We start from the raw sequence: 55,269 nt of genomic DNA on the forward strand, positions 1-55,269 counted from the left end.
GCCTCGTCGCCGATCTCGGCGCGCAGACCTGCCGCCACGCTGTCGGGCAGGCTGGCATGCCCCAGTTCCGCCTCGATCACCACGGGGTTTCGCCGACCGCCCTTGACCAGGCAGATGTTGAATCCGGTGCCCAGGCCCGCCACAAGGGCCTGATCGTTCACTTCGCCCCCTGGCGCTGCTGGCTTGATCTGTTGCAACTGCGTCCCGGTCAGTTCCGGCAGGGCATGCCCCAGCGCCGCCAAATCGTTGATCAGACTGACCTGCGAACCGGCAATCAGCGGCAGATGGTCGGCAATCCGCGCCGCATCCAGCGCCCAGTCGCGATTGGTCAGCCGCGCGCGGCCCGAGGTCACCGGACCGGCCACGGCCACACAGCAGCCGTTCAGGGCCGGCACCGCATTGTCCCGCTGGTACTGCGCCAGCACATTCTGAAACGCGGCGAACCGGTCATTCTGAAATCGCGCGACCTGAAACGGACGTCCATCCGGTCCGGACAGCGCGACACGGGTATTTGTGCCCCCGACATCCGCGACCAGAAAGCAGGTGGCGGTTCCCGACCGCATCCCGGTTCAGGCCGCGCCCGCGCCGGGCTGCTTGCCCAGGATGATCATGCCCAGCAGATCGTCATCGGTGACATCGCCGACATCGACCGTCCCGACCAGCTTGCCGTTCTTCATGACGCTGGCGCGATCGCACAACTGCATCACGTCATGGATGTCGTGACTGATCAGAAAGATGCCGATGCCGTCGGCCTTAAGCTGGCCGATCAACTCGGACACCATCTGGGTTTCGTGCGGCCCCAACGCGGCGGTGGGTTCGTCCATGATCAGGATGCGCGCATCGAAATAGACCGCGCGGGCAATGGCGACCGACTGGCGCTGCCCACCGGACAGCGCCGAAACCGGCTCGCTGAATTTCTGGAAATTCGGGTTCAGCCGCGCCATGATCTTGCGGGTCTCGGATTCCATGGCGTCGTCATCCACCAGCCCCAGCGACGTCACCAGTTCGCGGCCCAGAAACAGGTTGCTGGCCGCGTCCAGATTGTCGGCCAGGGCCAGCGTCTGATAGATGGTCTCGATCTTGTAGCGGCGCGCGTCGCGGGGATTGTTGATCGTGGCGCGCGTGCCGTTGATGAAAATCTCGCCCGAATCCGCCTTGTAGGCGCCGGACAGAATCTTGATCAGCGTCGATTTTCCGGCGCCGTTATGTCCCAGCAGACCGACGACTTCGCCCGCCTGCAGATCGACGCTGACGTGATCGACCGCATGCACCCCGCCAAACGAGATGCAGATGTCGCGCATATCCACCAGAGGAGGGGGCTGGTCATTCATCATGCGTCTCCGGTGCGTTTGCGGTACAGGATGTCGATCAGCACGGCCAGAACCAGCACCGCGCCGACAACGATGTTCTGCAGCGGCGCGTCGACCCCGACCATCGCCATGCCCGATTGCAGCGACTGCATGATCAGCGCCCCCAATATGGCGCCGTGGATCGTGCCCACGCCGCCGGCCAGCGCCGTGCCGCCGATCACCGCCGCCGCGATCACCCGCAATTCGTCCAGCGTGCCGATATCGTTGGAATGGTTGGTCAGCCGCGCCGAGGCGACCACCGCCGAGATCGCGCACAACAGTCCCATCAGCGCAAAGACCTTGACCGTCAGCCAGCGCGTGTTGATACCGCTCAGCTCGGCCGCGTCCGGGTTGCCACCGGTGGCAAAGACATAGCGACCGAACCGAGTGCGGCGTGCCAATATCGTCATGCCGACGGCGATAAAGATCAGCAGCAGCACCGAAACAGGAATGCCATAGGACTGGGTAAAACCCTCGGGCATCACCTGCCCCTGTTCCCGGAACAACCGCTCCAGCCGGCGTGTCGGCACCTGATAGGCGTTCAGGGTGGCCACGAATCCCAGAATCGCGGCGGCAATCATCGCCGCCAGCGCGGCCTCGGCCCAGACCGGCTTTACGTCAAAACCGTGTTTCACCTTGTTGCGCCGCGCCGCGTACAGGCCATAAAGCGCCCCCGCCAGCGCGAGACCGCCGGCGATCCAGCTGGCGGTGGCGCCCAGCGTGCCATTGATGCCGCCAAATTTCTGAAAGGTCTGATCCAGCGGGCCGATGGTCTTGCCGCTGGTCAGGTACCAGCCGACATTGCGCCAGACCAGCAGCCCGCCCAGGGTGACGATAAAGGCCGGAATCGCCAGATACCCGACCATCCAGCCGTGAAAGGCGCCGATCAGGGCGCCGGTGATCAGCCCGACCAGAATGCTGATCCAGGGTATCAGCGGATGGCCCAGACCCAATCCCAAAAGGTCTGGCAGAACGCTGGTCTGGGTCATCGCCATGACCGCGGAACAGGTCGCCAGCAGGGCGCCGACGCTCAGATCGATATTTCGGGTGACGATGACAAACACCATGCCCGTGGCCATGATCGCCACCGACACGGTCTGAATCGTCAGGTTGAAAATATTGCGCGGGGTCAGAAACCGTCCGCCGGTCATCATGTCAAAGGCGATACACAGCACGACAAAGGCTCCGACCATGCCCAGCAGCCTGAGATCCAGGTCCAGGGCCTGCAGAATGCTCCTGCGGGGCAAGGCCGGTTGCGGTTCGGCGCTGGCTGGTTTCGTATCGGATCGGGACATCGGGTTTCCTGTCACCTGGGGCGCCCCGCCCCGCCCGGCAATCCGGGCGGGGCGAAACAGTGTCGCAGTGAGTGGTGAACGTGCCTCAGTTGCAGGGCGCAGGTCCGCCCGTCACGCCCTGGCACAGAGCGTCCTTGGTGATCCAGTTGGCATCGACAACGGTACTCAGGTTGTCCCGGGTGATCGGCTGCGGTGCCAGGAAGACCGCGTTCATTTCGGTGCCCCCCGGCGATTTCCACAGTTTGGAGTCCTGAATACCGTTCATCTGGGTCCCTTTGGCCAGCGAGACCGCGATGCGCGCGGCCGCCCGGCCCAGATCGCGGGCATCCTTCCAGACCGAGACGGTCTGGGTGCCCTTGGCGACCCGGTTCAGCGCCGCATGATCGCCGTCCTGTCCCGACACCGGAATGCCTTCCATGCCCTGCGCGGTCAGCGCCGCAACCGCGCCGCCGGCGGTGCCGTCATTGGAGGCCACCACCGCATCGACGCCGTTGTCATTTGCGGTCAGGATCTGTTCCATGTTGCGCTGCGCGTTCGCCGGCAACCAGCCGTCGGTATAGGCCTCGCCGACGATGGTGATATCGCCGGCATCGATCGCCGCCTGCAGCACCTCCTGCTGTCCGCCGCGCAGAAAATCGGCATTGGGGTCGGTGGGCGAGCCCTTGATCATCACGTACCGGCCCTTGGGGGCCGCCGCCAGCACCGCACGGGCCTGCATGCGGCCGACCTCGACATTGTCGAAGGTCAGGTAAAAGGCGCGCGGGTCCTCGATCAGCCGGTCATAGCCGACCACCGGAATGCCCTCGTCCGAGGCCGCCTGTACGGCCGGGCCAATCGCTTGGGCGTCCTGGGCCAGAATGATCAGCGCATCGGCCCCTTGGGCGATCAGGCTTTCGACATCAGAGAGCTGCTTTGCGGATGAACTTTGCGCATCGGCCGAAATATAGGTCGCGCCCTGCCGGTCGAGTTCGGCCTTGATCGCCGCCTCGTCGGTCTTCCAGCGCTCTTCCTGAAAATTCGACCAACTGACACCGACGACCAGGTCTTCGGCAAGGGCAGCGGTGCCCAAAACGGCACCGACAATGACCGCCGTCGCGGTTGCAAAGAGTTTCATGTGTCCTCCTTTGAGACTGTTGCGCCGCCGCCGTTCTTGGTCTGATATGCGGGGTCGGCAATATGATGGTGGAGCAAATAAATTTGAAAATCAAATTTATACAGCTAGGCTGCGGAAACCTGCCGATGATCCGGGGCCGAGCGATCCGGGGACTGCATCGCTGGGACAGTCGGTGAAAGGCGCTGGTGGTACTGGAGAAAGTCGGGAAAGAAAATCGCAAATGGCTGTAATGCAACGTGAATTCGGACGCCGCACCTTGATGAAACAGATCCGCAGCGCAGGCCGGATTCCCCGGATCGAACTGGCAGACCGCACCGGCATCAGCCGAGCCACGGTCACCACCATCACTGCCGAATTGTTACAGAACGGGTTGATCGAAGAGGTCGCCCGCCCCGAATCCGATCCCGGCGCCCGCCGCGGACGGCCGCGCATCGACCTCAAGATTCGCGGTGCCGCCCATCTGGTTGCGGGCGTCAAGATATCGCATCGGCAGCTGTCGCTTGTCCTGCTGGATTTCGAGGGCACGCAACTGGCGACGCTGGAAACCCAGATGGACAGCCCGGCACTAAGCCCGGCCGCCCTGGCCGACACGATTGCCGCGGCGGTCCGGACCCTGGCCCGATCCGCCGACACGGACCTGTCCCGGATATCCGGCATCGGGGTCGGCATTGCCGGGATCGTGCAGGCGGCAGAGGGGTTCGTCTACTGGTCGCCCTCGCTGACGCAGCGCAATGTGGAACTGGGCCGGATACTGGCGCACAGCCTGCAGCGACCGGTGTTCCTGGACAATGACGCCAATCTCGTGGCGCTGGCGGAAAAGAGCTTTGGACTGGGCCAGTCGCATTCTGATTTCATCGTCGTCACGCTTGAAAGCGGTGTCGGCATGGGGCTGGTGATCGGCGGCGAACTTTATCGCGGCACCCGTGGCTGTGGCGCCGAGTTCGGCCATACCAAGGTGCATCTGGACGGGGCGTTGTGCCGCTGCGGCCAGCGCGGCTGTCTCGAAGCCTATGTCGCCGATTATGCCCTGCTGCGCGAAGCGATGACAGTGCCGGGCGACGATCCCACCGCCGCCCCGGCTGCGCGGATCGAAAGCCTGCTGGCCGCCGCGCGCCGGGGCGAGGCCACTGCCAAGAGCATCATCGACCGCGCCGGACGGATGTTCGCGCTGGGGCTGGCCAATCTGGTCAATATCTTTGATCCGGAACTGATCATCCTGGCCGGCGAGCAAATGCAGTTCGACCATCTTTATGCCGACGAGGTGATCGCGGCGATCAGCGCGTCGATCGTGCAGATCGACAAGGCGCCGCCCGATGTGGTGATCCACAAATGGGGCAACCTGATGTGGGCCCGCGGCGCGGCGGCCTATGCGCTGGACAATGTCTCGGAACAGGCCCTGTCGTCGCTGGGCGACAATGCGGCCTGAGACACTGGCTCTGCTGGCCGCGCTCTGGTCCGTACCGGGGCTGGCCGACCCGCTGTTCATCGCCGAATCCGTGCCCGAGCATGTCTATTCCGGCGGCTGGCAGCATTTCGTCGGTGGCGGGCTGGCGGCGTTCGATTGCAACGGCGACGCCCTGCCCGAGCTATACGCCGCGGGCGGCGAGACCCCGGCCGTGCTGCTGCGGAACCTGTCGCGCCCCGGTGACATCATCCGGTTTCGCGACGCCACCCCGGACAGCCTGCGCCTGACCGCGGTGACCGGGGCCTATCCGCTGGACATCGACAGCGACGGCCATCTGGATCTGGTGGTGCTGCGCGCCGGGCAAAACCGCGTGTTGCGCGGCGGGCCGGATTGCCGTTTCACGCCCTGGCCGATCCTGGGCGCGAACCCGGGCGCGCAATGGACCACGGCGTTCTCCGCCACCTGGGAGGCCGGCCAGACCCTGCCGACGCTGGCGTTTGGCAACTATGTGGACCGCTCTGATCCGGCCGGTCCGTTCCGCGCCTGCGACCACAACCTGCTGTACCGGCCCACCGACCGGGGCTATGACGCGCCGCTGCCGCTGTGGCCGGGCTATTGCGCCCTGTCGATGCTGTTCAGCGACTGGGGCCGACACGGGCGCGCCGATCTGCGGATCAGCAATGACCGGCACTATTATGTCGATGACGGCCAGGAACAGTTATGGGCGATGGAGACCCCGCCCCGGCTTTATACAGCGCACGAGGGCTGGCAGCGGCACAGCCTGTGGGGCATGGGCATCGCCTCGCGCGATCTGACCGGCGACGGGTTGCCCGACGTGTTTCTGACCTCGATGGGGGATCAGCGGTTGCAGATTCTGGCCGGACCCGATCAGCCGCGCTATCGGGATGTGCCCTTCGCGATGGGCACCACCGCGCACCGTCCCTATCTGGGGGGCGACGGGCGGCCATCGACCGGCTGGCACGTGGGTTTTGGCGATGTGCAGAATGACGGGCGCGACGACATCTTTGTCGCCAAGGGCAATGTCGAGCAGATGCCCGACAGCGCCATGGCCGACCCCAACAATCTGCTGATCCAACAACCGGATGGGCGGTTCGTCGAAAGGGGCGGCGCGGCGGGGCTGGCCAGCCTGCATCGCGGGCGCGGCGCGGTTCTGGCCGATCTGAACGCCGACGGTCTGCTGGATGTGGCGGTGGTGAACCGGCGCGCGCCGCTGCAGGTCTGGCGCAACCTGACGCCCGGCCCGGGCAACTGGATCAGCCTGCTGCCCGGCCAACCCGCGCCCAACGTCAATGCCGTCGGCGCCCGGATCGAACTGCAGATAGATGACCGCATCATCGCACGCGAAATCACCGTCGGCGGCGGCCACGCCGGAGGCAGTGCGGGGCCGCAGCATTTCGGTCTGGGGGATGCGCAGCGCGTACGGGCGCGCATCATCTGGCCAAACGGGGCGGTGTCGGACTGGGTCGCGCTGACCGCGAACAGCCGCTTGCGGCTGCAACGGGACGGTTCCGGCCTGCACGTCGCGCCCTATTGAGCAACCGGCAGCCCGCTGGGCACCGTTTCCGGCACGCCCAGCCGCCCGCCCTGCCCCCGCGAATCCTCAAGCGCCGCGAGAAAGGCCAGCAGATCGGCGATGTCGGTCGCACTCAGCGCCTGTGGGGCCAGGTCGTTCGCCGCGATGATCCGGGCCAGTTCGGCCGGGTCGCGCAGCACCGCCAGATCGCCCGGCATCGGCGCGCCGGGCATCAGGGCCTGACCCGGGTCATAGCCGCGCAGCCCGGCGACCGGATCCATATGGTGGCGCAGCACCGACTCCAGCGTCCTGTATGCCCCGGCATGACCATAGGGCGCGGTCCAACGCAGATTGCGCAGCGATGGCGTGCGAAAACGATAGGCATCAGCCGGATCGCCGGTCACCCGCATGCGCCCGACATCGCGGTGGTGATTTTCGAACCGGGCCGCCTTACCGGGGCCGATCTGCGGCATGGCGATGGCGTGAAACCCGTGATCGGTCTGGAACTGCCCGGCATGGCAGGCATCGCAACCGGCACGGCCATAAAACAGCCGCATGCCGCGTGCCGCCGCTGGCGGCAAGGGTGTGCCATCGCGCAGAAAGCGGTCAAACGGACTGTCATCGGCGCGCCATTCAAAGGCCACGAAGGCGGCGATCACGTTGGCAATATCTGCGAAAACGATGGGCCGGTCGCCGATCACCTCGTCGAACATTGCCCGATATTCGGCAATTCCAGCGACCCGCCCGGACAGGAGGGCCCAGGCGCCCCCGTTTGCGGTCAACAGCCCCTGCCGCACGGCCTGCGCCACCCCGTTTTCCGAGTAATGCCCGGCCATCTCGTCGCCCGACAGCACCGGGAACATCGCCTGCGCCGCCAGGGCCGAGGCGAACCCCGCTTCCATATCCGCACCCAGGGGCGTCCGGATACCCGACGGGCGTGCGGGATCGGCCTGCAGGCGGCCGTCGTGAAAAAACACGGTGAACTCCGCGGCGCCAAGGTTGAACAGAGGCGGCGCGTTGCGCGCTATGCGCTGTTCGGGCGGGTTGTCCGGATCGGCCCGCCGCGCTGGTCCCAGCCCGATACCGCCATCGCCAATGCCCAGCGACACCCCGTCGCCGGTGCCAAAACGGGGATGGTGACAGGTGGCGCAGGACACGGTCCGGTTGCCGCTGAGCACCGGATCATAGAACAGCAGCCGCCCCAGGGTGATCTCTTCGAGACTGTGCGCGGCAAAGACCGCATCGGCAGCGGGCGGATCGCCGGCCCGCGCCGCCCCGCCCGAAACCCAGACCCAAATGCTGGCCAGCAGGCACAGCAACATGCGGGCAAAGCGCTGCATCGCCCCGCCGCCGGCCGGCTCCTGTTGCCGCCCTCAGACAAAGCGATTGACATGGTTTTCCAGCCACTCCTGGCGGCCCGAGCGCGGTTGCGGGTCGATCTCGCCCGCCAGAACCTGCTGAAACAGCGCATCCAGATCGCTGTTTAGCATCCTCTGCGCCCGCGGCGTGTCCCAGCCGGCATACCGGTCGCGCAGCGCCGTCTCCAGCCCGCCATCCGCCAGCATTGCCGCAGCTGCCTTGAGACCGCGCGCGCAGACATCCATGGCGCCGGCATGGGCGGCGATCAGATCCTCGGCATCCAGCGACTGACGGCGCAGCCGGGCATCGAAATTGGTGCCCCCGGTGCCCAGCCCCCCGGCCCTGAGGATATGATAGTAGGTCAGCGCCACCTCGGGCACATTGCTGGGAAACTGGTCCGTGTCCCAGCCCGACTGATAATCGTTGCGGTTCATGTCGATCGAGCCCAGCATCCCCTCGGCGGCGGCCACCGCGATCTCGTGTTCGAAACTGTGCCCCGCCAGGATGGCATGCCCCTGTTCCAGGTTCAGCTTGACCTCGCCCTCCAGCCCGTATTTGCGCAGAAATCCGATGCAGGTCGCGGCATCATAGTCATATTGATGCTTGCTGGGTTCCTGCGGCTTGGGTTCGACCAGGATGGTGCCCGCAAATCCGATCTTGTGCTTGTATTCGACCACCATGTTCAGGAAGCGGCCCATATGGTCCAGTTCGCGTGCCATATCGGTGTTCAGCAGCGTCTCATAGCCTTCGCGCCCGCCCCACAGCACATAGTTCTGCCCGCCCAGCCGGTGCGTCGCATCCATGCAGGTCTTGACCGTCGCCGCCGCCCACGCGAATACGTCCGGGTCCGGGTTGGTGCTGGCCCCGGCCATCCAGCGCCGGTGGCTGAACATGTTGGCGGTGCCCCATAACAGCCCGATATCGCGCCCGGCCATCTTGTCGCCGAAATAGTCGATGATTGCCTCGAAATTGCGCAGGCTCTCTGCAAATGTCGCCCCTTCGGGCCGGATATCGGCATCGTGCCAGCAGAAATACGGCACGCCGAGAATATCGAACATCTGAAACGCCACATCGGCCTTGAGCCGGGCCCGCGCCATATCGTCCTGCGGATACCAGGGGCGCTGAAAGGTCGGCCCGCCAAAGGGATCGCCGCCCTCATAGGCAAAGGCGTGCCAATAGGCCACGGCAAAGCGCAGATGATCGGCCATACGCTTGCCCAGCACGATCTCGTCCGGGTCGTAATGGCGAAAGGCCAGCGGGTTGCTGCTGTCGGGTCCTTCATAACGGACCGGGGCGATGGCGTCGAAAAAGCGGCTCATGGCATGGCTTTCAGAATAGAATACGAGTCTGCATAGGCGCCATAGGCATCATCGCAGGCTCCCCGCAGATCACTGCGGGGGACGATGGTTTCAGCGACCGGTGGCCGCGTCATCACCGCGGCAGGTTCGGCGCCGGTCACGCCGCAGATCGCCAGCCGCGCCGCCCCCATCGCGGCCCCGAATTCGCCCTGCTCGGGCAGATCCACGGGCAGGTTCAGCACCGTGGCCAACAGCTCGCACCAGTACCGCGATCGGGTGCCGCCGCCGATCGCCACCAGGCGCGACAATTGTGCCCCGGCGGCGCGCAGGGCCTGCCAGCTGTCGCAGAGGGCAAAACACACACCTTCGAGCACCGCGCGGGTCAACTCGTCGCGTCCCATGCCGATATCCAGCCCGACAAAGGCACCCCGCACCGCGCTGTCATTATGCGGGGTTCGCTCGCCGGACAGATACGGCAGGAACCGCAGCGGCCCGGGCGCATCGATCCCTGGCCCCAACGCCCCGGTCAGCGTCTCCGGCGCCGCGCCGGTGATACGCGCCAGCCAGTTCAGACTGTCGGTCGCCGCCAGGGTCACCCCCATCTGGTACCAGCTTCCCGGCACCGCATGGCAAAAGCTGTGCACCGCGCGCCGGGGACAAGGCTGAAACCCGTCGCGGGCCGCCAGCAGCACGCCCGAGGTGCCCAGAGAGACAAATCCGTCGCCCTGCTGCAGCGCTCCGACACCGCAAGCCGCCGCGGCATTGTCCGCGGCGCCGGCCACCACCGAAATACCGTGCGGCAGGCCCAGCTCATCGGCCAGATCGCCACGGACCCGGCCGATCACGTCACACCCCTCGACCAGTCGCGGCATCTGGTCGCCGCGCATACCGCCCCGCTCCAGCAGCACCGGCGACCAGGCCCGTGCGCCCACATCCATCCAGCCGGTGCCGGCACCGTCCGACATGTCCGAAACACACTGCCCGGTCAGCCAGAAGGACAGATAGTCCTTGGGCAACAAGACGGTGGCCACGCGGTCGAACAGGTTGGGGTCGTTCTCGCGCAGCCAGAGCAGCTTGGGCGCTGTAGAGCCCGCGAACATGATGTTGCCCGAGATCTCGCGCGTGTCGGGGTCGCGATCCAAATGCGCCGCCTGATCGCCGCTGCGCCCATCATTCCACAGGATGCACGGCCGCAGAACCCGACCTGCCCCGTCCAGCAGTGTCGCGCCATGCATCTGACCCGCCAACCCAATTCCACGCAGCCAGGCCATCGCCTCGGGCCGTTCGGTGCGCAATCGGGTCAGCACCTGCCGCGCCGCGCCGATCCAATCAGCCGGGTCCTGTTCGCTCCAGCCAGGCTGCGGATGCGCCACCGGCAAGGCCGCCTCGGCACTCGCGATCGGGCGACCGGCTGAATCCACCAACAGCGCACGCAGACCCGTCGTGCCCAGATCAAGACCGATGAACATTGCCGCGCTCTCCCGTTTCGCGAGCAGCTTTCACCGATTAAATTCCAACGTCAAACTAAAATGCCGATGGCGTCCCCCTCCGGCTGACCCGTCAGAACGTGCCATAAGTGGCCTGATCCGCCGCCGCCAGCCGCGGGGTACGCGAGTCCGCTGCCAGACAGCGCGCAGAGGCCGGCGTGTCGGGCACCAGACCCAGTTCGGAACAGGCGGCCTGGACCGACGGGCCATCCAAAGCCGCGCCGGCACCGTCGCCCTGCGGCCGTGTTACGGGGCTGCAGGGCGTCAGAATCCGGGCAAGAACACCGGCAAGAATCGCGGTACCCGCCCGGGGAAAAATTATCTGAAAAATCGCTCATGCGGCAAACCCAGCGCGACAAAACCGGAAACCAGTGGCCGATGCGCTGCACACCAATAGTTCGGAAAACATCCGCCAGCAGCGCCCCCCGATCCTGCGGTTCGCGATGACCGAAATCCTGACCATCGCGAACCGCGCGTCCGCCCCCAATCCGTGTTTGCAAATCCTGTTTTTCGAAATCCGAGATCAGCAGCCCGTGCGGCGCATCACCACCCCGACCGTGCGGGCCAGCAGACCCAGATCCTGACCCAGCGACAGCGAGCGGCGATAGGCGGCGTCAATTGTCGCCCGGTGGGCAAAGCTCGAGTCGTTGCGCGTCGACACCTGCCACACCCCGGTCAGGCCCGGCGTCAGCGCGAAATAGTCGACGGGGTCGCCATACAGCCCCAGCTGTTCGGGCATCATCGGACGCGGCCCCACCAGGCTCATCTCGCCGATCAGAACGTTCCACAGCTGCGGCAGTTCGTCCAGGGACGTCGCCCGCAACAGCGCCCCGACCCGGGTGATCCGGGGATCGTTGCGCAGTTTCTGGCTGTGTTCCCATTCGGCACGCAACTCGGGATCGCTGCTCAGCACCTGGGCCAGACGGGTTTCGGCGTCCTGCACCATGCTGCGCAGCTTGATCATGTAGAAGATCCGCCCGCCGCGCCCCACCCGGGCCTGCCGATAGAAGGGTTTTCCGCCTTCACACCACAGCACCAGGGCACAGATCAGAACCAGCGGCAGGGCAATCGGAACTGCGGCCAGAACCAGTGCCGTGTCGAGCAACCGCTTGCCAAACATTTCATAAACGCCCGCCGTTCGACCCGCCTGATGACGGTGCGGGGCCGGCCGGGCCGCGGTATCGCCCCAGACCTGCGCGGTCACCGCCGCGCTTGCAACATTGATCCGGACCGGAGCGAGCATTTCCGTGTCGGCGTCCCGAAAGTCTTTCATGTGAACTCCAAACCACCGGCGCAAACACGGGCCGGAACCATTGAACACATGGCTGAAATCACACCGACTCTGTCACAGACATCCGCCGGGTCCGGGGACCGCCGCCTGCCGGCGTGCGGTCGATGCCCAAGGGATCCTTCTGATCCCCCCGCATCTGGCCGAACTCTAAAGTGAACCAACCAACTTGTTGCCCCCAACCTGGTCTTGTCCCCTTGTAACACCGCTTTTCGGGAAAGTGTGAATTTTCATTAAAAACAGATTGTTTCTGACTCAAATGACGATCAAAGGCGATCTTTCCCGGCTTCAGCGCAACAGTGCCGGACGAACCGGTCACATCGGTGCCGAAACGGAAACAATTTGCCGGCGACGGGCGCCGGCGCGGCGGGTGGCTGGCGGGCGGCTGGCGGCAAATGTCGGGTCATCGCCGCGAATCCGGGCGTTTCAACCCTTGTCGCGGTGATCGGTCAGGGCCATGGCGATGCATCGGCGCAGCGCCTCCCGGGGCAATGACGCGGTCTCGGACAGACAGATTGCCCGGTTTCCGGCATAGTTCAGCGCGTCAGGGAACAGGATGCGATAGCCGTCGACCAGCGTGGTGGCGCAATGCACGTAGATGCGGCAGGCCAGCGGTTCATCTGCAACATAACCGATCCGCACCGTTGTCCCGGCTCCGGTTGCCGCGGTCAGATAGGCCGGCTGGCCGCATTTCAAGGTTTCCTGCAAGGGACCGGTCTGTGTCTCTTGCGAAACTCGATAGATCAGGTCCCGCAGGCAATAGCCAACGGTTCTCCCAGCCGCCGGCCAGCGGTCGAACACCGCCTGAATGTCCGCAGGGATCGGGGGTATTGTCATGCGGATTACCCACACCGTTGCACAGATGGCCAAGAGAAACGACCTTGTGGACACAGGTCAAGCCATCCTTGCGGACCACGGGATCGGAATCGGATTTTGACGGCCCGCCAGGACAACCGGTTAACGGCGGAACCAATGGCCAAACCACGCCGGAGAGGACACCCGAAGCCCGTCACCCTGCAAGGGCTCTACCCGTTCAAGGAAAACACCGCTTTTGGTTAGGACTATTGCCTGCAGACCCATATGGCCTGATTGCCGAACGCATGCGCCACATCCGCAGGACACACCGATAACCCGGGGCGTGGCGGGCGGCCCGGATCAGCCGCCTTCGATCTGTGCCATTGCCACCATGATCTTTGCCGACCAGAGTGCGATGGACACGGCCCTGGGCGGCGCAGGCCCGGGCCTGGCGGATATCCCGTATTTCACCGATACCAAGCCGCAGATGCCGCCGGGCGAAATCGTCGCCTGACGGCAGGGTAAGACAGGAAAATCGCCCGCGGCGCGTTTTGGGAACGGGCGCGCCGCGGGATTGATCATTTCTTTTTCTTTTTCGGCGGCATGAGGTCGGTGATTGTGCCTTCGAACATTTCGGCGGCGAAGTTGATGGTTTCGCTGAGGGTCGGGTGGGGGTGGATGGTGTGCCCCAGATCGACCGCGTCGGCGCCCATTTCGATGGCCAGGGCGGCTTCGGCGATCAGGTCGCCGGCATTGGTGCCGACGATGGCGGCGCCGATCACCCGGTCGTCTTCGGGGTCAAACAGCAGCTTGGTCACGCCTTCGCTGCGGCCGTTGGACAGCGAGCGGCCCGAGGCGACCCAGGGGAACACGCCCTTTTCGACCTTGATGCCCTTGGCCTTGGCCTCGGTTTCGGTCAGCCCGGCCCAGGCGATCTCGGGGTCGGTATAGGCCACCGAGGGGATCACCCGCGCGTCAAAGAACCGCTTGTGGCCGGCGGCGACCTCGGCGGCGACCTTGCCCTCGTGCACCGCCTTATGCGCCAGCATCGGCTGGCCCACCACGTCGCCGATGGCAAAGATATGCGGCACCCCGGTGCGCTGCTGGTTGTCGACCGCGATAAAGCCGCGCTCGTCCACCGCCACGCCGGCGGCGCCGGCATCGATCAGGTGGCCGTTGGGCCGGCGCCCGACCGAGACCAGGACCCGGTCGAACGTGTCGGTGCTGGTCTCGCCCTTGGCGTCCTCGAACGTGACCTTGAGCCCCTTTTTCAGGGCCTCCATCGCCACGACCTTGGTCTTCAGCAGGATGTTCTCGTACCGCCCTTCGATGCGTTTCTGCAGCGGCCGCACCATGTCCTTGTCGGCCCCCGGCATCAGCTGGTCCATGAACTCGACCACGGTGATCTTTGACCCCAGCGCGTCATAGACGCAGGCCATTTCCAGCCCGATGATGCCGCCGCCCAGCACCAGCAGGCGCTTGGGCACATCCGCCAGTTCCAGGGCGCCGGTGCTGTCCATCACCCGGGGATCGTCATGCGGGATAAAGGGCAGCTCGACCGGTTCCGAACCGGCGGCGATGATGCATTGATCAAAGCTGACGGTGGTGTCGCCATCGGCGCCGCTGACCGCGATCATGTTGGGACCGGTGAACTTGCCGGTGCCGCGCACGGTCTTGACCTTGCGGGCCCGGGCCAGCCCGTCCAGACCGCCGGTCAGCTGGCTGACCACGCCGTCCTTCCAGCCGCGCAGCGCGTCCAGATCGATCTTGGGCTTGGCAAAGCTGACGCCATGGGCCCCCATCTCTTCGGTCTCGGTGATCACCTTGGCGGCGTGCAGCAGCGCCTTGGACGGGATGCAGCCGACATTCAGGCAGACCCCGCCCAGGGTCGGGTTGCGCTCGATCAGGATGACCGACTTGCCCAGATCCGCGGCCCGAAAGGCCGCCGTATAGCCGCCCGGGCCCGAGCCCAGAACCACCACCTCGGCATGGTGTTCGCCGGCGCCCGTGGCGGTGCCGCTCGCGGCGACGGCAGCCGGCGCTGCCGGCGCAGCCGCGTCCGCAGAGGCCTCGACGGCCTCTTCGGACGCCGCCCCCCCTTCCAGCACCAGGATCAGGCTGCCCATCGACACCGTATCGCCCTCGGCGACCTTGATCTCCTTGACCGTGCCCGCCGCCGGGCTGGGCACCTCCATCGTCGCCTTGTCGCTTTCCAGCTCGATCAGCGGGTCTTCCTCGGCAACCGTGTCGCCCACCGAGACCAGGATGCTGATCACCGGCACATCGGAAAAATCGCCGATATCGGGAACTGTGACGTCCATGTCCACGCCCTCCTTACAGCATCAGCCGGCGCACGTCGCCGAGCAGGTGTTTCAGGGTGGCGCAGAACCGCGCCGCCAGCGCGCCGTCGATGGCGCGGTGGTCATAGGACAGGCTCAGCGGCTGCATGTTGCACGGCTGGAACGCCTCGCCATCCCAGACCGGCGCCATCTTGGACCGGGTCAGCCCCAGGATCGCCACCTCGGGCGCATTGACGATCGGCGTAAAGCTGGTGCCGCCGATGCCGCCCAGCGAGCTGATGGTAAAGCTGGCGCCCGACATGTCGTCGCCCTTCAGCTTGCCCTCGCGCGCCTTGGCGGACAAGTCGCCCAGCTCCTTGCTGATCTCGATGATGCCCTTGCGGTCGGCATCCCGGATCACCGGCACCACCAGCCCGTTGGGCGTGTCCGCGGCAAAGCCGATGTGATAGTAATCCTTGCGGATCAGCTTGTCGCCATCCGGGTGGATCGAGGAATTCACCTCCCAGTGGGTCTTCAGCGCCGAGACGCTGGCCTTGATCACAAAGCTCAGCAGCGTCACCCGATAGCCCTCGGTCTTGGCCTGGGTGTCCAGCTCCTTGCGATAGGCGTCCAGACCGGTGATGTCGGCCTCGTCATTATGGGTGACATGCGGGATGTTCAGCCAGCTGCGATGCAGCGCCGGGCCGGACAGTTTCTTGATCCGCGGCATCTCGACATCTTCGATGGGGCCGAACTTGGAGAAGTCCACCGCCGGGATCGGCGGAATGCCCATGCCGCCGGCGGCAGCGCCCCCGGCCGCGGCCGCCGGAGCGGTGGTGGATTTCAGGTATTTCGCCACATCCTCGCGCAGGATGCGCCCCTTGCGGCCCGAGCCGTTGACCTTGCCCAGATCGATCTCGAGCTGGCGCGCAAAGGCCCGCACCGAAGGGCTGGCATGCACCTTGCCAAAGCCGGCATCGGTCACTGCTGCTGCGGGGGCCGCAGGGGCCGCTGCGGGGGCCGCCGCCGGCGCTGCCGCAGGGGCGGCAGGGGCAGCGGCAGGCGCGGCCGCGGGGGCCTCGGCCCCGGCTTCCGCCTCGACCAGCAGGATCAGGCTGCCCATCGACACCGTATCGCCCTCGGCGACCTTGATCTCGGTCACCTTGCCCGCCGCCGGGCTGGGCACTTCCATCGTCGCCTTGTCGCTTTCCAGCTCGATCAGCGGGTCTTCTTCGGCGATCGTATCGCCCACCGAGACCAGGATGCTGATCACCGGCACATCGGAAAAATCGCCGATATCCGGCACCGTCACTTCAATTGCCATGGTTCTGTCTCCAATTCTTTCCTGCGCGCCCCCTGCCAGGCCGGGCTCGGCGCTGGCAGGCGGCACGGTGCCCGGCTCAGGCGGTCCGGGGGTTCGGCTTGCCGCCGTCGATGTCATACTTGTTCAGCGCCGCCTGCATCTCGTCGCGGTCGATGGTGCCGGCCCGGTACAGCCGTTCCATCGCCGCCGCGGCGATATGGTTCGCATCCACCTCGAAGAAGCGCCGCAGATTCACCCGGCTGTCCGAGCGCCCGAACCCGTCGGTGCCCAGAACCGTGTAATCACCCGGCACCATCCCGCGGATCTGATCGGCATAGGATTTCATGTAATCCGTCGCCGCGATCACCGGGCCCGTGGCCGCCGCCAGCTGCCGCGTCACAAACGGCACCCGCGCCTCTTCCAGCGGGTTCAGCCGGTTGTGGCGCAGACAATCCTGGCCCTCGCGCGCCAGCTCGTTAAAGCTGGTCGCCGACCAGATGTCGCTGGTCACGCCGAAATCCGCCTCCAGCATCTCGGCCGCCTTCAGCGCCTGCACCAGGATCGTGCCCGACCCCATCAGGTTGACGTGCCGCTCGCCCGGTTTCGGAGTCTCGCGGAACCGGTACAGCCCCTTGATGATGTCCTCCTCGACCCCCATCGGCATGTCCGGATGGCTGTAATTCTCGTTCATCAGGGTCAGGTAGAAATAGACATCCTCCTGGTCCTGATACATCCGCGTCAGCCCGTGATGCACGATCACCGCCACCTCGTGCTGAAAGGTCGGATCATAGCTGACGCAGTTCGGGATGGTGCCGGCCAGGATATGGCTGTGCCCGTCCTCGTGCTGCAGACCCTCGCCGTTCAGCGTCGTGCGCCCGGCGGTGCCGCCCAGCATGAAGCCGCGCGCCCGGCTGTCGCCCGCCGCCCAGGCCAGGTCGCCGATGCGCTGGAACCCGAACATCGAATAATAGATGAAGAACGGGATCATCGGCACGCCATGGTTGGAATAGGAGGTCGCCGCGGCGATCCAGTCGGCCATGGCGCCGGCCTCGTTGATGCCCTCCTGCAGCACCTGACCGTCCTTGGATTCCTTGTAATAGGACATCTGATCGCGGTCCTCGGGCGTATAGTTCTGCCCCAGCGGGTTGTAGATGCCCACCGAGCGGAACAGCCCCTCCATGCCGAAGGTGCGGCTTTCATCCGGCACGATCGGCACCACGTTCTTGCCGATCTTCTTGTCCCTGAGCAGCGTCGTCAGGATGCGCACAAAGGCCATGGTGGTCGAGATCTCGCGATCGCCGGTGCTCTTGAGCTGTGCCTCGAACTTGGACAGCGGCGGAATCTCCAGCCGCTCGCATTCGGACTGGCGTTGCGGGAACGCCCCGCCCAACGCCTTGCGCCGGTCCGCCAGATAGGATTTCTGCGCATTGTTCAGCGCCACAAAGGGCGCCTTGGGCAGATCCTCGTCGCTGACCGGGATCTTGAACCGGTCGCGGAAGGCGCGCAGCTGATCCTCGGCCAGCTTCTTCTGCTGGTGCGTGGTGTTCTGGCCCTCGCCGGCGCTGCCCATGCCATAGCCCTTGACCGTCTTGACCAGCAGACAGCTGGGCTGCCCCTCGGTCTCGCTGGCGCGCTTGAACACGGTATAGACCTTTTCCGGGTCGTGCCCGCCGCGGCTGAGCGACCAGATCTGATCGTCGCTCCAGTCCTCGACCAGGGCCGCGGTCTCGGGATATTTTCCAAAGAAATGCTTGCGGATATAGGCGCCGTCCTTGGATTTGAAGGTCTGGTAGTCGCCATCCACCGTCTCGTCCATCAACTGCCGCAGCCGGCCCGTCGTGTCCTTTTCCAGCAGCTGGTCCCAGCCCTTGCCCCACAACAGCTTGATCACGTTCCAGCCGGCGCCGCGGAAGTTGCCCTCCAGCTCCTGCACCACCTTGGAATTGCCGCGCACCGGCCCGTCCAGCCGCTGCAGGTTGCAGTTGATGACAAAGATCAGGTTGTCCAGACCCTCGCGCGCCGCCAGATCGATGGCGCCGCGGCTTTCCGGCTCGTCCATCTCGCCATCGCCCAGGAAACACCACACCTTGCGGTCGGCCATGTCGATATGACCGCGGTTGTGCATGTATTTCATGAACCGCGCCTGATAGATCGCCATCAGCGGCCCCAGGCCCATGCTGACCGTCGGGAACTGCCAGTAATCCGGCATCAGCCAGGGATGCGGATAGCTGGACAGCCCGTTGCCGCCGACCTCGCTGCGGAAATTCTCCAGCTCGGCCTCGCTGATCCGCCCCTCCATGAAGCTGCGCGCATAGATGCCCGGGATCACGTGGCCCTGGAAAAACACCAGGTCGCCGCCGTGAATCGCCGACTTGGACCGCCAGAAATGGTTCAGCCCGATGTCATACATCACCGCCGAAGAGGCAAAACTGGCGATGTGACCGCCATATTCGCTGCTCACCTTGTTGCGCCGCACAACCGTCGCCATCGCGTTCCAGCGGTTGATCGTGCGGATCCGCCACTCCATCTCCAGATCGCCCGGAAACGCCGCCTGGTCATCCGCGGGGATGGTGTTCTGATACGGCGTCGTCGCCGAAAACGGCAGCGTCGCCCCAGCCGCCCGCGCCTGCGCAACCGCCTTGTCCAGCAGAAAATGCGCCCGGTTCGCACCGTCGCGCTCAATCACATCCTCTATCGCCTCCTGCCATTCCTGAGACTCTACAGGGTCAATGTCTTCCAGCGGCTTGTTCATGGTCATTCTCCGGTTTTTCTGCGATCAGCCAAAGAACTGCGCGCCGTTNCTGAATTCGCTCTGTCATATGGTCCTCTTCCCCGACGCCGGCATGGCGCCGGCCTTTTGGTTTAAATTTAAACTACAAGGGCGATCGCCCTTACATCGCAGCCTGAAAGATCGTCCCGCCAGCCTGTGCGCTGCCTATCACAGCAAAGTGACGCCACGTAGCCCCGACAGCGCATAGCGTTGATGCACCCAGCGCATAGCTGATAGTTTAGCCTTAAACTATCATTCCTTCCGGATGGCGCATCTTGTCGCGACGTGCGGCGCTGGACGTCTGCACCAAAGCAAAGCTATCGTTGTTGCGGACCGCGCCGCCCCGGTGCGCCGGTATTACAACCCCGAGCAACCCCGAAGGATCGAGCATGAAACTGCTGCGCTATGGCCCCGCCGGATCGGAAAAGCCCGGCCTGATGGATGCTGACGGCACTATCCGGGACCTCTCGGCCCATGTCGGCGATATCACCGGCGCGATGCTCGGCGCCGCCGATCTGGACCGGCTGCGGTCCCTGGAAGCGACCGACCTGCCGCTGGTGCCGGGCCTGCCGCGGGTGGGTCCCTGTGTCGGCGATGTCGGCAAGTTTCTGTGCATCGGTCTGAACTATTCCGATCACGCCGAAGAGGCCGGCATGTCGATCCCCGAGCATCCGATTCTGTTTCTGAAAGCCAATTCCGCGATCTGCGGCCCGAACGACGCGATCTGCCTGCCGCGCGGATCGACCCACACCGACTGGGAGGTGGAACTGGGCGTGGTGATCGGGACGACGGCGAAATATGTCAGCGCCGCCGATGCGCTGGACCATGTCGCCGGCTATTGCATCGTCAACGATGTATCCGAGAGGCATTTCCAGACCCAACTGACCGGGCAATGGACCAAGGGCAAATCCTGTGACACGTTCGGCCCGATCGGCCCCTGGCTGGTCACCCGCGACGAAGTGCCCAACCCGCAGGATCTGGACATGTGGCTGGATGTCAACGGCCAGCGCCGCCAGACCGGCAACACACGGACCATGATCTTTTCCATCGCCCGGATCATCGAACACCTGTCGGCGATGATGAGCCTGCATCCGGGCGACGTGATCTCGACCGGCACCCCGCCGGGGGTCGGCATGGGCATGAAACCGGAACCGGTTTATCTGCGCCCCGGCGACCGGGTCGATGCCGGAATTGACGGGCTGGGCCGGCAGTCCCAGGCCGTGACCCAGGACAGTTGACCGGCAAACCGCTTCTACAGTCCGAAACCGGAAAACGGCAGGAACCGGACAGGATCGCCGGGCCGGATGTGACAGGCGCCGTCGCCGATTTCGACCAGCCCCTCGGCCCAGCTGAGGCCGCTGATGCGGCCCGATCCCTCTGAGGCAAAGACCTGGGCGCGCCCGTCCCGGATCCGGGCACGCAGATATTCGCGGCGGCCCGGCTTCTTGCGTTTCTCGAAATCCGCCGGCACGTCGAACGCAGGCGGAGCCTGCCAGCCAGCCCCGGCCAGCAGGCCCATGGCCGGGCGCGCAAAAATCAGGGTGCAGACCATCGCCGCCACCGGGTTGCCCGGCAGGCCGAAGACCGGCGTGCCGCGCCACAGGCCCAGGGCCAGCGGGCGCCCGGGCTTCATCGCGATCCGCCATTCCTGCATCGCGCCGGCCTCGGTCAACAGGGCCGATACATGGTCCTCGTCGCCCGCCGACGCGCCGCCGCTGGTCAGGATCACGTCGGCCCGGTCCGCCGCCGCATCCAGGCAAGCCCGCAGGGCGGCCCGGTCATCCGCGGCCCGGCCCATATCCACCGGCGCAAAGCCGAACCGCGCGGCCATCGCCAACAGCATCGGCCGGTTGGCGTCATGGATCTGTCCCGGTCCGGCGGCAGCCCCCGGCTCGACCAGTTCGTCACCGGTGGACAGCACCGCCACCCGCAACCGGTGGCGCACCGCCACCCGCGCCACACCGACCGCCGAGAGCAGCGCCAGATCGGCCGGTGTCAGCACCCGACCCGCCGACAGGGCGCGCGCGCCGGCCTGCACATCCTCGCCCGCCGCACGGGCATTTGCGCCGGCTCTGAGCGGGCCGTGAAAGGCGATCTGGCGACCATCGCTGTTGACGTCTTCCTGCAGGATCACCGTATCCACCCCGGCCGGCAGGGCAGCACCGGTCAGGATGCGGATCGCGTGGCCCGGCGCCACCGTACCGGCATGCGGCGCACCCGCCGCGGCCCGTCCCGGCACCAGCGGCAGCACATGCGCGCCCTCGGGCATCGCCCCGGCAAACCCGTAGCCGTCCACCGCCGAATTGGCCAAGGGCGGGTTCGAGCGCGCCGCGATCACATCCTCTGCCAGCACCCGCCCCAGGACCTGCGCCAGGGGCAGGGTCTCGGTGCCGGTGACCGCACTCAGACGGTCGCGCAACAGCGCCAGCGCATCCTCCACCGGGGTCCAGGCCACGCCGGCCGGCAGGGCAAAGCAGTCATCGCGCAGGGGCGGCGGGGCAATCCGGCCCGCTTTGGTGTCCGGCCCGCTCACAACCCCACCTCTGTCAGGATGAAATCGGCGATCGCGGCGGTGTCGTTTAGATCAAAGACCGGCCGGTCAAAGCCCGGCGGCTCGATTTCCGGGCGATCCAGTGCCCGCAGCGCATCGCTGGCCACCGCGCGGACCGTGTCGTCCCGGTCCGCGATCAACGCCGCCCCGGTGGCGGCGCGATGTGCCTCGATCTTGCGATGCGCGGCGCGTTTATACCCCTCGACCAGCACCAGATCCACCGGCGACAGGCGCCGCAGCAAGTCGTGCAGCGGCGGTTCGGCGGCGCCGCGCAGCTCGTGCATCAGCGCCCAGCGGCTGCCCGAGGCCAGTAATACCTCTTGCGCGCCGGCGATGCGGTGGCGGTGACTGTCGCGCCCCGGCTGGTCGATTTCAGCGTCGTGATGAGCGTGTTTGACGGTCGAGACCGAAAACCCGCGCCCGGTGATGTCGGCCACCAGCCGTTCCATCAGGCCGGTCTTGCCGGAATTCTTCCAGCCGGTCACGCCATAGAGCCTCATGAAACCTCGCCCAGCAATGTCGCGGCGGCCTGCAGGTCCGCCGGCGTGTTGACGTTAAAGAACGGATCGTGCCCCGAGGCCTGAAACAGCGCCTCGCGCGCGCCGTGCCGGTCAGTCCACAGCACCACCTTGCGCATGCCGTCCCGCAGGGCCGCCCGCAGATCCTCGCGCAGCACCACCGGCCACAGCCCAAAGGTCGGGTGCCGTACCTGCCCGCGCCGCGCATCCGGGGTCGCCGCCAGCACCAGCGGCACCGCCATGCCGTCACCGGCCGCCTGCAGGCGCGCCACCAGATCTGTCGGAAAAAACGGGGTGTCCGCCGCCGCGGTGACGATGCTGTCCGCCCCCTGCCCGGCGGCCCAGTCCAGCCCTGCCAGCACCCCGGCCAGCGGCCCGGCATAGCCCGGCACGCTGTCAGGCAGGACCGGCAGGCCGAAATCGGCGAACCGGGCGGCATCGCCATTGGCGTTCAGCGCCAGCCCGGAGACCTGCGGCCGCAGCCGCGCGATCACATGTGTCAACAACGGCTGTTCGCCCAGCATCAGCAGCCCCTTGTCGCCGCCGCCCATGCGGCTGGCCAGACCGCCGGCCAGGATGACACCGGGCGGCGCCGTCATCGGCCACCGCCATGCCGGACCGGCCTGCTGCAGAACCGGCCCGTCATGACCGCGCGCTCTGGCGGCGGTGCTTGCTGTCTTCGGGCGGCACCTGGTCCGGATCGGCGTCCCGGATCAGCCGTTCGTCGCCGGACAGGCAGACAAAGCGCTGGCCGCGCATGCGCCCGATCAGGGTCAGGCCGACATCGCGGGCGATCTCGACCCCCCAGGCGGTAAAGCCCGAGCGCGAGGCCAGCACCGGAATGCCCATCAGCGCCGTCTTGATCACCATTTCCGAGGTCAGCCGCCCGGTGGTATAAAGGATCTTGTCCGCAGCCCCCGTGCCGGTCTGCAGCATCCAGCCGGCGATCTTGTCGACCGCGTTGTGCCGGCCGACATCCTCCATATAGACCAGCGGCCGGTCGGCCTGGCACAGCACCGTGCCATGGATGGCACCGGCCTGCAGATACAGCGACGGGGTGCGGTTGATTCGCGCCGCCAGCGCATAGAGCCAGCTGCTGCGCACCGGGGTCTGTGGCAGGCGCACCGCCTCCAGACCCTCCATCATGTCGCCAAACACCGTGCCCACGGCACAGCCCGAGGTGCGGGTCTTTTTGCGCAGTTTTTCCTCGTACGAGGTACGGCGCGCGGTACGCACGACGACGGTGTCCAGCTCGTCGTCGTGATCGACCCCGGTGATCCGGTCATCGGCCTGCAGCATGCCCTGATTGCGCAGAAACCCCAGCGCCAGATATTCGGGATAGTCGCCGATGGTCATCGCGGTGACGATTTCCTGACCGTTCAGAAAAATCGTCAGGGGCCGTTCCTCGACCACCGAGATCGCCGCGCGCGCGCCATTCTGATCGACGCCCTGCACCGCCCGGGTCAGGCGTGGCGCCTCCGGGTCCGGCGCTATGATGTAATCCGCGACATCCGGTTTTGTAGCCAATTGAATCGCCTCTCGATCCTCGCTAGTGCAGACTGGGTCACATTAGGGGCTGAGCATGTCGACCACCACACCGAAATCCTATTTCTGGAGAGGCATCCGCGACAGCCTGCCCTTTGTGCTGGTCGCCGGCCCCTTTGGCATGCTGTTTGGCGTGCTGGCCACCGAGGCGGGGCTGAACCTGATACAGACCATGACATTCACCGTGACCGTCTTTGCCGGCGCGGCGCAGTTCACCGCCCTGCAGCTGATGCAGGAACACAGCCCGACTCTGATCGTGCTGGTCTCGGCCCTGGCGGTGAACCTGCGGGTCGCGATGTATTCGGCGGCGCTGACCCCGTATCTGGGCCAGGCATCGCTGTGGCAGCGCGCCCTGGCCGCCTATTTCACCGTCGATCAATCCTATGCCCTGTCGGTGGTGCGCTTTGAGACCGACCGGAACATGGTGCTGTCCCAGCGCCTGCGTTACTTTGCCGGCACCGTCGGGCTGATCGCGCCGGTCTGGTATGCCGCCTCGCTGACCGGTGCGGTGATGGGCGCGCAGATACCCGACAGCTGGGCGCTGGATTTCGCCCTGCCGATCACCTTTCTGGCAATGGTCGCGCCGATGTTGCGCACCCCGGCACATCTGGCCGCGGCGCTGGTGGCCGTTCTGACCGCGCTGCTGGCCACCGGCTTGCCCTATAATCTGGGTCTGCTGGCCGCCGGTTTCGCCGGCATGGCCACCGGCGCGCGTGTCGAGCAGATTCTCGATCGCCGAAAGTCCCCGGCATGACCGCCCCGCCGCCCGATCCGGTCACCTTGTGGACCGTCATCATCGGTCTCGCCCTGGGCAGTTTTGCCTTGCGGTTCGTGTTCATCGGCCTGATCGGCAGCCGCCAGATGCCGGACTGGCTGCTACGACATCTGCGCTATACAGCCGTGGCGATCCTGCCGGCGCTGGTCACGCCGCTGGTGGTCTGGCCCGCGGCGACCGACGGCCAGTCTGACCCGACGCGCCTGGCCGCGGCGCTGGTCACCATCGCCGTGGGAATGATCAGCCGGAACGTGCTGGCGGCGATCCTGGCCGGCGCCGGCACGCTGTACGGGCTGCTCTATCTACTGGGTTAGCGCCGCGTTGGTCTCGACCAGCGCCCGTTGCAGGTCCGGGCTGTCATTTTCGTAGTACCGGTCGGTGTGCACGCCCGGCACCTGTTCGAACTGCGTCATCAGGGTTTTCGGATACATCGTGCTGTCGATCGCCTCGAACCCCGGCACCTTTGCCAGCAACTTTGACGTGGCATTGGCGCAAAAGGCGCTGGGAACCGAGCCGTTGTTCAGCGCCAGCTGATAGGCGGTCTGGGCCTGTTCCGGGGACACCTCGATCTTCTGGCTGACCACGTGATAAGTGCTGCGCGCATGCGCACTGCGATAGGCCTTTTCGATATAGGGCGTGATCCCAAAGAGCACATCGTGCCGCTCGGGCGTGACATCCGAATAGAACGAGCCCGCCGGGTCAAAGATCACCCGCTCGGAGGCATTGATCATCAGCGCCGAGTGCGCGCCTTCGCCCGACCGGTTATTGATCATCGTGTAAAGGGTCAGAGACGGAGGGCCGGAATCGCGATAGCTGGCGGCGGCCACGGCCTGATCGTCGGCATATTGCTCGTTCACGGTGCATCCGGCGACCGCCACAGCCGCCACCAGTCCGCAGATCACACGGCGCATCGCGTCCCCCCGATCAGCGGGCAAAGACCGCAAGGAAAACAAGGACAAGCAGGATCAGAACCACTGACCAGGTGGTGAATTTCATGAAACCGTTAAACGTGTCGGTCTGGGTTTTGATGTCCATTTCGCCGTGTTTGTGTTCAGCCATATCGCCTGTTCCCGTTCGCGTTGGTTTTTCGTTGACTAGCGCAATTGCTTCTCTCTGTCACCACGTCAATCGCGGTGCCGGGCAATTCCGCGTCACTCGGGCGGGGCGGCCGTCAGGAAATCGCAATCCGGCCAGCCGAACCCCCAGCGCCAGGACAGGCCGGAACAGGGCGCGCCGCCCAGACGCACCGCCAGATACATCGCGTCCGCAATCACCTCATAGCCGGCTATCACGGTGGCGCTGTCGATGTCATAGGCCTCGGCCAGTTGGCGTTTCCGGGTCTCGCCGATATCGATCACACAGAGGCGCAGCGCCGCATCCGCCTGCAGGCGCGCCGCATAGCCGGCCTCGGCAGTGCCGCCGCCTGTGCCGTCATGATAGGCCGCATCATGCACGACACAGCAAGGCTCCCAGGGGGGCCGGTCCTCATGCGCCGCGGCAAAGTCCGGGAACCGCGCCGACACCATCCGCCAGACATCCGACAGGCCACCGCTGCAGCCATCGGTTGCAAACGGCGCCAGCACCGCATCGTCCCTGCCGATCCTTTCGATCAGCGCCTGATGCGCCCGCACTTCCAGCATCCGGGCCAACCCGGACTGGTCCCCGTTCCGGCCCTGTCCGCCGGTCTGGGCCGACACCGCCCCGGCCACCAGGCTCAGCGCCACGCCCAGCGCGGCAGCCGTGATTTCACGGCGAGTCATCGCGATACCCCCTTGCATTGCTCAGGCTCAGGCCCAGTTCCTCGCTCAGCCACAACACCAGCCGCTCGGGGGTGCTCAGTTCGGCGCGGATCTGCAGCACCTGGCGCGCCAGCGCCGGCTCGTCGGTGATCAACCCGTCAACGCCCATCGAAATCATCTTGGACATGTCCAGCGGGTCGTTCACCGTCCAGACATACAGATCCTTGCCGGCCGCATCGGTGGCGTCGACCAGTCGCGGCCCCGCCTGCCCCATGTTGACGGCGATGAAATCGCCCTCAAGCTTGGTCAGATCGCCAATCGCCGTGGCCGCCAGAACGCCGGTGCGCCAGTCCGGCTGCAGCGCCCGCATCTTTTGCACCGCCGGATACTTCAGCGACATGGTGGCGATCTGATCCGCCATCTGCAGATCCTTGACGATCTCGGCCACCCGCGTTTCCAGGGCCACGTCATGGCCATAGTATTTCAGTTCGATCAACACCTTGGAGCGGTCCCTGGCGGTCGTCAGAACATCGCGCAGCAGCGGAGTACGCTGATCCGCATAGACCGGGTCGAACCAGCCGCCGATGTCGATCCCGGCCAGATCGCCCATCTCGGCATCCCAGATCTTCAGATCGACCCCGGCCAGTTTCATGAAGTCGCTGTCATGCATCACCACGACCTGCCCGTCAGCGGTTTCCTGTACGTCGATCTCGACCCAGTCGGCCCCGTCACCGATCGCCTGTTCCACTGCGGCCAGGGTGTTTTCCGGCCGGCTGCCGGCAGCGCCGCGATGGGCGATGATCTCGACCTGGTCCTCGGTGCTGATCCGGTCCAGCAACTGCCCCGCCGAGCCAAAGCCGACAACCGCCAGCCCGGCGATCGAAACACCGGCCAGCGCCAGCGTGCGGCGAAACGATCCGGGCGCGCGTTCCGGTGCCGCTGGCAAAGGGGCGCCACCGTCAAAATAGTCATGCACCAGCCGCGCCAGCGCGCCCAGCGCCAGCGCCGAAACCACCGTATTGCCCAGCCCCCACAGTGACACCATGGCCAGGGTAACGGACAGAACCAGGCGCAGACTCTCGGCTGTTTCCAGCGGTATCAGATGCAGGGCGCCGCCGGCCAGCAGGCCCATCACCCCCATCAGGGCAGCACGCAACACGAGCCAGCCGATCATTTGCCGCTGCAGGCGCAGCCGGTGACCGGTCATGCGCGCCGCACTGCGGGCAAAGGCGGCGCGCGGCGCAGTGGCGTCAAACAGTATCAGATGCAAGGCCAGCGCCCAGCCCGACAGGCGCACCAGCAGCAGCGCCGCCAGCGCCAGCAGCAGCGCCGCGATCAGCGCGCCGGCCAACAGCGCCTCGGGGGGACGATAGGTCAGGTAATAGTTGATGTCGTACTCGCTCAGGAACCACCAGGCGATCAGCAGACCGGCCACCACAAACGGCAAGGACAGCGCCAGAACCCGCAGCACGAACAGGATGGCGAACACCACCAGCGGCCGCGCCCGGCGCAGAACCGCCCAAAAGGCGGCCCGGGCGGCGATCAGACTGTCCGCCCCCCCGCCCCGCCAGATCGCCGCCATGACCGCAAAGCCCAGAACCTCGACCACCAGCAGCAGCCCCAGCACGACGGTGGCCGCGACAAACCCGGCAGGGGTCAGCAGAAACCCGGCAATGTCCTGATCGGTCAGCGCCGCCTGATCCGAGAGCGACACAGCGAAATTGATCAGCCCGCCCAGCAGCGGCGCCAGTACCGCATAGGTAATCAGGCGCAGAGCCAGATAGGTGACGATGAACACCCGGCGCCGGGACCAGGCCGTTTTGTAGGCATTGATGACGGTCAACAGGTCGGACATCACGCGCTCCGGAAATCCACGCCCCATTGAACCGAACGCAGAGGCCCCGGGCAAGGGTCAGGTCAAGATGAAGTCAGCCTTTTTCCAGTTCCGCCGCAAGCCGAAACCCGATGCGGTTGGCCGGCGCATCCGGGCTGGGCCGGGGCAAGGCGCGCAGCAACACGCTCAGCTGGCTGACATGTTGCACCAGCTGCGTGCGCAGCCCGTCGCCGTCACTGCCGTAAAAGGTGACGATGTCCGGGTCGTAATAGCCCAGCCCCTCGATGCGCAGCACGCCGATATCGCCGCCGACGAACCCCATGGCGACCTCGTGTTCGGCGTCCAGTTGTTTCTCGAAATTCTCGATATAGATGATCAGCCGCTCATAGGCCCACTGCGCCGGGCTTTTGCTGTCCACCGGCTGTTTCAGCCGTTCGGGCACCTGCGTCAGCCCGGCCCCGCGGCCCGGATCGGCATGCACCTCGCACATCTTGGGAAACACCTCGTCCTCGCTCAGCTCGGCGGTGGTGCTGATCTTGTCATCCATGTTTTCGCTCCTTGCTCTGATAGAGCCAGGCCCCGTCCTGGCGCCGGGTCCGGGTCACCAGCCCGGCGGTATACAGGTGATTGACATGGGCCACCGCCTCGACCAGCGCCAGCCCGTATTCCCCGGCCCCGATACTGCGCTTGAACAGGGTCGGGAAACAGGCGGCGGCGGGCTGCGGGTGCTGCAGGAAGTCCAGCAGGCGCCGCAGGGCGCCATGGTGGTTCTCGATCAGCTGATGCAGGCGGAACGGCAGGCCGTGAAACGGCAGCTTGTGGCCGCCCAGAACCAGTTGGTCGGGGTTGGCCAGCGGTCGGAACCGTTCGCAGCTTTCCAGCCAGCCGGTCAGCGGGTCGGCCTCGGGTTCGGTGGCGTAGACGCCGATATTCGGGCTGATCGAACACAGGATCTGATCGCCCGAGATCACCAGATTGTCGTCCCGGCTCCAGAAGGTGGCATGTTCCGGCGCGTGGCCGTTGCCGACATGCACGTCCCAGCGCCGCCCGCCCATCTCGATCACGTCGTCCTGCGCCACGCGGCGGAACCCCAGCGGCATCGGCGCCACCACATCGGCATAGTTGAACGGTTTTTCGACGCTGCGCTGGGCCAGGATATCCGGGTCCATTCCGGCGCCGCGCCAAAACGCCAGCGTCTCTTCGGGCGGGCGCGGCTGATCGTCCAGCCATAGCATCCGCGCGAACAGCCAGGCGGTGCGGGTCGCGACCAGTTCGGCACGGTGTTCGGTCTGAAACCAGCCGGCCAGCCCGACATGATCGGGGTGGTGATGCGTCACCACCACCCGGTGCACCGGCTTGCCGGCCAGCGGCCCGGCCAGCAGATCGCCCCAGATGCGGCGGCTCAGCCCGCTGGCCATGCCGGTGTCGATCAGCGTCCAGCCATCGCCGTCATCCAGCGCATAGACATTGACATGGTCCAGCTTCATCGGCAGCGGCAGGCGCATCCACAGCACACCCGGCGCCACCTCGATGGCCTCGCCGCGCCCGGGCGGCGTCTCCCAGGGATAGTGCAGGGCCGGGGCCAGATCGCCATCCATGCTCAGCCTGCCAGCTCTTGCAGATCGAGATCATACAGCACCGCCGCGCCGCATTGTGCCTGGCTCAGCAGGCCGACATGCTCCGGCAGCAGATGGGCGATGTAGAACCGCGCCAGCTTGTCGCGCGCCCCGCCCCTGTCGGCCTGCGCCGCGGCCAGGTGGAAATGGCCGCCCAGCACCCGGGCAAAGGCCCGCAGATAGGGCACCGCACCGGCAAACCGGTCGTTCATCTGATCCTGCGCCACCAACCATTCGGTGGTCTCGCGCAGCGATTCCGTCGCCTGCCAGACCGCCTCGGCCATCGCCGGGTTGTCGGCCCGCGCACCCTCGGCATGGGCTTCGATCTCATCCAGCAGCCGCATCGCGGCCTCGCCGCCATCCATCATCTTGCGTCCCACCAAATCCATCGCCTGGATGCCGTTGGTGCCCTCGTAGATCGCGGTGATGCGCACGTCGCGCGCCAGCTGCGCGGCGCCGGTTTCCTCGATATAGCCCATGCCGCCATGTACCTGCACGCCGGTCTCGGCGACAGAAATCCCGGTCTCGGTGCCAAACACCTTGGCGATCGGCGTCAGCAGCGCGGCCCGCGCCGTCCAGGCCGGGTCGGCGGTGGCGGTCTGCATGTCGATGGCGGCGGCACAGGCCAGCAGTACGGCCCGCGCGGCAAAGGTATCGGCCTTCATCGTCAGCAGCATGCGGCGCACGTCGGCGTGATCGACGATGGTGCCGCTGGCGGTCTTGCCCTGTTTGCGCTCCATCGCATAGGCCAGCGCCCGCTGATAGGCGCGTTCCGCCAGCCCGACACCCTGGCCGCCGACCCCCAGCCGGGCGTTGTTCATCATGGTGAACATCGCCGCCATGCCGCGGTTTTCCTCGCCGACCAGCCAGCCGGTGGCGCCGTCATATTCCATGACGCAGGTCGGCGAGCCGTGAATGCCCAGCTTGTGTTCCAGGCTGACCACCCGCACGCCGTTCTCGGCCCCCGGGTCGCCGTGTTCGTCCGGCAGCCGCTTGGGCACCAGGAACAGGCTGATGCCGCGCGTTCCCGGGGCCGCGTCCGGCAGCCGGGCCAGCACCAGGTGGCAGACATTGCCGGTGATGTCATTGTCGCCCCAGCTGATAAAGATCTTCTGGCCCGAGACGCTGTAGGTGCCGTCGCCATTGGGCACCGCCTTGCTGGACAGGGCGCCAACATCGGACCCGGCCTGCGGTTCGGTCAGGTTCATCGTGCCGCTCCATTCGCCGCTAAGCAGCTTGGGCAGGTACAGGCGTTTCAATTCGTCGCTGGCATGGTGTTCCAGCGCCTCAATCTGGCCCTGCCCCATCAGGGGCGCCAGTTGCAGCGACAGGCAGGCGGCTGCCATCATCTCGTTCACCGCCGTGGTCAGCGTCATCGGCAGGCCCATGCCGCCATATTCCGGGTCGGCGCTGATGCCGATCCAGCCGCCCTCGGCAATCGCCTTCCAGCCCTGGTCAAAGCCGGGCGAAGTGCGCACGACTCCGTTTTCCAGCCGCGCCGGGTTCAGATCGCTGCCCCGGTTCAGGGGCGCCATCACCTCTTCGCACATCTTGCCGGCCTCGGTCAGAATAGCGCTGACCATGTCCGGGCTGGCCTCGGCAAAACGGTCGGTTTCGGCCACCTGCGCAAAGCCGGTGACATGACTGAGCAGGAATTCATACTCGGAGATGGGCGCGCGAAAGGGCATGGCATTCCTCATGATCGATGAACGGAAACCGATGGGCTTGGCATTGCAGGTTACCACCGGTTATGGAAAAAGGACAATTCCATTCGAAACCACCTTGCCGGGTCACGCAACCCGAACGCAGCGTCAGAAAAGCCAGACCGATGAGCGGCACCAACACAGTGACATTGTCGACCTCGGTGGCCCACCTGGCCCAGGCCGCCAACCTGCTGACGGCGGGCGAATGCATCGCCTTTCCCACTGAAACCGTCTATGGGCTGGGTGCCGACGCCCGATCGGGGACGGCGGTGGCCAAGGTCTTTGCCGCCAAGGGCCGGCCCGCTTTCAACCCGCTGATCGTGCATGTGCCCGACGCGACCATCGCGCAACGTCACGTCATCTGGAGCGATACCGCCGACCGGCTGGCAAGCGCCTTCTGGCCCGGGCCGCTGACGCTGGTGTTGCCGCTGCGCGCAGAGCACGGCATCGCCCCGCTGGTGACGGCGGGGCTGGACAGCCTGGCCGTACGGGTGCCGGCGCAGTCGATCGCACAGCGCCTGATGCACATGTTCGGCGGTCCGCTGGCCGCCCCGTCGGCCAACCTGTCCGGGCAGATCAGCGCCACCCAGGCGCGGCATGTGCTGGCCGGCTTGCAGGGCAAAATCGCCGCCGTTGTCGATGACGGGCCCTGCCCGGTGGGGCTGGAATCGACCATTGTCGGGCTGACCGGGGACCGGCCGGTGCTGCTGCGTCCCGGTGGATTGCCGGTCGAGGTGATCGAGACCGCGCTGGGCCATACCCTGGCCCGTGCCGGGGACAAGGAGGGCGTCACCGCCCCTGGCCAGTTGCAATCGCACTATGCCCCCGCCGCCGCGCTGCGCCTGCAAGCCCGCTTCCCGCGCGCCGGCGAGCTTCTCCTGGGGTTTGGTCCGATGGATTGCGATCTGAACCTGTCGCAAACCGGAGACCTGACCGAGGCCGCGGCCAATCTGTTCGGACATCTGCATAAATTGGACCGGATGTCCGCGATGATCGCGGTCGCACCGGTGCCGGATCACGGGCTGGGTCTGGCGATCAACGACCGCCTGCGCCGCGCTGCCGCGCCGCGCGACACCTAGCCCGCGCGACAACCGACCCGCGCGCGTTCCGCGCGACATCCGACCCTGATTCAGGCGTGACCGGCGCTGGCCGACAAGGTCAGCGGGTCCACCCCCAACGATTTCAGCGCCCCGCCCCATTTCTCAGTATCTTGAGTGGCAAAGACCAGATCGCTATCGGCCTCGGTGGTCAGCCAGCCGTTCATGGTGATCTCGGCCTCCAGCTGTCCCGGCCCCCAACCGGCATAGCCCAGCATCATCAGGGCGCGCTCGGGTCCGCTGCCGACGGCGATATCCTCGAGGATGTCCAGCGTCGCAGTCATGCTGAACCGGTCCGACACCGTCATGGACTGCAGACTGGACGTATAATCGGGCGAATGCAGTACGAAGCCGCGCGCGCTTTCCACCGGGCCGCCGAAATGCACCGTCATGTCGCGCCCCGGCGGTTTCGGCTCGATGTCCAGCTGTTCCAACAGATGCGACAGGCGCACATCTTCCGCGGGCTTGTTGACGATCAGCCCCATCGCGCCCGAGCTGCCGTGACTGCACAGGAAAACCACGGAATGTTCGAACCTGAGATCGCCCATTCCAGGCATGGCAATCAACAGTTTTCCGGTCAGATCCATGTATCGTCCCTGCTCTTTATGTCTGCATTCCCCACCCGGTTGCCACCTCGGACCAACATGGCCTCAGCCCCGCTCTGGTGCAAGAGATAGATCGGTGCTGTGTCGATTTTGGCATGGCGTTGACCGGAAAGTGACTTGGCTTTTCAGGCGCGAGTGCCCAAGACTTTGGCATGATAAAACGATTTCTCACAGTTCTGACGCTGCTCGGCGCGTCGATCCTGCCGGCGGCGCCGGCTCTGGCGCGGAACGATCTGGGCAACCTGGTGCGCATCGAGGTGCTGGATGGGGGTATGACCGAACGCGGCACCTATCTGACCGCGCTGCGCCTGCACCTGTCGGATGGCTGGAAGACCTATTGGCGGGCGCCGGGCGATGCCGGCATTCCGCCACAGTTCGACTGGCGCCGGTCCAGCAATCTGGGCAAGGTCCATATCATCTGGCCGGCCCCGCTGGTGTTCGACCAGGGCGGGCTGCAGTCGATCGGCTACAGGAACCAGCTGGTTCTGCCCGTCGAGATCACCCCCACCGAACCCGGCAGGCCGGTGCGCCTGCGCGGCAAGGTCGAGATCGGCATCTGCAAGGACGTCTGCATTCCCGGCACCCTGTCCGTCGACCACCGGCTGGATGCCAAGGCCGAGCGCAACCCGGTCATCGCGGCGGCGCTCGCCCAGCGTCCCTATGACCGTGCCGAGGCCGGGGTCACGTCGGCCATCTGCCGCCTGACCCCGATCAAGGGCGGCATGCGCCTTGAGGCGCGGATCGACATGCCGGCGGCGGGCGGGCACGAGGTGGCGGTGATCGAACCGGGCAACGCCCGCATCTGGGCCTCGCCGGCACAAACCCGCCGCCAGGGCGGGGTGCTGATCGCCGCCAGCGACCTTGTGCATGTCGACGGGCAAGGCAGCTATGCGCTGGACCGCGCAGCGGTGCGCATCACCGTGCTGGGACGCGACCACGCGGTCGACATCCAGGGCTGCACGCCCGGCTAGGCATGACCGCACCCGTCCCCAGGATCGGCGCCATTGCCGTTGTCGTCACCACTGGTCACGTGCTGCTGGCCCGGCGCCGAAATCCGCCCGATGCCGGGCTGTGGGGGTTCCCCGGCGGCCATGTGGAACTGGGCGAGACCGCCCTGACCGCGGCCGCGCGCGAGTTGCGCGAGGAAACCGGCGTGCTGGCCGAGCCGCTGGAATACCTGACCAATATTGACGTGCTGCGCCATGACGCGCAGGGCAACGTGACCGCGCATTACCTGCTGGCCGCCGTGCTCTGCGATTTCGTCAGCGGCACACCGAGCCCCGCGGATGACGTCATCGAGGCCGCCTGGGTGCCGCAGGAGCAGGTGCGCGCGGGGACGCTGCCGATGAGCGACCAGGTGGACGTGCTGATGGAACAGGCGATCCGGCGCGATCAGACCCGGCGCGGCCCGCCCCGCGCATAACCCAGAACCGCCAGCAGCCAGGTCGCCAGCACGATCAGCGCCGCGCCGGGCACGAACACCGCCAGACCCGCCATCAGGGGATCATCCGCCAGCGCCGCCGGCAGCAGGGCCGCCAGCGCTGCGGGCAGGCCGCCTGTCAGTGCCGCCATGCCCATCGTGGCCGACAGCCAGACCGCCAGCAGCGCCCCGGCACCCGCGATCAGGGCGCGAAATGGCCCCGCGCCGGCCCGGCGCAGCGCCGCCAGCGGGCGGGCGATGTCGTTCTGCACCGCCACCAGCGCGGGCACCACCAGCAGCACCAGCACCATGCCGAACCCCAGCCCATAAACCAGGGTGATCACCGTCGGCTTGAGAAACTGCGCCTGCTGGCTCTGCTCATACAGCAGTGGCGCCAGGCCCAGCACGGTGGTCAGCGTCGTCAGCATCACCGGCCGCAGCCGGTCGGTGGCGCCTTCGATGATCGACGGGATCAGCCCGCGCTCGCGGGCATATTGGTCGATGGTCGTCACCAGCACGATGGAATCGTTGATGATGATGCCGGTCAGCCCCAGCAGCCCGACCACGGTGAACATGCTCAGCGGCACCTGCCACAGGTGGTGGCCCCAGATCGTGCCGACCAGACCAAAGGGAATGATCGCCATCACCACCAGCGGCCGGGTCCAGCTGGCGAATACCCAGGCCAGCACCAGATAGACGCCGGTCAGGCACAGGATCAGCCCGTTCCTTGCATCGCGCAGGAAGTCGCCCTCCTGCTCGCTGAGGCCGGAAAGACGCCATTCGACCTGCCGTTCGCTGGCGATGCGGGGCAGGATCGCGGTCTTCAGCGCGTCCTGAATCTCGGCGGCGCGCACCGGATCGTCCTCGGAGATGTCTCCAGTGACGGAAATCACCCGGATGCCGTTCTCGCGGCGCACGGTGGAAAAGCCGGTACGTTGCTGGACGCTGACGATATCGGACAGGGGCACGTATTTGCCCTGCGGCGTGCGCATATAGGTGCGGTCCAGAAAATTCGCCGTCAACTCGCCCGCCGGCAGTTCGACACGGATCGCGGCACTGCGCGGCCCCTCCGGGTAGGTCGCCGCCTCAAGCCCGTTCAGCCGGGCGCGCAGAGCCCGGCCCAGCGCGTCGATGGTAAAGCCCAGCGCCTGACCCTGCGCCGTCAGATCGAGAATCAGCTCTTCTTTGTCATAGGCCAGATTGTCCTGCACCGCGGAGACTTCGGGATAGCGCAGCAACGCGCTCTGCAAATCCTGGCTGGCGGCCTTCAGGGTATGCACATCGGCGCCATAGAACTGCACGTCCAGCGCATCGCCCCCCGGCCCCGAACGCCAGCCACGGAAGGTCACGATCTCGGCCATCGGATGCTGACGCACCCGTTCCTGCAGTTCGGCAACAAAGGCAAAGCTGGAATAGGGCCGCAGATCGGCGTCGATCAGCTCGATCGCGATACCGCCCAGCAGATCCGCCTCTTTGGTTTCGACGCCCGACAGGCCCCGCCCGGAATTGCCGCCGATCTCGGCAATTACGTAATTCAGCGGATTGACACCGTGACGGGCCTCGTATTCCCGGCCCAACGCTTCGGTGGCGCGCTGCATCTCGCGCATCATCGCCAGCGTGTCGGCCCGGCTGGCGCCCTCGACCATGGCGAAATTACCGGTGACCGAACCGCGTTCCGGCGCGTTGAAGAACCGCCATTTCACGTCGCCCCGGATGAACATCGCCAACTGGCCAGCCAGAATGGCGACGGCAGCGGCCAGCACCACATAGCGCCCCCGGATCACCCAGACCATGGCGCGGCTGAACAGGTGATCGCGCAACCAGCGGAACCCCGCATTCACCGCCCGGTTCGGCCAGTCGTACCAATGCTGTTTCGCCGAATGGGCGATGGCATGGGACATGTGGTTGGGCAGAATCAGGAAACACTCGACCAGCGAAGCCAGCAGGACCGCGATCACCGTAAAGGGGATATCCGCGATCAGGTCGCCGAACCGGCCGCCGATGGCGACCAGGCCGAAAAACGCGATCACCGTGGTCATGGTGGCGGCAAAGACCGGCATCGCCATGCGCCGGGCGGCATTCTCGGCCGCCTGCACCGGGTGCTCGCCCAGCCGGCGGGCGCGGAAATCGGCATGTTCGCCGACCACGATGGCATCGTCCACCACGATGCCCAGGGTGATGATCAGCCCGAACAGGCTGACCATGTTGATCGTCAGACCGGCGATATACATCAGCGCGATGGCGGCAAACATCGCCGCCGGTATCCCCGCCGCCACCCAGAACGCGATGCGCGCGTTCAGGAACAGGAACAGCAGGCACAGCACCAGCCCCAGCCCCATCAGGCCGTTATCCACCAGTATGTCCAGACGGCCGCTGATCGCGGCCGCGCGGGTGCGGATCAGGTCCAGCGTCACCCCGGCGGGCAGGCTGGCCTGCATCTCGGCCGCCACCTGTTCGACCTGGCGCTGAATGCCGATGGCGTCGCCCCGGTCCGAGCGGTCGATGCGGATCGACATCGCCGGATCGTCACCGACGAAATAGCTGCGCTTGCGATCCACGCCCTCGACCCGGAGGGTGGCGATGTCCTCGATGGTCAGGGTCGAGCCATCGGCGTGCGAGCGCAGAACGATGCCGGCGATGGCCTCGGCGCTGCGCTTCTCGGTGCCGGTGCGCACCCGCGCATTGGCGCCGCCGACATCGCCCGCCGGGTCGGCATCGACCTCGGCGGCGATGGCCCCGGCGATCTCGGCCATGGTGATGTCATGCGCGATCAGCTTGGCCGACGGCACCTCGACCACGGTTTCCGGCGCCGCGACGCCGCGAATCGTCGTGCGGGTGACGCCGGCGGTGAACAGGCGGGTGACGAATTCATCGGCAAAGCGCGCCAGTTGCTGCGGCGCGACCGGGCCGGTGATCACCACATCGGTCACCCGGTCGCGCCAGGCGCCGCGGCGCACGGTCGGGTCCTCGGCCTCGTCAGGCAGGGTCGTGACCGCATCCACCGCCGCCTGCACGTCATCGGCGGCGCGCGCCATGTCCCAGCCGGGCTCGAATTCCAGCGCGATGGTGGCCAGCCCCTCGCGCGACACCGCGCCGGAGCTGTGGACCCCATCGACCGCCAGCAGGGTCGGTTCCAGCACCTGCACGATGGCACTGTCCACGTCTTCGGGTCCGGCGCCCTCCCATTCCACCTTGACGGTGACATTGTCGACGATCACGTCGGGAAAAAACTGCGCGCGCATGTTCGGCATCGCCGCCACGCCCAGCACCAGCATCACCACCAGCAGCAGGTTGGCGACCGTGCGGTGGCGGGTGAAATAGGACAGCAGGCCGCCGGCGGCGCGGGGAATATCGCGCGCCATGCCCGCCTAGCCCCCGATCCGCGATTCGATCCGCTGTACCAGCCGCGCCGGCACCCGGGCCTCGGCAAGTTGCCCCAGCAGCCGTGCCTTGTCGGCTTCGGGCATGCGGTCATTGGCCCGCACCAGCGCCACCAGCCGCGCCCGCCGGTCCGCGCTGAGTTCCAGCATCGCCTGATCCGGCGCCAGCTGCGCCTGATCGCGCAGGGGGCGCACGCGGATGCCAGCGCCCAGCAGCGGCGTGCGCCCGACCACGACTTCGCGCCCGTCCAGCCCGGCACCGCGCACCAGAATATCGTCGCCCTGCCGCCGCACCAGTTCCACTTGCAGCGATTCCAGCCGGTCATCCGCACCCAGCACCAGCACCGTGCCGGCGGCATCCAGCGCCGAGGCGGGCAGCCGGGCGACATTCTCTTGTGGCGGTTCGCGCACCGAGACGGTGACGAAATCGCCCGGCTTGAACCCCGCGGCACTGTCCAGCCCGGCAAAGATCAGCCGGCCGGACTGGCCGTCGCCGGCGACTGCGCTATCGCGGCTGATGCGTCCCGACGCCAGCAGCTCGCCGCCCCAGATGTCCAGCGCCGCCACAATCGGCGCCGACACCAGCGCGCCGTTGTGGTCCAGCAGCCTGGCGTATTGCGCCGTCGATATCCGGAACGCCACTTCCAGCGCGCCGGGATCGACCAGCAAGGCCAGCTTTTCGTTCGGCGACACCAGACGCCCCACGACCAGATCGACCTCGCTGAGCGTACCGTCAAAGGGCGCGGTCAGCGTGGTTTCCGCCAGATCGCGCCGGCCCGTCTCGACCGCTATGCCGGCCCGCGCCAGCCGCGTCGCCGCCTGATCGACCCGGGCCTCGGACTGGGCCACCGCCTGACGCCGCGACAGCACCGCCTGGCGCGCCGAGGCCGCGGCCAGTTCGGCCACCTCGACGGCGGCGGCGGTGCCGACACCGCGCGATTGCAGATCGGCCTGGCGCTGATAGGCCCGCTGCCGCAGATCCGCCTGCGCCGCCGCCGCCGCCAATTCGTCGCGGGCCAGAGCCAGCGATCGTTCGGCATCGCGCACCTCGGCCTGCGCATCCAGCAGGTCGTTTTCCAGCCGGTCCAGCGCCGATTGCGCATCCGCCGGGTCGATCTGCACCAGAACCGCGCCGGCGCGAACCTCGCCGCCCTCTTCGAACTGCTCGGCCAGCGCCACGATGCGCCCGCCCAAGGCGGTGCGCAGCTCCAGCGTGCGGCGGCTCTGGACCTGGCCAAAGGCCTGCATCTGCGGCGCGATGGTCTCGATGCGGGCGGTCACCAGGTTGACCGCAAAAACCCGTTCGCGGGCTTGCGGCGGCGCGCGGTCGGCACTCATCCGGGTCTGTACCGCCGAAACCACCAGGCTGACGGCATAGATCAGCAAGGCCAGCGTCAGGGACGCCAGGAACAATCCGACCAGACTTTGCCGCAAGAAACGCATCGCTTACACCTATGGGCCGCACAGCGCGGCCCTGTTCATAAGGTAGCGAGACACGGAAAAATGCCAAGCCACAAGGGTGTTAACGTCGGTTCGGTCTATTTCCGTCGCTGATGTTCCGTCAGACGCGGCATGATTTCGACGAAATTGCAGGGCCGGTGCCGGATATCCAGCTGCAGCGACAGGATGCCATCCCAGGCATCCTTGCAGGCGCCGGGACTGCCCGGCAGGGCAAACAGATAGGTGCCGCCGGCCACGCCGCCGGTAGCGCGGGACTGCACGGCGCTGGTGCCGATCTTGTCCATCGAGATCATCGTAAAGACGGTGCCGAACGCCTCGATTTCCTTTTCATAGACGTCGCGATGCGCCTCGACCGTGACGTCGCGCCCGGTCAGACCGGTGCCGCCGGTCGAGATCACCACGTCAATCTCGGGGTCGGCGATCCAGCGCCGCAACCGGTCGGCAATGCGGTCCCGTTCATCGGGCAGCAGCGCCCGGTCGGCGATCTGGTGCCCTGCCGCCAAGGCGCGGTCGACCAGCACCTGTCCGGACCTGTCCTCGTCCGGGCTGCGGCTGTCGGACACGGTCAGCACCGCGATGCGGACCGGGATGAATGTCATGGTTTCGTCTATGCGCGACATGGGTTTGGTTCGCTTTCCCTTGCTTTGCCGGACCCGGCGGCCCGGTCACGGATCGATGTCGAACCAATGCGCGACCGGGCCCAGATTCACAACCCGGGTCGCGCCGATCTGCGCGCTCTGGCCCCAGCTGTCATGGATATGACCGCACAGGGCCAGTTGCGGCTGCAGCCGCTCGATGGCCTGATAGATCGCCTCGGAGCCGGCCGAGACCCCGCGCGAGGTGCGGTCGACCGCGCCCTTGGGCGGCGCGTGCAGGATCAGGATATCCGCCGCCTCACAGCGCCCCAGCATCTCTGCCGCTACCGCTTCGGACAGATCGCACGACCAGGTGCCAAACGGCGTTTCGGGAACCGCATAGCCCAGACCGAACAGGTCCAGCCCGCCCAGACGGGTGCCCTGCCCGTGCAGCACTGTGGCGCCCTTGGGCGCAGCGGCCCTCAGTTCGTCCTGACTTTCGGCATTGCCCGGCACCAGAACCAGCGGTGCCGCGATCCCGTCCAGCAGCGCCATCGCCGCCGCCAGATCCTGGCGCATGTTGCAGAAATCTCCGGCGCCGATCACCAGATCGGCCTCGGAGCTGGCCGCGACGATCGCGGCGGCGCGGGCGGCAGAATGGTGCAGGTCGGAAAACGCCAGAACCCTCACGGTGCTGCCCTCAGCCGCGCCTGCAACGACAACAGATCGGCCCAGGCCTGGCGCTTGGCCGCGGGCTGGCGCAACAGATAGGCCGGGTGCAGCATCGGTAGCGCCGGGCGGTCATAGGCCTGGGACCAGGTGCCGCGCAGACGGGTGATGCCCCGTTTGCCCAGCACCGTCTGACAGCTGATATTGCCCATCAGAACGATCAGATCCGGGTCGGCCAGTTCCACATGACGGGCCAGAAACGGCTGCATCATGGCGATCTCGTCGGGCCTGGGGTCGCGATTCTGCGGCGGCCGCCAGGGCAGCACATTGGTGATATAGACCGACTCGGCCCGGTTCAGGCCGATCGCTGCCAGCATCCGGTCCAGCAACTGCCCGGCGCGGCCGACAAAGGGCCGCCCCTCGCGGTCCTCGTCGCGCCCGGGCGCCTCGCCGATGATCATCACCCGTGCCTCGGGAATACCGTCGCTGAACACCAGATTGCGCGCGCCCTTTTTCAACTCGCAATGCTCATAGGCCCCCAGCGCCGCCTGCAATTGCGCCAGCGACGTGGCCGCCCGGGCCGCCTTGCGAGCCACTTCGACGGCATCTTCGTCAGGCGTCAGGTGCGGCGTCATCGCCGGCCGCCCCGCACCAGCCGCCGCCGCTCTGCCGGTCGGCGCCGGTTGCGCGCCGGGTTTCGCCCGCGCCTGCCAGGGCGCGGTCTCGGGCAGGCCATAGCGGTCCACCGGCGCATCGCCGATCGCCTCGGTCGCCCCCAGTTCGATCTGCCAGGCCAGCAGGGCCCGGGCCTCGTGATGCTGCAACGTCGATTCCATGGCGGCCACGCTACCCGCTTCGCGGCTGCGACAAAACCGTCCGGGCCGGGTTTCAGCGAAAAATCCGCGTCTGCGGCACCGCGACGGGGCGGCACCGCTTGCCCGCGCCAAGGCGGCTTTCTATAAGGTGCCGACCACGATGCGGAGCGCCCATGTCCTTTGACCACCGCCACCTGCTGGGGATCGAACAACTGGCCCCCGGCGACATCACCACGATCCTCGATCTGGCCGAAGACTACGTGGCGCTGAACCGGCAGACCGCTAAGCATTCCGACGTGCTGTCCGGCCTCACCCAGATCAACATGTTCTTCGAGAACTCGACCCGCACCCAGGCCAGTTTCGAAATTGCCGGCAAGCGGCTGGGCGCGGATGTGATGAACATGGCGATGCAGGCCAGCTCGATCAAAAAGGGCGAGACCCTGATCGACACGGCGCTGACGCTGAACGCCATGCATCCCGACCTGCTGGTGGTGCGCCACCCGCATTCCGGCGCCGTCGACCTGTTGGCGCAAAAGGTCAATTGCGCGGTGCTGAATGCCGGTGACGGGCGGCACGAACACCCGACCCAGGCTTTGTTGGACGCGCTGACCATCCGCCGCGCCAAGGGGCGGCTGCACCGGCTGAACGTGGCGATCTGCGGCGACATCGCCCATTCCCGCGTGGCGCGCAGCAACATCCTGCTGCTGGGCAAGATGGAAAACCGCATCCGCCTGATTGGCCCGCCAACGCTGATGCCGGCCCAGATCGACCAGTTCGGGGTCGAGGTCTATGACGACATGAATGCCGGGCTGGCGGATGTCGACGTGGTGATGATGCTGCGGCTGCAGCGCGAACGTATGGATGGCGGCTTTATCCCCTCGGAACGGGAATACTACCACCGCTACGGGCTGGACGCGGAAAAGCTGGCCCTGGCCAGACCCGACGCCATCGTGATGCATCCGGGGCCGATGAACCGCGGGGTCGAGATCGACGGCACCCTGGCTGATGACATCAACCGCTCGGTCATTCAGGACCAGGTCGAAATGGGCGTCGCCGTGCGCATGGCGGCAATGGAACTGCTGGCCCGCGCCCTGCAGGACCGCCGGACCGGCGCGGCATGAGCGACGCGCTGACCATCCCCGCCGGCGAGACCGGCAAGGTCCGGGTCTTCGCCCTGGACATGCCCCCCGAGCGCGCGAAATTCCTGCGCGAACCCGGGGCCGCCGATCAGGTTCTGGGCCAGATTCCGGGCGGTGTGCCGCTGAACCCCGCCTATATCGAGGTGTTTCCGATCGCGGATCTGGAACAGCTGGGACTGGCCGGATATCTGCACGAAGGCTGCGGCATCCCCACCGACCAGATCGCCCCCGACCGCGAGCGGCTGCAGGCGCTTACCGGCCATGTCATGCTGGTCTATAGCCGGGCTTTCGATGGTCAGGCCACGCAACTGACCCCGGCCCCCGAACTGCGTCTGATCGGCACCTATGGCGAACCGGGCACCGACTGGCGCGCCCCGGCGCCGCTGAAAACCGACAGCGCCCGGCCGCGCGCCAACGCCGGTCAAGCACCGCGCGCCGCCCGGTCGCGGGCGCGGCGCATCGGTGCCGGCATCTTTGCTTTCTTCATGGCACTGATCGTGCTGACGCTGATCCTGGTGCTGACATGACCGAAACCGGGCAGCAGTTCACCGCCGACCGGCAGACGTATATCCAGAGCCATGTCAAGCTGGCAGCTCTGGCCATGGCCCTGGCAATGGCGGCGCTGTGGCTGCTGGACAACCCGCATGTCTGGACCGGGGCGATCGGTGGTCTGGCCGCCATCGCCTTTCGCGGCTGGTTCATGGCGTCCGAACAGCTGGCCGTGGTCTGGGAAATCCGCGACGGCGCGCTGATCGGCCCGATGCAGCGCCACATCCCGCTAAGCGACATCGCGACCGTGCGCAGCATGGCCAGTTTCGTGCAGGTGATCACCAAGCGCGGCGACAAGCACCTGATCAAGTACCAATCCGACCCGGCCGCCACGGTCGCGGCGATACAAAGGGCCTGCGCATGACCGCTCTGCTATTCTCCAATGCCCGGCTGATCGATCCCGCGGCGCGGACCGATGCGCCCGGCAGCCTGCTGGTCAGAGACGGGAGCATCCTGGCTGCCGGAGCCAATGTCGCCGCGCCCGAAGGTGCTGAAATCATCGATTGCGGCGGCAAGTGCCTGGCGCCGGGCATCGTCGATATCGGCGTCAAGGTCTGCGAGCCGGGCGAGCGGCACAAGGAAAGCTATCGATCGGCCGGGCTGGCGGCGGCGGCCGGCGGCGTCACCACCATGGTCACCCGGCCCGACACCACGCCGGCGATCGACAGCCCGGAAACGCTGGAATTCGTGACCCGGAGGGCCAATGCGGCCGCCCCGGTCAATGTCCTGCCGATGGCGGCCCTGACCAAGGGGCGCGCGGGTCGGGAAATGACCGAGATCGGCTTTCTGATGGATGCGGGTGCGGTCGCCTTTACCGATTGCGACCATGTGATCAGCAACACAAAGGTGCTGAGCCGCGCGCTGACCTATGCCCGTTCCCTGGGGGCGCTGGTCATCGCGCATCCGCAGGATCCGGGCCTGTCCGCCGGGGCCTGCGTCACCTCTGGAAAATTCGCCTCGCTGCGCGGTCTGCCGGCAGTCTCGCCGATGGCCGAACGCATGGGACTAGACCGAGACATCGCGCTGCTGGAAATGACCGGCGCGCGCTATCACGCCGACCAGATCACCACCGCCCGCGCCCTGCCGGCGCTGGCGCGCGCCAAACGCAACGGGCTGGACATCACCGCCGGAATCAGCATCCACCACCTGACCCTGAACGAGCTGGACGTCGCCGATTACCGGACCTTTTTCAAGGTCAAGCCGCCGCTGCGCTCGGAAGACGACCGCATGGCGGTGATCGAGGCGCTGCGCGACGGGCTGATCGACACGATCAGTTCGATGCACACACCGCAGGACGAGGAAAGCAAGCGCCTGCCGTTCGAAGAAGCCGCCAGCGGCGCGGTGGCGCTGGAAACCCTGCTGCCCGCCGCGCTGCGGCTGGTGCATGCAGGCCTTCTGGACCTGCCGGGCCTTTTTGCCGCGCTGGCACTGAACCCGGCGAAACGGCTGGGCCTGCCCTGCGGCCGCCTGTCGCCCGACGCACCGGCCGATCTGATCCTGTTCGACCCGGACACGCCCTTTGTGCTGGACCGCGCCACGCTGCGTTCGAAATCGCGCAACACGCCGTTTGACGGACAGCGGATGCAAGGCCGGGTTCTGGCCACTTATGTCGCCGGGAAACCGGTCTATCGGAGAGACTGATGCCGCCACTTGATTCGACCGTCAGCCAGCTGATCCTGTGGGCCCTTGTCGGCTATGGCCTGGGGTCGATCCCGTTCGGCATGATCCTGGCGCGCCTGATGGGACTGGGCAATCTGCGCCAGATCGGCTCGGGCAATATCGGCGCCACCAACGTTCTGCGCACCGGCAGCAAGACAGCGGCGGCGCTGACGCTGCTGCTGGATGGCGGCAAGGGCGCGGTTGCGGTGCTGTTGGCCCGCGCGCTGGCCCCCGAGGATTCGGTGCAGCTGACGGCGCTGGCGGCGTTTCTGGGCCATTGCTACCCGGTCTGGCTGGGCTTTCGCGGCGGCAAGGGGGTGGCGACCTTTCTCGGCATCTGGCTGGCGCTGGCCTGGCCCGTGGGCCTGGCTTGTTGCGCCACATGGCTGGCGGCGGCGGCGGTCAGCCGGATCTCGTCGATGGCCGCGCTGGTGGCGGCAGCGGCCTCGACGCTGTGGGCGCTGCTGCTGGGATATGGCGCGGCGATGCTGCTGGGCGGGATCCTGACCCTGCTGGTGTTCTGGCGCCACCGCGCCAACATCGCCCGTATCCGGGCCGGATCGGAACCCCGGATCGGCCAGCGCGACTGACCGAAACGCACATTCGTCCGATTGTTCGGCCAAACAGTCCCCAAATGGGTGTTGCAGGTTGTATTCACGATTTCGTAATCTGTTGTGAGATTCCTTGAGATTTTCACTTTTTTGCCTTTGCGGCAATCACTTACAGATTACGAGAAGGAAAAACCAATGCCAGCCGAACAATCTCTGGTCGCACAGTGGAACGAGGTCATGCTGGCCGCCATCCGTGCGGACGAGGCAAAACCGACCGAAACCACCTATCAGTTATACCTGACCAGCGCGGCAATCTATGACGCCTGGGCCGCCTATGACACCACCGCCTATGGCCAGTACAGCGAGTTGTCGCGCCCGGAAGCCGAGCATGACGCAGCGCACAAAGCCGAGGCGGTCAGCCATGCCGCCTATAACATGCTCAGCCATCTGTTTCCGAATGAACAGGCGCGGTTTGACGCCTTCATGGACCAGTTGGGCTATGACCGCACCGATACCAGCACCGATCCCTCGACTGCGGCCGGTGTCGGCAATCTGGCGGCGCAGAACGTGCGCGATGCGCGCGCCCAGGACGGATCGAACGCGGCCAATGACTATGCCGACACCAGCGGCTATGTCCCGGTGAACAGCGCCGATCCGGATGATCCCGCAACGCCGGGTCAGCCGGGGTTTGACCCCAACCACTGGCAGCCGCTGCGGGTGCCCACTGGTACGGTGGTGGATGAAAACGGCATCCCGGTGATCGACCCGAACGATCCGTCCAGCTATGACGATCAGGTGGCGCTGACGCCGCATTGGGGCGGCATTGATCCCTTTGCCCTGACCTCGGGCGGCCAGTTCCGCCCGGACGCGCCGCCGAAACTGGGCGACTTCACCCCCTATACCGACGGCACCGGCAAGGTGACGACCAATGACCAGGCCTGGCGCGACCAGGTCACCGAAGTCCTGCACACCAGCGCCAGCCTGACCAACACAGAAAAGGTGATGGCCGAATTCTGGGCCGACGGGCCGCGCACCGAATCGCCACCGGGCCACTGGAACCAGATTGCCCAGGACATCGCCCTGCGCGAGGGCCACGGCATCGACGAGGACGCAAAAATGTTCTTTGCCCTCAACGCCGCCGTCTTTGATGCCGGCATCGCCACCTGGGACGCCAAGTACCACTATGATTTCATACGCCCGCAATCGGCGATCCGGCATCTGTTCCACGGTCAGCAGGTGATGGCCTGGGCCGGGCCGGACAAGGGCACGCAGGCGATCATGGGCGAAGACTGGCAGCCCTATCAGAACGTTACCTTCGTCACCCCGCCCTTTCCGGAATTCGTGTCGGGGCACTCGTCCTTTTCCATGGCGGCGGCGCGCACGATCGCAGCCTTTGTCGGCTCGGATACGTTCTATGACGGAACGTCGTTGGGCAATTACGATCTGGATGATGTCCCGGGCACCGACCTCCTGGGGCAGTATGTCGCCACGCATCTGGTGTTCGAGACCTGGGAAGGCACCGAACCGGTGGTGCTGCAATGGGAGACCCTGACCGAGGCGGCCGAAGAGGCCGGGATCAGCCGTCTCTATGGCGGCATCCACATTCAGGACGGCAACCTGCGGGCGCTGGATCTCGGCGAGGACGTCGCCGCCCAGGCCCAGATCCGCTGGTCGGCCCTGTTCACCCGCGGCGGCGACGACGTGTTGACCTGTGATGCCGCTGGCGGGCTGATGATCGCCGGCGCCGGCAATGACAGCGTGCAGGGCAATGTCGGCGACGACATTGTCGAAGGCGGCACCGGCAACGACCTGCTGACGGGGATGCGCGGCGCCGACCGGCTGGATGGCGGCGCCGGGCTGGACGATCTGTCCGGCGGGCTGGATGACGACATCCTGACCGGCGGGGCCGGCGATGACGTGCTGCGCGGCGGCCCCGGCGACGATCTGCTGGACGGCGGCGCGGGCGATGACGCGCTGCGCGGCGGTGTCGGCGATGACGAACTGTGCGGCGGCGACGGGCTGGACGTGCTGCGCGGCGGCGCCGGCAACGACGTGCTGAAAGGCGGCAGGGACTCGGACGATCTGGGCGGCACCGAAGGCAATAATGTGCTGATCGGCGGCGAGGGCTGGGACATCCTGCGCGGCGGCCTGGGTGCGGACAAGTTCGTCTTTAACGTCGATGACGGCGGCGGCGTCGACGAAATCTGGCGCTTTGACGCCAGCCAGGACCAGATCGTGCTACAGGGTTTTGCCGATGGGACCGCCGTCCAGACCCTGGCCTTTCAGGATGCGGTCTCGGTCTTTGTCGATGGGGTGCATATCGCCAATGTGAACCGGATCGATCCTGGCGAACTGGTGGTCGGCGACACGATCGTGTTCGACGACACGCCGCTGGTGTAAGCCGGTTGCCGGCAGCGGGCGGGCCCCGCTGCCCGCTGCTGCGCTGCCGATCCCAGCCGGGATCGTGATCAGCGTCAGTAGCTGAATTCGCCGTAAATCCGGCCAAGATCGCCCTGCCAGGCCCCGTTGTAGCGATCCAGCAACTCGTCCGCCGGTACCTTGCCGCTGTCCAGACTGTCCTTGAGCGCGTTCAGGAAATGCGTCTCGTCGGCCACCAGGCCGCCAGCCCCCGGACGGGCGCGTGCGCGCAGCCCGGCCTCGGCAATCGTGACCACCTGACGCGCCAGATCGTGCATCGCGATGTCGCCGACCTGGGCCTGCAACCCGTCGCGGCTGGCCGCCACGCGCAGCGCCTCGCGGGTTTCGGCATCCCAGCCCTTGACCAGATCCCAGGCCGCATCCAGCGCGGTCTGGTCATACATCAGCCCGACCCAAAAGGCCGGCAAGGCGCACAGGCGCCGCCACGGGCCGCCATCGGCGCCGCGCATCTCGATGAATTTCTTGATCCGCGCCTCGGGAAACAGCGTGGTCAGGTGATCGGCCCAGTCGCTGAGCATCGGCTTTTCGCCGGGCAGCGCCGGCAATTCACCGCGCAGGAAATCGCGAAACGACTGCCCCAGCGCGTCGATATAGCGTCCGTCGCGATAGACGAAATACATCGGCACATCCAGGGCGTATTCGGCCCAGCGTTCGAACCCGAACCCGTCTTCGAAAACAAAGGGCACCATGCCGGTGCGGTCCGCATCCAGATCGCGCCAGACCCGGCTGCGCCAGCTTTTGTGCCCATTGGGCGCCCCGTCCAGAAACGGCGAATTGGCGAACAGCGCCGTGGCCACCGGCTGCAGCGCGATCGCCACCCGCAGTTTCTGCACCATATCCGCCTCGGAGGCGAAATCCAGATTGACCTGCACCGTGCAGGTGCGCCGCATCATCGTCGTGCCCATGGTGCCGACCTTCTGCATATAGGCATCCATCAGCTTGTAGCGCCCCTTGGGCATCAGCGGCATCTGCTCATGCGTCCAGACCGGCGCCGCGCCCAGGCCGATGAACCCGACGCCGACCTTGTCGGCGACGTCCTTGACCTCGCGCAGATGTTCGTTCACCTCGTCGCAGGTCTCGTGGATGGTTTCCAGCGGCGCACCCGACAGTTCCAGCTGGCCGCCGGGTTCCAGCGACACGTTGGCACCGCCCTTTTCCAGACCGATCAGATTGCCCGCCTCTTCGACCGGGGCCCAGCCGTGTACGTCCCGCAGGCCGATCAGAACCGCCCGCACCGAGCGTTCGCCGTCATAGGGGATGGGCAGCAGCGTGTCCTTGCAATAGCCGAACTTTTCATGCTCGGTGCCGATGCGCCAGTCCACCTTGGGTTTGCATCCGTCCGCCAGATAGTCGGCCAGTTGCTCATGCCGTTCGATCGGTCCACCGCCGGACTGGGGAATAGACATTCGTGGGCTCCGATCCTGTTGGTCTCTGTGTGACCGCCACACCTGCGGCGATTTGGACGGGGTGTCAATGCAGCCTGTGGTCCAGAGCGACCTTCTGCGGCGCGCGCCGCCAGATCAGCACCGGCCGGTCGGACCGGGTGCGCATTTGCGCCAGCATCCGTTCGGTCCGCAGCCCCGGCAGGGTGGAAAACACATCAAACAGCGCCTCGGCCCCTTCGGCGTTGACCGGGATCGACAGGGCGGCGCGGCCCGGGCAGTGCAGCCGCCAGTGCGCCGGCTTGCCAGACGCATCCAACGTCAGCCGCTCCAAGTCTTCCACCGCGACCGCGCCACCGTCCAGCGGACCGAAATAGGTGATCTGCCCCTCGTCCACCTGCACGACCCCGGGGCCGCCACCGCCGGCGCGAAACCGCGCCCGCTGCAGCCCGACGACGCACAAGGCACCACCGGCCAGCGCCAGCGCACCGCCGACCCAGCCCAGCAATCCGCCGGGACCGGCGAGCCACCACAGCCCCAGCAGCAGCGTGGCGGCACCGCCCAGCACTTCGCGCCAGCGCCAGATCGCCGCCCGCGCCTGGGGCCGGACAAAGCTCATCGCCAGTCGCCCAGAGCCTGCTGCCACAGGGTCAGCGCCGCCACCGCCGCCGTGTCGGCCCGCAGGATGCGCGGCCCCAGACTGACCGCATGGGCATTGGCAAAGCCGCGCAGGCGGGCGCGCTCGACCTCGGAAAAGCCGCCTTCGGGGCCGATCAGGATGGCCCAGGGTCCGCCCGGCGCCGCCGCCAGATCGCCCGCCGGTCCGGCCAGCGCCTCGTCGCAGAACATCAGACGCCGTTCCTCGGGCCATTGCTCCAGCAACCGGTTCAACCGGGTCAGGGCGGCGACCTCGGGCACATAGGTGCCGCCACATTGCTCGGCCGCCTCGATGGCATGCGCCTGCAGCCGGTCCTGGCGGATACGGTCGGAATTGGTGAACTCGGTCTGCACCGGCACGATCCGGGCCGCGCCCATCTCGGCGGCCTTTTCGACGATGAAATCGGTGCGCGCCTTTTTGATCGGGGCGAACAGCAGCCACAGATCCGGCGGCATCTGCAGCGGTGCGGTCTGCTGCACACAGGCCAGACGGCCGCCGCGCTTGCCGGCCTCGGCGATCTCGGCCAGCCATTCGCCGTCGCGCCCGTTGAACAGCGCCACCGCCCCGCCAACGGCCAGGCGCATCACCCCGAAAAGGTAATGCGCCTGCTCGCGGCTCAAAGGAACCGATTGCCCCGGACCCAGCGGGTGCTCTACATACAGCCTGATCTTTGCCCTCATGAGAGCCTACATATGCAAGGCAATGCCCCAACGCCAGACGGTCAGGTCGCCGACGCCCCCACCGACAACTGGGTCGACCGCTATGCACCGCCCGCCACCCGCCCGTTCCTGCGTCTCAGCCGCGCCGACCGCCCGATCGGCACCTGGCTGTTGCTGATCCCCTGCTGGTGGGGGCTGGGGCTGGCGATGCTGGCGGATCAGAGCCCGCGCTGGCAGGACGCCTGGATCGCGCTGGGCTGCGCCCTCGGCGCCTGGCTGATGCGCGGCGCCGGCTGCACCTGGAACGACATCACCGACCGCGAGTTCGACGCGCAGGTCGCCCGCACCCGGTCGCGCCCGATCCCCTCCGGGCAGGTCAGCGTGCGCGGTGCGGTGATCTGGATGGGGCTGCAGGCATTGCTGGCCTTTGCCATCCTGCTGACATTCAACCGGGCAGCGATCTCGCTGGGGGTGCTGTCGCTGTTGCTGGTCACCATCTATCCCTTTGCCAAGCGGTTCACCTGGTGGCCGCAGGTGTTTCTCGGGCTGGCGTTCAACTGGGGCGCGCTGCTGGCCTGGACGGCGCATGCCGGCGCGCTGCACTGGCCGGCGGTTTTCCTTTACGCCGCGGGCATCTGCTGGACGCTGTTTTACGACACCATCTATGCGCATCAGGACACCGAGGACGACGCGCTGATCGGGGTCAAGTCCACCGCCCGGCTGTTCGGCGCGAACACGGTGCACTGGCTGAAATATTTCCTGGTCGCCACCGTCGCGCTGATGGCGATCGCGGTGATCAATGCGGCGCTGCCGGCGGCCTCGATCCTGGCCCTGGTGCTGGCGCTGGGCGGACCCTGGGCGATGGGCTGGCACATGGCCTGGCAGCTGCGCGGGTTCGATCACTCTGATGCGACCCGCATGCTGCATCTGTTCCGGCTGAACCGCGATACCGGCCTTATTCCGCTCATCTTTCTGACCGCCGCGCTTTTCGCTTGATTGAACCCGGCGGCCGTCGGGGGTATGACACCTGAAAATCTCAGGAATACCGTACCCGCCCATGCGAAGACCGCCGATTGTATATGCCCTGTTCAGTTTCGTGATCGGCGCCCTGCTGTGCATCGTGGCCGCCGGTTTCGCGGTCAAGACGGTGCAGGAAAGTTCGGAAATCGCGGTGCGCGGGGTTCTGGACGACGCCGGCTATAGCTGGTCCGAGGTCCATGCCGACGGGCTGCAGGTTGTCCTGACCGGCACCGCCCCCACCGAGGCCAAGCGGTTCGACGCGGTCAGCCGGGTCGGCTCTGTGGTGGATGCCGCCCGGATCATAAACCAGCTTGATGTCACGCCGACCGCCGATCTGGCGCCGCCGCGGTTCTCTGTCGAGATCCTGCGCAATGACAGCGGCGTGTCGCTGATCGGGCTGATCCCGGCCGCGACCGACCGGGAGGCGTTGCTGGCGCGCCTGACCGACATCGCTGACCCGGAACCGGTGACCGACCTGCTGGAAACCGCTGACCAGATGGCTCCGGCAGGCTGGCAGGACGCGCTGGACTTTGCCGTCACCGCGCTGTCGCGCCTGCCGCTATCAAAACTGTCGGTCACCGCCGGCCTGGTGCGCGTCACCGCGATCGCCGACAGCGCCCAGAGCCGCGACACGCTGGAGGCGGAACTGACCCGCGCCGCGCCGCCGGGGTTGCGGATGTCGATGGACATCGCCGCGCCGCGCCCGGTGATCACGCCCTTTACCTTGCGGTTTCTGATCGACGAACAGGGCGCACGGTTTGACGCCTGTTCGGCCGATACCGAGAAATCCCGTGCCCGTATCCTGGGCGCGGCCTTTCGCGCCGGGCTGGCCGGCAACGACGTCTGCACCCTGGGCCTGGGCGTGCCCTCGCCGCATTGGGCGCGCGCCGCCGAACTGGCCATCGCGGCCCTGGCGGAACTGGGCGGCGGAGCGGTGACCTTTGCCGATGCCGATATCACGCTGGTCGCCGCCGAAGGCGTCAGCCCGACGGCATTTGACCGCATCGTCGGCGAGCTGGAAACCGCCCTGCCCGAGGTGTTTGCGCTGCACGCGATCCTGCCCGCGCCAAAGAACGGCACCGATGCCGGCCCGCCGGAATTCGTCGCCACGCTCAGCCCCGAAGGTCTGGTTCAGCTGCGCGGCCGGCTCAGCGACGAGGCCCTGCGCCAGGCCGCCGACAGCTATGCCCGGGCGCGGTTCGGGTCGGACAATGTCTATACCGCCGCGCGGATCGCCAGCGATCTGCCCGGCGACTGGCCGGTGCGGGTTCTGGCCGGGCTCGAAGCGCTGTCGCTGCTGGGCAACGGTGCCACCATTGTCACCCCGGGCCATGTGCTGATCCGCGGCATCAGCACCCGCGAAGAGGCTGCCGCCGATATTGCCAGACTGCTTTCGGATCGTCTGGGCGAGGCGGAAACCTTTAATCTCGACGTCACCTTTCGCCCGCCCCCGCCGCCGGCGGATCTGCCGCCGCCGCCCGAGGAATGCGAGGCCCGGCTGGCCGAGATCCAGGCCGCCAAAAAGATCATGTTCGAACCCGGCTCGGCCACTATCGCCGGCGAATCCGCCGCGACGATGGACCAGATCGCGGATCTGCTGAACCTGTGCGGCGACATCCGGTTGGAGATCCAGGGCCATACCGACAGCCAGGGCCGCGAAAGCATGAACCAGCAGCTGAGCCAGGCCCGCGCCCAGTCGGTGCTGAACGAATTGCGCGATCGCCGGGTGCTGACATCGACCTATGCCGCCGTCGGCTATGGCGAGGCCCAGCCGATCGAAAGCAACAAGACCGAAGCCGGTCGCGAGGCCAACCGCCGGATCGAATTCCACTGGATCCGGCCGGAACCGATACCGGAACAGCAAAAAACCCTCGAAGAGCTGTCCAGCAAGCCGCCGGAAACCACCGATCCGGCCGCGTCAGCCGACCCGGCGGCCCCCAGCGGGGAAGGAAAAGACAATGAACAGAACTGAGTTCATCATCGCCACAGCCATCATCCTGTTCGTCGCCTTTGCGACGGGCTGGTTCGCCAATTGGCTGGTGCACAGATTTACCCGCGTCAACCAGAGCGATGTCGGAGAACTGGACCGGATGAGCCAGGAGCTGCACGAGGCCGAGGAAACCCGCGATCAGGCGATCACCTATCTGCAGCAGCGCGAAGCAGAACTGACCAACCAGCTGAGCCAGACCGAGGCCGAGCTGCGCGCCGCCATGGACGGGCTGCGCGACGCCCGGCAAGAGGCCGAGGAACTGCGCGGGTATGTCGACAGGATGAAGGCCGGTCAGGCCTGAGACCGGACCCCAGCCCCGGACGCCTCCGGACGCCCCCGGACGCCCCCGGACGCCAACGTGAAACCGGAACGAGGACGCGGGTGCCTTTACCAGCGGTCCAGCGCGGTTTCGTCGGCATCGCGGGCCGCCACCCAGCCGGCCCCGTGGCCGGTGATCTCTTTCTTCCAGAACGGTGCCCGGGACTTGAGATAATCCATCAGGAATTCCGCCGCCTGAAACGCGTCCTGGCGGTGCCGCGCGGCGGTTGCGACCATCATTATCATCTCGCCGGGGGTCAGCCGGCCATGCCGGTGAATCACCAAAACATCGCCCAGATTCCAGCGGTGTTGCGCCTCGCTGGCGATCTTTTGCACGGCGGATTCGGTCATGCCCGGATAATGCTCGATTTCCATCGCCACCAGATCGCGGGCTTCGTTGTCGCGCACGACCCCGGTAAAGGTCACCAGCGCCCCCATTCCGGCCGCGCCGAAACCGCGCATTTCGGCCGCCGCATCAAAGGGCGCATCCTGAATGGCGATCCGCATCCCGGCCCTGCCTAGCCGCCGGTCATCGGCGGAAAGAACGCGACCTCGCGGGCGCCGGACAGCGGCGCGTCGAAATCGCTGAGCTCCTGATCGATCGCCACCCGCAGCGCGCCGAGATCGGCAAAGGCAGCGGCATAGCGCTCTTCGCGCCCGCGCAGTTCGGCAACCAGATCGGACACGGTCGCGGCCTGGGTGTCGATGCGTTCGCGCGGCAGCCCGATGCGTTCACGCACCCAGGCGAAATAGAGAACATCCATCAGCGCACCTCTTTCAGAAACGGCAGGGCCTTGCGAAGATAGTCCCAACCGGTCATCAGCGTCAAACCCGCGGCCAGCCACAGCAGCCACAACCCGATGCGTCCGGTCCAGTCCATGCCCGCGAGTTTCCAGCGCAGCCCGTGCAGATCTTCGACCTGACCGGTCAGGATGTCATCCACAAGCTGCGCGTCCATGCCCCAGGCCGACATGCCGAGATAATGTTCGAATATCCCCTGCGCGAAAAGGACCGCAATGGCCACCATCTGCGCCGTCGTCTTCCACTTGGCCAGCGGCGTGACCTTGAGCGTCCCCGCGGTGCTGCCGAGAAACTCGCGCAGACCCGAGACAAAAACCTCGCGGAACAGGATCACGGTGGCCGGCAGCACCAGCCAGGGCGACATCGAGGAATAGCCGACGATGACCATCAGCGCGATGATCACCATCGCCTTGTCGGCAATCGGATCCAGCATCGCGCCCAGCTTTGTCTCTTGTTTCCAGGCGCGCGCCAGATAGCCGTCGACCCAGTCGGTGACCGAGGCGGAAATGAACAGGAGCAGCGCGA

53 protein-coding genes and 1 pseudogene (2 of these 54 only partly in view) are annotated in these 55,269 nt (G+C 66.5%); 18 read left to right on the forward strand and 36 right to left on the reverse strand.

The window, feature by feature from the left end:
- The 4 genes from ACFMPD_RS05975 to xylF all read right to left on the reverse strand — a co-directional run.
- On the reverse strand, positions 1–563 hold the 5' portion of the coding sequence (locus ACFMPD_RS05975) for a glucokinase (RefSeq protein WP_380992828.1). The gene continues 406 nt to the left of window position 1, outside the view; only the first 563 of its 969 coding nucleotides appear in the window; its start codon is at positions 561–563; its stop codon lies beyond the left edge, outside the window.
- A gap of 6 nt (positions 564–569) precedes the next feature.
- Positions 570–1,331: an ATP-binding cassette domain-containing protein gene (locus ACFMPD_RS05980; protein WP_380992830.1), complete on the reverse strand. Its 762-nt coding sequence runs from the start codon at positions 1,329–1,331 to the stop codon at positions 570–572.
- Complete coding sequence (locus ACFMPD_RS05985; protein WP_380992832.1) at positions 1,331–2,644, reverse strand: sugar ABC transporter permease; 1,314 nt, start codon at positions 2,642–2,644, stop codon at positions 1,331–1,333. Before ACFMPD_RS05985 ends, ACFMPD_RS05980 begins: the two co-directional genes overlap by 1 nt.
- Positions 2,645–2,729: 85 nt before the next feature.
- Entirely contained in the window at positions 2,730–3,758 is a 1,029-nt protein-coding gene (gene xylF / locus ACFMPD_RS05990) for a D-xylose ABC transporter substrate-binding protein (RefSeq protein ID WP_380992834.1), read from the reverse strand.
- Between the two features lie 259 nt (positions 3,759–4,017).
- Between xylF and ACFMPD_RS05995 the strand changes: the two genes are divergently transcribed.
- Positions 4,018–5,184, forward strand: a complete 1,167-nt coding sequence (locus ACFMPD_RS05995) for an ROK family protein (RefSeq protein ID WP_380992836.1) — start codon at positions 4,018–4,020, stop codon at positions 5,182–5,184.
- Positions 5,174–6,718 (forward strand): CRTAC1 family protein, encoded by a 1,545-nt coding sequence (locus ACFMPD_RS06000; RefSeq protein ID WP_380992837.1) that lies wholly within the window; start codon positions 5,174–5,176, stop codon positions 6,716–6,718. The genes ACFMPD_RS05995 and ACFMPD_RS06000 overlap by 11 nt, the downstream gene beginning before the upstream one ends.
- On the opposite strand, the gene ACFMPD_RS06005 is transcribed toward ACFMPD_RS06000, so the two are convergent.
- The 6 genes from ACFMPD_RS06005 to ACFMPD_RS06030 form a co-directional block, all read right to left on the reverse strand.
- Complete coding sequence (locus ACFMPD_RS06005) at positions 6,712–8,037, reverse strand: cytochrome-c peroxidase (protein ID WP_380992839.1); 1,326 nt, start codon at positions 8,035–8,037, stop codon at positions 6,712–6,714. The genes ACFMPD_RS06000 and ACFMPD_RS06005 overlap by 7 nt on opposite strands.
- A gap of 33 nt (positions 8,038–8,070) precedes the next feature.
- Positions 8,071–9,375, reverse strand: coding sequence for a xylose isomerase (gene xylA / locus ACFMPD_RS06010; protein WP_380992841.1), 1,305 nt, complete (start codon positions 9,373–9,375; stop codon positions 8,071–8,073).
- The gene (gene xylB, locus ACFMPD_RS06015) at positions 9,372–10,823 is read right to left on the reverse strand and encodes a xylulokinase (RefSeq protein ID WP_380992843.1); all 1,452 of its coding nucleotides are present in this window, start codon (positions 10,821–10,823) and stop codon (positions 9,372–9,374) included. Before xylB ends, xylA begins: the two co-directional genes overlap by 4 nt.
- 91 nt (positions 10,824–10,914) lie before the next feature.
- The gene (locus ACFMPD_RS06020; RefSeq protein ID WP_380992845.1) at positions 10,915–11,055 is read right to left on the reverse strand and encodes a hypothetical protein; all 141 of its coding nucleotides are present in this window, start codon (positions 11,053–11,055) and stop codon (positions 10,915–10,917) included.
- Positions 11,056–11,364: 309 nt separating this feature from the next.
- A complete protein-coding gene (locus tag ACFMPD_RS06025) occupies positions 11,365–12,114 on the reverse strand; it encodes a sugar transferase (RefSeq protein WP_380992847.1) in 750 nt (249 codons plus the stop codon).
- 441 nt (positions 12,115–12,555) lie between these two features.
- On the reverse strand, positions 12,556–12,966 hold the full coding sequence (locus tag ACFMPD_RS06030; protein ID WP_380992849.1) for a DUF1801 domain-containing protein: 411 nt from the start codon (positions 12,964–12,966) through the stop codon (positions 12,556–12,558).
- Between the two features lie 301 nt (positions 12,967–13,267).
- On the opposite strand from ACFMPD_RS06030, the gene ACFMPD_RS06035 reads away from it, so the two are divergent.
- Positions 13,268–13,438, forward strand: a complete 171-nt coding sequence (locus tag ACFMPD_RS06035; RefSeq protein WP_380992851.1) for a hypothetical protein — start codon at positions 13,268–13,270, stop codon at positions 13,436–13,438.
- 64 nt (positions 13,439–13,502) lie between these two features.
- Here ACFMPD_RS06035 and lpdA read toward each other — a convergent pair whose 3' ends face one another.
- From lpdA to aceE, 3 genes are all read right to left on the reverse strand, one after another.
- The gene (gene lpdA, locus ACFMPD_RS06040; RefSeq protein WP_380992852.1) at positions 13,503–15,245 is read right to left on the reverse strand and encodes a dihydrolipoyl dehydrogenase; all 1,743 of its coding nucleotides are present in this window, start codon (positions 15,243–15,245) and stop codon (positions 13,503–13,505) included.
- A 13-nt stretch (positions 15,246–15,258) separates the two neighbouring features.
- Positions 15,259–16,527 carry a dihydrolipoyllysine-residue acetyltransferase gene (aceF, locus tag ACFMPD_RS06045; protein WP_380992854.1) on the reverse strand — a complete coding sequence of 423 codons (1,269 nt, stop codon included), beginning with the start codon at positions 16,525–16,527 and terminating at the stop codon, positions 15,259–15,261.
- Between the two features lie 76 nt (positions 16,528–16,603).
- The gene (gene aceE, locus ACFMPD_RS06050) at positions 16,604–19,258 is read right to left on the reverse strand and encodes a pyruvate dehydrogenase (acetyl-transferring), homodimeric type (RefSeq protein ID WP_380992856.1); all 2,655 of its coding nucleotides are present in this window, start codon (positions 19,256–19,258) and stop codon (positions 16,604–16,606) included.
- 407 nt (positions 19,259–19,665) lie between these two features.
- Here aceE and ACFMPD_RS06055 point away from each other — a divergent pair, with 407 nt between their 5' ends.
- A complete protein-coding gene (locus ACFMPD_RS06055; protein ID WP_380992858.1) occupies positions 19,666–20,514 on the forward strand; it encodes a fumarylacetoacetate hydrolase family protein in 849 nt (282 codons plus the stop codon).
- 14 nt (positions 20,515–20,528) lie between these two features.
- Here the strand turns inward: ACFMPD_RS06055 and ACFMPD_RS06060 are convergent, their stop codons facing one another.
- Genes ACFMPD_RS06060 through ACFMPD_RS06075 form a run of 4 tightly spaced genes read right to left on the reverse strand, consistent with a single transcriptional unit; the run spans position 20,529 to position 23,878 of the window.
- On the reverse strand, positions 20,529–21,809 hold the full coding sequence (locus tag ACFMPD_RS06060) for a molybdenum cofactor synthesis domain-containing protein (RefSeq protein WP_380992860.1): 1,281 nt from the start codon (positions 21,807–21,809) through the stop codon (positions 20,529–20,531).
- Positions 21,806–22,327 (reverse strand): molybdopterin-guanine dinucleotide biosynthesis protein B, encoded by a 522-nt coding sequence (gene mobB, locus ACFMPD_RS06065; RefSeq protein WP_380992862.1) that lies wholly within the window; start codon positions 22,325–22,327, stop codon positions 21,806–21,808. Before mobB ends, ACFMPD_RS06060 begins: the two co-directional genes overlap by 4 nt.
- Entirely contained in the window at positions 22,324–22,944 is a 621-nt protein-coding gene (gene mobA, locus ACFMPD_RS06070) for a molybdenum cofactor guanylyltransferase MobA (RefSeq protein ID WP_380992864.1), read from the reverse strand. The genes mobB and mobA overlap by 4 nt, the downstream gene beginning before the upstream one ends.
- Before the next feature lie 43 nt (positions 22,945–22,987).
- Positions 22,988–23,878 carry a formate dehydrogenase accessory sulfurtransferase FdhD gene (locus ACFMPD_RS06075; protein WP_380993023.1) on the reverse strand — a complete coding sequence of 297 codons (891 nt, stop codon included), beginning with the start codon at positions 23,876–23,878 and terminating at the stop codon, positions 22,988–22,990.
- Positions 23,879–23,927: 49 nt separating this feature from the next.
- Here ACFMPD_RS06075 and ACFMPD_RS06080 point away from each other — a divergent pair, with 49 nt between their 5' ends.
- Together ACFMPD_RS06080 and ACFMPD_RS06085 are read left to right on the forward strand one after the other, a co-directional pair.
- Positions 23,928–24,644 (forward strand): AzlC family ABC transporter permease, encoded by a 717-nt coding sequence (locus tag ACFMPD_RS06080; protein ID WP_380992866.1) that lies wholly within the window; start codon positions 23,928–23,930, stop codon positions 24,642–24,644.
- Complete coding sequence (locus ACFMPD_RS06085) at positions 24,641–24,979, forward strand: AzlD domain-containing protein (protein WP_380992868.1); 339 nt, start codon at positions 24,641–24,643, stop codon at positions 24,977–24,979. The genes ACFMPD_RS06080 and ACFMPD_RS06085 overlap by 4 nt, the downstream gene beginning before the upstream one ends.
- On the opposite strand, the gene ACFMPD_RS06090 is transcribed toward ACFMPD_RS06085, so the two are convergent.
- The 7 genes from ACFMPD_RS06090 to ACFMPD_RS06120 form a co-directional block, all read right to left on the reverse strand.
- Positions 24,968–25,576, reverse strand: a complete 609-nt coding sequence (locus ACFMPD_RS06090) for a hypothetical protein (protein WP_380992870.1) — start codon at positions 25,574–25,576, stop codon at positions 24,968–24,970. The two genes, ACFMPD_RS06085 and ACFMPD_RS06090, sit on opposite strands and share 12 nt — an antisense overlap.
- 13 nt (positions 25,577–25,589) lie before the next feature.
- On the reverse strand, positions 25,590–25,724 hold the full coding sequence (locus ACFMPD_RS06095; RefSeq protein ID WP_380992872.1) for an aa3-type cytochrome c oxidase subunit IV: 135 nt from the start codon (positions 25,722–25,724) through the stop codon (positions 25,590–25,592).
- A gap of 92 nt (positions 25,725–25,816) precedes the next feature.
- Positions 25,817–26,425, reverse strand: a complete 609-nt coding sequence (locus tag ACFMPD_RS06100) for a hypothetical protein (RefSeq protein ID WP_380992874.1) — start codon at positions 26,423–26,425, stop codon at positions 25,817–25,819.
- Positions 26,412–28,259: a glycerophosphodiester phosphodiesterase gene (locus ACFMPD_RS06105; RefSeq protein ID WP_380992876.1), complete on the reverse strand. Its 1,848-nt coding sequence runs from the start codon at positions 28,257–28,259 to the stop codon at positions 26,412–26,414. The genes ACFMPD_RS06100 and ACFMPD_RS06105 overlap by 14 nt, the downstream gene beginning before the upstream one ends.
- A 73-nt stretch (positions 28,260–28,332) precedes the next feature.
- A complete protein-coding gene (locus ACFMPD_RS06110; RefSeq protein WP_380992878.1) occupies positions 28,333–28,785 on the reverse strand; it encodes a DUF6173 family protein in 453 nt (150 codons plus the stop codon).
- Positions 28,778–29,836: an MBL fold metallo-hydrolase gene (locus ACFMPD_RS06115; RefSeq protein ID WP_380992880.1), complete on the reverse strand. Its 1,059-nt coding sequence runs from the start codon at positions 29,834–29,836 to the stop codon at positions 28,778–28,780. Before ACFMPD_RS06115 ends, ACFMPD_RS06110 begins: the two co-directional genes overlap by 8 nt.
- Positions 29,837–29,838: 2 nt before the next feature.
- On the reverse strand, positions 29,839–31,542 hold the full coding sequence (locus tag ACFMPD_RS06120; protein ID WP_380993024.1) for an acyl-CoA dehydrogenase family protein: 1,704 nt from the start codon (positions 31,540–31,542) through the stop codon (positions 29,839–29,841).
- A gap of 140 nt (positions 31,543–31,682) precedes the next feature.
- Here ACFMPD_RS06120 and ACFMPD_RS06125 point away from each other — a divergent pair, with 140 nt between their 5' ends.
- Positions 31,683–32,636 (forward strand): L-threonylcarbamoyladenylate synthase, encoded by a 954-nt coding sequence (locus ACFMPD_RS06125; protein ID WP_380992882.1) that lies wholly within the window; start codon positions 31,683–31,685, stop codon positions 32,634–32,636.
- A 50-nt stretch (positions 32,637–32,686) separates the two neighbouring features.
- Here the strand turns inward: ACFMPD_RS06125 and ACFMPD_RS06130 are convergent.
- Positions 32,687–33,253: pseudogene (locus ACFMPD_RS06130) on the reverse strand (YqgE/AlgH family protein); the annotation flags it as partial.
- Positions 33,254–33,411: 158 nt separating this feature from the next.
- Here ACFMPD_RS06130 and ACFMPD_RS06135 point away from each other — a divergent pair.
- Together ACFMPD_RS06135 and ACFMPD_RS06140 are read left to right on the forward strand one after the other, a co-directional pair.
- Positions 33,412–34,230, forward strand: a complete 819-nt coding sequence (locus ACFMPD_RS06135; RefSeq protein ID WP_380992884.1) for a protein-disulfide reductase DsbD domain-containing protein — start codon at positions 33,412–33,414, stop codon at positions 34,228–34,230.
- Between the two features lie 2 nt (positions 34,231–34,232).
- Positions 34,233–34,682 carry an NUDIX hydrolase gene (locus ACFMPD_RS06140; protein ID WP_380992886.1) on the forward strand — a complete coding sequence of 150 codons (450 nt, stop codon included), beginning with the start codon at positions 34,233–34,235 and terminating at the stop codon, positions 34,680–34,682.
- Here the strand turns inward: ACFMPD_RS06140 and ACFMPD_RS06145 are convergent.
- The 5 genes from ACFMPD_RS06145 to ACFMPD_RS06165 all read right to left on the reverse strand — a co-directional run bounded on the left by ACFMPD_RS06145 (position 34,652) and on the right by ACFMPD_RS06165 (position 41,600).
- Complete coding sequence (locus ACFMPD_RS06145; RefSeq protein WP_380992888.1) at positions 34,652–38,041, reverse strand: efflux RND transporter permease subunit; 3,390 nt, start codon at positions 38,039–38,041, stop codon at positions 34,652–34,654. The genes ACFMPD_RS06140 and ACFMPD_RS06145 overlap by 31 nt on opposite strands.
- Before the next feature lie 6 nt (positions 38,042–38,047).
- On the reverse strand, positions 38,048–39,502 hold the full coding sequence (locus ACFMPD_RS06150) for an efflux RND transporter periplasmic adaptor subunit (protein ID WP_380992890.1): 1,455 nt from the start codon (positions 39,500–39,502) through the stop codon (positions 38,048–38,050).
- Positions 39,503–39,597: 95 nt separating this feature from the next.
- Positions 39,598–40,140 carry a molybdenum cofactor biosynthesis protein B gene (gene moaB / locus ACFMPD_RS06155; protein ID WP_380992892.1) on the reverse strand — a complete coding sequence of 181 codons (543 nt, stop codon included), beginning with the start codon at positions 40,138–40,140 and terminating at the stop codon, positions 39,598–39,600.
- A 45-nt stretch (positions 40,141–40,185) separates the two neighbouring features.
- On the reverse strand, positions 40,186–40,785 hold the full coding sequence (locus tag ACFMPD_RS06160) for a metallophosphoesterase family protein (RefSeq protein WP_380992894.1): 600 nt from the start codon (positions 40,783–40,785) through the stop codon (positions 40,186–40,188).
- Positions 40,782–41,600, reverse strand: a complete 819-nt coding sequence (locus tag ACFMPD_RS06165; protein WP_380992895.1) for a uracil-DNA glycosylase — start codon at positions 41,598–41,600, stop codon at positions 40,782–40,784. The genes ACFMPD_RS06160 and ACFMPD_RS06165 overlap by 4 nt, the downstream gene beginning before the upstream one ends.
- Before the next feature lie 152 nt (positions 41,601–41,752).
- Here ACFMPD_RS06165 and ACFMPD_RS06170 point away from each other — a divergent pair, with 152 nt between their 5' ends.
- From ACFMPD_RS06170 to ACFMPD_RS06195, 6 genes are all read left to right on the forward strand, one after another.
- Positions 41,753–42,700, forward strand: a complete 948-nt coding sequence (locus ACFMPD_RS06170; protein ID WP_380992897.1) for an aspartate carbamoyltransferase catalytic subunit — start codon at positions 41,753–41,755, stop codon at positions 42,698–42,700.
- Entirely contained in the window at positions 42,697–43,245 is a 549-nt protein-coding gene (locus ACFMPD_RS06175; protein WP_380992899.1) for a hypothetical protein, read from the forward strand. Before ACFMPD_RS06170 ends, ACFMPD_RS06175 begins: the two co-directional genes overlap by 4 nt.
- A complete protein-coding gene (locus tag ACFMPD_RS06180) occupies positions 43,242–43,631 on the forward strand; it encodes a hypothetical protein (RefSeq protein WP_380992901.1) in 390 nt (129 codons plus the stop codon). The genes ACFMPD_RS06175 and ACFMPD_RS06180 overlap by 4 nt, the downstream gene beginning before the upstream one ends.
- Positions 43,628–44,908 carry a dihydroorotase gene (gene pyrC / locus ACFMPD_RS06185; RefSeq protein WP_380992903.1) on the forward strand — a complete coding sequence of 427 codons (1,281 nt, stop codon included), beginning with the start codon at positions 43,628–43,630 and terminating at the stop codon, positions 44,906–44,908. Before ACFMPD_RS06180 ends, pyrC begins: the two co-directional genes overlap by 4 nt.
- Positions 44,908–45,516: a glycerol-3-phosphate 1-O-acyltransferase PlsY gene (gene plsY, locus ACFMPD_RS06190; protein ID WP_380992905.1), complete on the forward strand. Its 609-nt coding sequence runs from the start codon at positions 44,908–44,910 to the stop codon at positions 45,514–45,516. The genes pyrC and plsY overlap by 1 nt, the downstream gene beginning before the upstream one ends.
- Before the next feature lie 156 nt (positions 45,517–45,672).
- On the forward strand, positions 45,673–47,877 hold the full coding sequence (locus ACFMPD_RS06195; RefSeq protein WP_380992907.1) for a DUF6851 domain-containing protein: 2,205 nt from the start codon (positions 45,673–45,675) through the stop codon (positions 47,875–47,877).
- Between the two features lie 74 nt (positions 47,878–47,951).
- On the opposite strand, the gene ACFMPD_RS06200 is transcribed toward ACFMPD_RS06195, so the two are convergent.
- From ACFMPD_RS06200 to ACFMPD_RS06210, 3 genes are all read right to left on the reverse strand, one after another.
- On the reverse strand, positions 47,952–49,322 hold the full coding sequence (locus ACFMPD_RS06200; RefSeq protein ID WP_380992909.1) for a glutamate--cysteine ligase: 1,371 nt from the start codon (positions 49,320–49,322) through the stop codon (positions 47,952–47,954).
- A gap of 64 nt (positions 49,323–49,386) precedes the next feature.
- Positions 49,387–49,917 carry a hypothetical protein gene (locus tag ACFMPD_RS06205; RefSeq protein WP_380992911.1) on the reverse strand — a complete coding sequence of 177 codons (531 nt, stop codon included), beginning with the start codon at positions 49,915–49,917 and terminating at the stop codon, positions 49,387–49,389.
- Positions 49,914–50,636: a 16S rRNA (uracil(1498)-N(3))-methyltransferase gene (locus ACFMPD_RS06210; RefSeq protein ID WP_380992913.1), complete on the reverse strand. Its 723-nt coding sequence runs from the start codon at positions 50,634–50,636 to the stop codon at positions 49,914–49,916. Before ACFMPD_RS06210 ends, ACFMPD_RS06205 begins: the two co-directional genes overlap by 4 nt.
- A gap of 12 nt (positions 50,637–50,648) precedes the next feature.
- Here ACFMPD_RS06210 and ubiA point away from each other — a divergent pair, with 12 nt between their 5' ends.
- From ubiA to ACFMPD_RS06225, 3 genes are all read left to right on the forward strand, one after another.
- Complete coding sequence (gene ubiA / locus ACFMPD_RS06215; protein WP_380992915.1) at positions 50,649–51,611, forward strand: 4-hydroxybenzoate octaprenyltransferase; 963 nt, start codon at positions 50,649–50,651, stop codon at positions 51,609–51,611.
- A gap of 61 nt (positions 51,612–51,672) precedes the next feature.
- Entirely contained in the window at positions 51,673–53,607 is a 1,935-nt protein-coding gene (locus ACFMPD_RS06220) for an OmpA family protein (RefSeq protein WP_380992917.1), read from the forward strand.
- Positions 53,594–53,926 (forward strand): hypothetical protein, encoded by a 333-nt coding sequence (locus ACFMPD_RS06225; RefSeq protein WP_380992919.1) that lies wholly within the window; start codon positions 53,594–53,596, stop codon positions 53,924–53,926. The genes ACFMPD_RS06220 and ACFMPD_RS06225 overlap by 14 nt, the downstream gene beginning before the upstream one ends.
- Positions 53,927–54,012: 86 nt before the next feature.
- On the opposite strand, the gene ACFMPD_RS06230 is transcribed toward ACFMPD_RS06225, so the two are convergent.
- The 3 genes in view from ACFMPD_RS06230 to pgsA are tightly spaced (at most 11 nt apart) and all read right to left on the reverse strand, a layout consistent with a single transcriptional unit that may run on beyond the window.
- The gene (locus tag ACFMPD_RS06230; RefSeq protein WP_380992921.1) at positions 54,013–54,450 is read right to left on the reverse strand and encodes a molybdenum cofactor biosynthesis protein MoaE; all 438 of its coding nucleotides are present in this window, start codon (positions 54,448–54,450) and stop codon (positions 54,013–54,015) included.
- An 11-nt stretch (positions 54,451–54,461) separates the two neighbouring features.
- Positions 54,462–54,707, reverse strand: a complete 246-nt coding sequence (gene moaD, locus ACFMPD_RS06235; protein WP_380992923.1) for a molybdopterin converting factor subunit 1 — start codon at positions 54,705–54,707, stop codon at positions 54,462–54,464.
- Positions 54,707–55,269, reverse strand: partial view of a CDP-diacylglycerol--glycerol-3-phosphate 3-phosphatidyltransferase gene (gene pgsA / locus ACFMPD_RS06240; protein ID WP_380992925.1) — the 3' portion only. Its footprint extends 103 nt past the window's final position; the window shows 563 of its 666 coding nt (coding positions 104–666); its start codon lies off the right edge, out of view; its stop codon occupies positions 54,707–54,709. The genes moaD and pgsA overlap by 1 nt, the downstream gene beginning before the upstream one ends.

Source organism: Sedimentitalea sediminis, assembly GCF_042687825.1.
Taxonomy (GTDB): domain Bacteria; phylum Pseudomonadota; class Alphaproteobacteria; order Rhodobacterales; family Rhodobacteraceae; genus Sedimentitalea.

What these genes read in the sequence shown, in the direction of transcription:
- ACFMPD_RS05980 (WP_380992830.1), bottom strand. Translation starts at nt 1,331, where the DNA reads ATGAATGACCAGCCCCCTCCTCTGGTGGATATGCGCGACATCTGCATC.
- ACFMPD_RS05985 (WP_380992832.1), bottom strand. Translation starts at nt 2,644, where the DNA reads ATGTCCCGATCCGATACGAAACCAGCCAGCGCCGAACCGCAACCGGCC.
- xylF (WP_380992834.1), bottom strand. Translation starts at nt 3,758, where the DNA reads ATGAAACTCTTTGCAACCGCGACGGCGGTCATTGTCGGTGCCGTTTTG.
- ACFMPD_RS05995 (WP_380992836.1), top strand. Translation starts at nt 4,018, where the DNA reads ATGAAACAGATCCGCAGCGCAGGCCGGATTCCCCGGATCGAACTGGCA.
- ACFMPD_RS06000 (WP_380992837.1), top strand. Translation starts at nt 5,174, where the DNA reads ATGCGGCCTGAGACACTGGCTCTGCTGGCCGCGCTCTGGTCCGTACCG.
- ACFMPD_RS06005 (WP_380992839.1), bottom strand. Translation starts at nt 8,037, where the DNA reads ATGCAGCGCTTTGCCCGCATGTTGCTGTGCCTGCTGGCCAGCATTTGG.
- xylA (WP_380992841.1), bottom strand. Translation starts at nt 9,375, where the DNA reads ATGAGCCGCTTTTTCGACGCCATCGCCCCGGTCCGTTATGAAGGACCC.
- xylB (WP_380992843.1), bottom strand. Translation starts at nt 10,823, where the DNA reads ATGTTCATCGGTCTTGATCTGGGCACGACGGGTCTGCGTGCGCTGTTG.
- ACFMPD_RS06025 (WP_380992847.1), bottom strand. Translation starts at nt 12,114, where the DNA reads ATGAAAGACTTTCGGGACGCCGACACGGAAATGCTCGCTCCGGTCCGG.
- ACFMPD_RS06030 (WP_380992849.1), bottom strand. Translation starts at nt 12,966, where the DNA reads ATGACAATACCCCCGATCCCTGCGGACATTCAGGCGGTGTTCGACCGC.
- lpdA (WP_380992852.1), bottom strand. Translation starts at nt 15,245, where the DNA reads ATGGACGTCACAGTTCCCGATATCGGCGATTTTTCCGATGTGCCGGTG.
- aceF (WP_380992854.1), bottom strand. Translation starts at nt 16,527, where the DNA reads ATGGCAATTGAAGTGACGGTGCCGGATATCGGCGATTTTTCCGATGTG.
- aceE (WP_380992856.1), bottom strand. Translation starts at nt 19,258, where the DNA reads ATGAACAAGCCGCTGGAAGACATTGACCCTGTAGAGTCTCAGGAATGG.
- ACFMPD_RS06055 (WP_380992858.1), top strand. Translation starts at nt 19,666, where the DNA reads ATGAAACTGCTGCGCTATGGCCCCGCCGGATCGGAAAAGCCCGGCCTG.
- mobB (WP_380992862.1), bottom strand. Translation starts at nt 22,327, where the DNA reads ATGAGGCTCTATGGCGTGACCGGCTGGAAGAATTCCGGCAAGACCGGC.
- mobA (WP_380992864.1), bottom strand. Translation starts at nt 22,944, where the DNA reads ATGACGGCGCCGCCCGGTGTCATCCTGGCCGGCGGTCTGGCCAGCCGC.
- ACFMPD_RS06080 (WP_380992866.1), top strand. Translation starts at nt 23,928, where the DNA reads ATGTCGACCACCACACCGAAATCCTATTTCTGGAGAGGCATCCGCGAC.
- ACFMPD_RS06085 (WP_380992868.1), top strand. Translation starts at nt 24,641, where the DNA reads ATGACCGCCCCGCCGCCCGATCCGGTCACCTTGTGGACCGTCATCATC.
- ACFMPD_RS06090 (WP_380992870.1), bottom strand. Translation starts at nt 25,576, where the DNA reads ATGCGCCGTGTGATCTGCGGACTGGTGGCGGCTGTGGCGGTCGCCGGA.
- ACFMPD_RS06095 (WP_380992872.1), bottom strand. Translation starts at nt 25,724, where the DNA reads ATGGCTGAACACAAACACGGCGAAATGGACATCAAAACCCAGACCGAC.
- ACFMPD_RS06100 (WP_380992874.1), bottom strand. Translation starts at nt 26,425, where the DNA reads ATGACTCGCCGTGAAATCACGGCTGCCGCGCTGGGCGTGGCGCTGAGC.
- ACFMPD_RS06105 (WP_380992876.1), bottom strand. Translation starts at nt 28,259, where the DNA reads ATGTCCGACCTGTTGACCGTCATCAATGCCTACAAAACGGCCTGGTCC.
- ACFMPD_RS06110 (WP_380992878.1), bottom strand. Translation starts at nt 28,785, where the DNA reads ATGGATGACAAGATCAGCACCACCGCCGAGCTGAGCGAGGACGAGGTG.
- ACFMPD_RS06115 (WP_380992880.1), bottom strand. Translation starts at nt 29,836, where the DNA reads ATGGATGGCGATCTGGCCCCGGCCCTGCACTATCCCTGGGAGACGCCG.
- ACFMPD_RS06120 (WP_380993024.1), bottom strand. Translation starts at nt 31,542, where the DNA reads ATGCCCTTTCGCGCGCCCATCTCCGAGTATGAATTCCTGCTCAGTCAT.
- ACFMPD_RS06125 (WP_380992882.1), top strand. Translation starts at nt 31,683, where the DNA reads ATGAGCGGCACCAACACAGTGACATTGTCGACCTCGGTGGCCCACCTG.
- ACFMPD_RS06135 (WP_380992884.1), top strand. Translation starts at nt 33,412, where the DNA reads ATGATAAAACGATTTCTCACAGTTCTGACGCTGCTCGGCGCGTCGATC.
- ACFMPD_RS06140 (WP_380992886.1), top strand. Translation starts at nt 34,233, where the DNA reads ATGACCGCACCCGTCCCCAGGATCGGCGCCATTGCCGTTGTCGTCACC.
- ACFMPD_RS06145 (WP_380992888.1), bottom strand. Translation starts at nt 38,041, where the DNA reads ATGGCGCGCGATATTCCCCGCGCCGCCGGCGGCCTGCTGTCCTATTTC.
- ACFMPD_RS06150 (WP_380992890.1), bottom strand. Translation starts at nt 39,502, where the DNA reads ATGCGTTTCTTGCGGCAAAGTCTGGTCGGATTGTTCCTGGCGTCCCTG.
- moaB (WP_380992892.1), bottom strand. Translation starts at nt 40,140, where the DNA reads ATGTCGCGCATAGACGAAACCATGACATTCATCCCGGTCCGCATCGCG.
- ACFMPD_RS06165 (WP_380992895.1), bottom strand. Translation starts at nt 41,600, where the DNA reads ATGGAATCGACGTTGCAGCATCACGAGGCCCGGGCCCTGCTGGCCTGG.
- ACFMPD_RS06170 (WP_380992897.1), top strand. Translation starts at nt 41,753, where the DNA reads ATGTCCTTTGACCACCGCCACCTGCTGGGGATCGAACAACTGGCCCCC.
- ACFMPD_RS06175 (WP_380992899.1), top strand. Translation starts at nt 42,697, where the DNA reads ATGAGCGACGCGCTGACCATCCCCGCCGGCGAGACCGGCAAGGTCCGG.
- ACFMPD_RS06180 (WP_380992901.1), top strand. Translation starts at nt 43,242, where the DNA reads ATGACCGAAACCGGGCAGCAGTTCACCGCCGACCGGCAGACGTATATC.
- pyrC (WP_380992903.1), top strand. Translation starts at nt 43,628, where the DNA reads ATGACCGCTCTGCTATTCTCCAATGCCCGGCTGATCGATCCCGCGGCG.
- plsY (WP_380992905.1), top strand. Translation starts at nt 44,908, where the DNA reads ATGCCGCCACTTGATTCGACCGTCAGCCAGCTGATCCTGTGGGCCCTT.
- ACFMPD_RS06195 (WP_380992907.1), top strand. Translation starts at nt 45,673, where the DNA reads ATGCCAGCCGAACAATCTCTGGTCGCACAGTGGAACGAGGTCATGCTG.
- ACFMPD_RS06200 (WP_380992909.1), bottom strand. Translation starts at nt 49,322, where the DNA reads ATGTCTATTCCCCAGTCCGGCGGTGGACCGATCGAACGGCATGAGCAA.
- ACFMPD_RS06205 (WP_380992911.1), bottom strand. Translation starts at nt 49,917, where the DNA reads ATGAGCTTTGTCCGGCCCCAGGCGCGGGCGGCGATCTGGCGCTGGCGC.
- ACFMPD_RS06210 (WP_380992913.1), bottom strand. Translation starts at nt 50,636, where the DNA reads ATGAGGGCAAAGATCAGGCTGTATGTAGAGCACCCGCTGGGTCCGGGG.
- ubiA (WP_380992915.1), top strand. Translation starts at nt 50,649, where the DNA reads ATGCAAGGCAATGCCCCAACGCCAGACGGTCAGGTCGCCGACGCCCCC.
- ACFMPD_RS06220 (WP_380992917.1), top strand. Translation starts at nt 51,673, where the DNA reads ATGCGAAGACCGCCGATTGTATATGCCCTGTTCAGTTTCGTGATCGGC.
- ACFMPD_RS06225 (WP_380992919.1), top strand. Translation starts at nt 53,594, where the DNA reads ATGAACAGAACTGAGTTCATCATCGCCACAGCCATCATCCTGTTCGTC.
- ACFMPD_RS06230 (WP_380992921.1), bottom strand. Translation starts at nt 54,450, where the DNA reads ATGCGGATCGCCATTCAGGATGCGCCCTTTGATGCGGCGGCCGAAATG.
- moaD (WP_380992923.1), bottom strand. Translation starts at nt 54,707, where the DNA reads ATGGATGTTCTCTATTTCGCCTGGGTGCGTGAACGCATCGGGCTGCCG.